This is a genomic window from Pseudemcibacter aquimaris, assembly GCF_028869115.1.
Classification (GTDB): Bacteria; Pseudomonadota; Alphaproteobacteria; order Sphingomonadales; family Emcibacteraceae; genus Pseudemcibacter; species Pseudemcibacter aquimaris.
In genome coordinates this window covers 3,094,214-3,151,884 of the sequence record NZ_CP079800.1, presented here as the reverse complement: position 1 = coordinate 3,151,884, position 57,671 = coordinate 3,094,214, and the positions used below count along the sequence as shown (strand labels likewise).

The 57,671-nt window shown below is 43.7% G+C and carries 56 protein-coding genes and 1 tRNA gene (1 of these 57 cut by a window edge); 30 read left to right on the top strand and 27 right to left on the bottom strand.

All coding sequences use genetic code 11. From position 1 onward, the window contains the following. Together fdhF and KW060_RS14815 are read left to right on the top strand one after the other, a co-directional pair. A protein-coding gene (gene fdhF, locus KW060_RS14820) for a formate dehydrogenase subunit alpha (RefSeq protein ID WP_249036209.1) crosses the window boundary here: on the top strand, window positions 1-2,538 show its 3' portion. It extends 267 nt beyond the left edge of the window; the window shows 2,538 of its 2,805 coding nt (coding positions 268-2,805); the start codon falls outside the window, past its left edge; the stop codon is at window positions 2,536-2,538. A gap of 5 nt (window positions 2,539-2,543) precedes the next feature. After that, a complete protein-coding gene (locus tag KW060_RS14815; protein ID WP_249036208.1) occupies window positions 2,544-3,407 on the top strand; it encodes an EamA family transporter in 864 nt (287 codons plus the stop codon). Here the strand turns inward: KW060_RS14815 and ribA are convergent. Further along, complete coding sequence (gene ribA / locus KW060_RS14810) at window positions 3,399-4,493, bottom strand: GTP cyclohydrolase II (RefSeq protein WP_249036207.1); 1,095 nt, start codon at window positions 4,491-4,493, stop codon at window positions 3,399-3,401. The genes KW060_RS14815 and ribA overlap by 9 nt on opposite strands. Window positions 4,494-4,593: 100 nt before the next feature. On the opposite strand from ribA, the gene KW060_RS14805 reads away from it, so the two are divergent. Genes KW060_RS14805 through KW060_RS14795 form a run of 3 tightly spaced genes read left to right on the top strand, consistent with a single transcriptional unit; the run spans window position 4,594 to window position 6,650 of the window. Further along, window positions 4,594-5,286 (top strand): response regulator transcription factor, encoded by a 693-nt coding sequence (locus tag KW060_RS14805; RefSeq protein WP_249036206.1) that lies wholly within the window; start codon window positions 4,594-4,596, stop codon window positions 5,284-5,286. Window positions 5,287-5,343: 57 nt separating this feature from the next. Further along, a complete protein-coding gene (locus KW060_RS14800; RefSeq protein WP_274757300.1) occupies window positions 5,344-5,877 on the top strand; it encodes a 6-pyruvoyl trahydropterin synthase family protein in 534 nt (177 codons plus the stop codon). 8 nt (window positions 5,878-5,885) lie between these two features. Further along, window positions 5,886-6,650 (top strand): SDR family oxidoreductase, encoded by a 765-nt coding sequence (locus KW060_RS14795; RefSeq protein ID WP_249036204.1) that lies wholly within the window; start codon window positions 5,886-5,888, stop codon window positions 6,648-6,650. On the opposite strand, the gene xth is transcribed toward KW060_RS14795, so the two are convergent. The 5 genes from xth to KW060_RS14770 form a co-directional block, all read right to left on the bottom strand. Beyond that, a complete protein-coding gene (gene xth, locus KW060_RS14790; RefSeq protein ID WP_249036203.1) occupies window positions 6,647-7,444 on the bottom strand; it encodes an exodeoxyribonuclease III in 798 nt (265 codons plus the stop codon). The genes KW060_RS14795 and xth overlap by 4 nt on opposite strands. 11 nt (window positions 7,445-7,455) lie before the next feature. Further along, window positions 7,456-8,052: a hypothetical protein gene (locus tag KW060_RS14785; protein WP_249036202.1), complete on the bottom strand. Its 597-nt coding sequence runs from the start codon at window positions 8,050-8,052 to the stop codon at window positions 7,456-7,458. A 279-nt stretch (window positions 8,053-8,331) separates the two neighbouring features. Then, on the bottom strand, window positions 8,332-9,099 hold the full coding sequence (locus tag KW060_RS14780; protein ID WP_249036201.1) for a LolA family protein: 768 nt from the start codon (window positions 9,097-9,099) through the stop codon (window positions 8,332-8,334). 86 nt (window positions 9,100-9,185) lie between these two features. Then, window positions 9,186-11,600: an FtsK/SpoIIIE family DNA translocase gene (locus KW060_RS14775; protein WP_249036200.1), complete on the bottom strand. Its 2,415-nt coding sequence runs from the start codon at window positions 11,598-11,600 to the stop codon at window positions 9,186-9,188. Between the two features lie 152 nt (window positions 11,601-11,752). Further along, window positions 11,753-12,982, bottom strand: a complete 1,230-nt coding sequence (locus KW060_RS14770) for an ammonium transporter (protein WP_249036199.1) — start codon at window positions 12,980-12,982, stop codon at window positions 11,753-11,755. Window positions 12,983-13,228: 246 nt separating this feature from the next. On the opposite strand from KW060_RS14770, the gene KW060_RS14765 reads away from it, so the two are divergent. Then, window positions 13,229-14,455, top strand: coding sequence for a UbiH/UbiF/VisC/COQ6 family ubiquinone biosynthesis hydroxylase (locus KW060_RS14765; RefSeq protein WP_249036198.1), 1,227 nt, complete (start codon window positions 13,229-13,231; stop codon window positions 14,453-14,455). A gap of 10 nt (window positions 14,456-14,465) precedes the next feature. Here KW060_RS14765 and KW060_RS14760 read toward each other — a convergent pair whose 3' ends face one another. The 4 genes from KW060_RS14760 to KW060_RS14745 are packed head-to-tail and all read right to left on the bottom strand — an operon-like array spanning window position 14,466 to window position 16,769. Beyond that, window positions 14,466-14,663, bottom strand: a complete 198-nt coding sequence (locus KW060_RS14760; protein WP_249036197.1) for a Trm112 family protein — start codon at window positions 14,661-14,663, stop codon at window positions 14,466-14,468. Window positions 14,664-14,673: 10 nt separating this feature from the next. After that, on the bottom strand, window positions 14,674-15,357 hold the full coding sequence (locus tag KW060_RS14755; RefSeq protein ID WP_249036196.1) for an LON peptidase substrate-binding domain-containing protein: 684 nt from the start codon (window positions 15,355-15,357) through the stop codon (window positions 14,674-14,676). A gap of 7 nt (window positions 15,358-15,364) precedes the next feature. Further along, window positions 15,365-16,252, bottom strand: a complete 888-nt coding sequence (trxA, locus tag KW060_RS14750) for a thioredoxin (protein ID WP_249036195.1) — start codon at window positions 16,250-16,252, stop codon at window positions 15,365-15,367. Between the two features lie 13 nt (window positions 16,253-16,265). Next, window positions 16,266-16,769: a prolyl-tRNA synthetase associated domain-containing protein gene (locus tag KW060_RS14745; RefSeq protein WP_249036194.1), complete on the bottom strand. Its 504-nt coding sequence runs from the start codon at window positions 16,767-16,769 to the stop codon at window positions 16,266-16,268. Window positions 16,770-16,927: 158 nt separating this feature from the next. Here KW060_RS14745 and KW060_RS14740 point away from each other — a divergent pair. Next, window positions 16,928-17,002: transfer RNA gene (locus KW060_RS14740), tRNA-Gly, on the top strand. Window positions 17,003-17,124: 122 nt separating this feature from the next. Beyond that, a complete protein-coding gene (locus tag KW060_RS14735; protein ID WP_249036193.1) occupies window positions 17,125-18,495 on the top strand; it encodes a PIG-L deacetylase family protein in 1,371 nt (456 codons plus the stop codon). On the opposite strand, the gene KW060_RS14730 is transcribed toward KW060_RS14735, so the two are convergent. Together KW060_RS14730 and pspF are read right to left on the bottom strand one after the other, a co-directional pair. Next, window positions 18,490-19,650, bottom strand: coding sequence for a 6-phosphofructokinase (locus KW060_RS14730; RefSeq protein WP_249036192.1), 1,161 nt, complete (start codon window positions 19,648-19,650; stop codon window positions 18,490-18,492). The genes KW060_RS14735 and KW060_RS14730 overlap by 6 nt on opposite strands. Before the next feature lie 13 nt (window positions 19,651-19,663). Then, entirely contained in the window at window positions 19,664-20,677 is a 1,014-nt protein-coding gene (pspF, locus tag KW060_RS14725; protein WP_249036191.1) for a phage shock protein operon transcriptional activator, read from the bottom strand. Window positions 20,678-20,878: 201 nt separating this feature from the next. Between pspF and pspA the strand changes: the two genes are divergently transcribed. From pspA to KW060_RS14705, 4 genes are read left to right on the top strand one after another with little or no spacing between them, the layout of a single operon-like run. Beyond that, entirely contained in the window at window positions 20,879-21,562 is a 684-nt protein-coding gene (gene pspA / locus KW060_RS14720) for a phage shock protein PspA (protein WP_249036190.1), read from the top strand. A 44-nt stretch (window positions 21,563-21,606) separates the two neighbouring features. Next, entirely contained in the window at window positions 21,607-21,819 is a 213-nt protein-coding gene (gene pspB, locus KW060_RS14715; RefSeq protein WP_249036189.1) for an envelope stress response membrane protein PspB, read from the top strand. After that, a complete protein-coding gene (gene pspC, locus KW060_RS14710; RefSeq protein WP_249036188.1) occupies window positions 21,819-22,214 on the top strand; it encodes an envelope stress response membrane protein PspC in 396 nt (131 codons plus the stop codon). Before pspB ends, pspC begins: the two co-directional genes overlap by 1 nt. Window positions 22,215-22,216: 2 nt before the next feature. Continuing rightward, on the top strand, window positions 22,217-22,750 hold the full coding sequence (locus tag KW060_RS14705; RefSeq protein ID WP_249036187.1) for a L,D-transpeptidase family protein: 534 nt from the start codon (window positions 22,217-22,219) through the stop codon (window positions 22,748-22,750). Here the strand turns inward: KW060_RS14705 and KW060_RS14700 are convergent. From KW060_RS14700 to KW060_RS14690, 3 genes are all read right to left on the bottom strand, one after another. After that, the gene (locus KW060_RS14700) at window positions 22,740-22,976 is read right to left on the bottom strand and encodes a hypothetical protein (RefSeq protein ID WP_249036186.1); all 237 of its coding nucleotides are present in this window, start codon (window positions 22,974-22,976) and stop codon (window positions 22,740-22,742) included. The two genes, KW060_RS14705 and KW060_RS14700, sit on opposite strands and share 11 nt — an antisense overlap. A 92-nt stretch (window positions 22,977-23,068) precedes the next feature. After that, on the bottom strand, window positions 23,069-23,359 hold the full coding sequence (locus KW060_RS14695) for a hypothetical protein (RefSeq protein ID WP_249036185.1): 291 nt from the start codon (window positions 23,357-23,359) through the stop codon (window positions 23,069-23,071). 15 nt (window positions 23,360-23,374) lie between these two features. Next, entirely contained in the window at window positions 23,375-23,587 is a 213-nt protein-coding gene (locus KW060_RS14690) for a hypothetical protein (RefSeq protein ID WP_249036184.1), read from the bottom strand. 96 nt (window positions 23,588-23,683) lie between these two features. Here KW060_RS14690 and zapE point away from each other — a divergent pair, with 96 nt between their 5' ends. The 7 genes from zapE (at window position 23,684) to lpdA (ending at window position 33,823) form a co-directional block, all read left to right on the top strand. Beyond that, on the top strand, window positions 23,684-24,844 hold the full coding sequence (gene zapE / locus KW060_RS14685) for a cell division protein ZapE (RefSeq protein ID WP_249036183.1): 1,161 nt from the start codon (window positions 23,684-23,686) through the stop codon (window positions 24,842-24,844). Window positions 24,845-24,997: 153 nt separating this feature from the next. Then, window positions 24,998-25,963: a malate dehydrogenase gene (mdh, locus tag KW060_RS14680; RefSeq protein WP_249036182.1), complete on the top strand. Its 966-nt coding sequence runs from the start codon at window positions 24,998-25,000 to the stop codon at window positions 25,961-25,963. A 94-nt stretch (window positions 25,964-26,057) separates the two neighbouring features. Further along, a complete protein-coding gene (sucC, locus tag KW060_RS14675; protein WP_249036181.1) occupies window positions 26,058-27,227 on the top strand; it encodes an ADP-forming succinate--CoA ligase subunit beta in 1,170 nt (389 codons plus the stop codon). Then, window positions 27,227-28,102, top strand: a complete 876-nt coding sequence (sucD, locus tag KW060_RS14670; RefSeq protein ID WP_249036180.1) for a succinate--CoA ligase subunit alpha — start codon at window positions 27,227-27,229, stop codon at window positions 28,100-28,102. Before sucC ends, sucD begins: the two co-directional genes overlap by 1 nt. 64 nt (window positions 28,103-28,166) lie before the next feature. Beyond that, on the top strand, window positions 28,167-31,103 hold the full coding sequence (locus tag KW060_RS14665; protein ID WP_249036179.1) for a 2-oxoglutarate dehydrogenase E1 component: 2,937 nt from the start codon (window positions 28,167-28,169) through the stop codon (window positions 31,101-31,103). Between the two features lie 53 nt (window positions 31,104-31,156). Further along, the gene (odhB, locus tag KW060_RS14660; protein WP_249036178.1) at window positions 31,157-32,374 is read left to right on the top strand and encodes a 2-oxoglutarate dehydrogenase complex dihydrolipoyllysine-residue succinyltransferase; all 1,218 of its coding nucleotides are present in this window, start codon (window positions 31,157-31,159) and stop codon (window positions 32,372-32,374) included. 42 nt (window positions 32,375-32,416) lie between these two features. After that, window positions 32,417-33,823: a dihydrolipoyl dehydrogenase gene (lpdA, locus tag KW060_RS14655; protein ID WP_249036177.1), complete on the top strand. Its 1,407-nt coding sequence runs from the start codon at window positions 32,417-32,419 to the stop codon at window positions 33,821-33,823. A gap of 59 nt (window positions 33,824-33,882) precedes the next feature. On the opposite strand, the gene KW060_RS14650 is transcribed toward lpdA, so the two are convergent. The 3 genes from KW060_RS14650 to KW060_RS14640 all read right to left on the bottom strand — a co-directional run bounded on the left by KW060_RS14650 (window position 33,883) and on the right by KW060_RS14640 (window position 35,429). Further along, window positions 33,883-34,497: an SCO family protein gene (locus KW060_RS14650; RefSeq protein ID WP_249036176.1), complete on the bottom strand. Its 615-nt coding sequence runs from the start codon at window positions 34,495-34,497 to the stop codon at window positions 33,883-33,885. 1 nt (window position 34,498) lies between these two features. Continuing rightward, window positions 34,499-34,933 (bottom strand): copper chaperone PCu(A)C, encoded by a 435-nt coding sequence (locus KW060_RS14645; RefSeq protein WP_249036175.1) that lies wholly within the window; start codon window positions 34,931-34,933, stop codon window positions 34,499-34,501. Between the two features lie 91 nt (window positions 34,934-35,024). Then, on the bottom strand, window positions 35,025-35,429 hold the full coding sequence (locus KW060_RS14640) for a DUF2946 domain-containing protein (protein ID WP_249036174.1): 405 nt from the start codon (window positions 35,427-35,429) through the stop codon (window positions 35,025-35,027). A gap of 126 nt (window positions 35,430-35,555) precedes the next feature. Here KW060_RS14640 and KW060_RS14635 point away from each other — a divergent pair, with 126 nt between their 5' ends. The 5 genes from KW060_RS14635 to KW060_RS14615 are packed head-to-tail and all read left to right on the top strand — an operon-like array spanning window position 35,556 to window position 41,158. Continuing rightward, a complete protein-coding gene (locus KW060_RS14635) occupies window positions 35,556-35,978 on the top strand; it encodes a GNAT family N-acetyltransferase (protein ID WP_249036173.1) in 423 nt (140 codons plus the stop codon). Then, window positions 35,978-37,627, top strand: a complete 1,650-nt coding sequence (locus KW060_RS14630; protein ID WP_249036172.1) for a tetratricopeptide repeat-containing sulfotransferase family protein — start codon at window positions 35,978-35,980, stop codon at window positions 37,625-37,627. Before KW060_RS14635 ends, KW060_RS14630 begins: the two co-directional genes overlap by 1 nt. Before the next feature lie 24 nt (window positions 37,628-37,651). Continuing rightward, entirely contained in the window at window positions 37,652-39,085 is a 1,434-nt protein-coding gene (locus KW060_RS14625; RefSeq protein WP_249036171.1) for a lyase family protein, read from the top strand. After that, entirely contained in the window at window positions 39,066-40,487 is a 1,422-nt protein-coding gene (locus KW060_RS14620; protein WP_249036170.1) for a YfcC family protein, read from the top strand. The genes KW060_RS14625 and KW060_RS14620 overlap by 20 nt, the downstream gene beginning before the upstream one ends. Continuing rightward, window positions 40,484-41,158: a phytanoyl-CoA dioxygenase family protein gene (locus KW060_RS14615; protein ID WP_249036169.1), complete on the top strand. Its 675-nt coding sequence runs from the start codon at window positions 40,484-40,486 to the stop codon at window positions 41,156-41,158. Before KW060_RS14620 ends, KW060_RS14615 begins: the two co-directional genes overlap by 4 nt. 1 nt (window position 41,159) lies before the next feature. Here the strand turns inward: KW060_RS14615 and KW060_RS14610 are convergent, their stop codons facing one another. From KW060_RS14610 to fsa, 4 genes are all read right to left on the bottom strand, one after another. Continuing rightward, window positions 41,160-42,575: a PQQ-dependent sugar dehydrogenase gene (locus KW060_RS14610; protein WP_249036168.1), complete on the bottom strand. Its 1,416-nt coding sequence runs from the start codon at window positions 42,573-42,575 to the stop codon at window positions 41,160-41,162. A gap of 462 nt (window positions 42,576-43,037) precedes the next feature. Continuing rightward, a complete protein-coding gene (locus tag KW060_RS14605) occupies window positions 43,038-44,009 on the bottom strand; it encodes a tyrosine recombinase XerC (protein WP_274757299.1) in 972 nt (323 codons plus the stop codon). Then, window positions 43,976-44,674, bottom strand: a complete 699-nt coding sequence (locus KW060_RS14600; protein WP_249036167.1) for a DUF484 family protein — start codon at window positions 44,672-44,674, stop codon at window positions 43,976-43,978. Before KW060_RS14600 ends, KW060_RS14605 begins: the two co-directional genes overlap by 34 nt. 20 nt (window positions 44,675-44,694) lie before the next feature. Beyond that, a complete protein-coding gene (gene fsa, locus KW060_RS14595) occupies window positions 44,695-45,348 on the bottom strand; it encodes a fructose-6-phosphate aldolase (protein ID WP_249036166.1) in 654 nt (217 codons plus the stop codon). A 143-nt stretch (window positions 45,349-45,491) separates the two neighbouring features. On the opposite strand from fsa, the gene KW060_RS14590 reads away from it, so the two are divergent. The 6 genes from KW060_RS14590 (at window position 45,492) to KW060_RS14565 (ending at window position 52,934) form a co-directional block, all read left to right on the top strand. Further along, window positions 45,492-47,678: a primosomal protein N' gene (locus tag KW060_RS14590; RefSeq protein WP_249036165.1), complete on the top strand. Its 2,187-nt coding sequence runs from the start codon at window positions 45,492-45,494 to the stop codon at window positions 47,676-47,678. Window positions 47,679-47,985: 307 nt separating this feature from the next. Continuing rightward, a complete protein-coding gene (locus KW060_RS14585) occupies window positions 47,986-48,594 on the top strand; it encodes a F0F1 ATP synthase subunit delta (RefSeq protein ID WP_249036164.1) in 609 nt (202 codons plus the stop codon). Beyond that, window positions 48,594-50,123: a F0F1 ATP synthase subunit alpha gene (atpA, locus tag KW060_RS14580; RefSeq protein WP_249036163.1), complete on the top strand. Its 1,530-nt coding sequence runs from the start codon at window positions 48,594-48,596 to the stop codon at window positions 50,121-50,123. The genes KW060_RS14585 and atpA overlap by 1 nt, the downstream gene beginning before the upstream one ends. 30 nt (window positions 50,124-50,153) lie before the next feature. Beyond that, complete coding sequence (locus tag KW060_RS14575; protein WP_249036162.1) at window positions 50,154-51,032, top strand: F0F1 ATP synthase subunit gamma; 879 nt, start codon at window positions 50,154-50,156, stop codon at window positions 51,030-51,032. 45 nt (window positions 51,033-51,077) lie between these two features. After that, window positions 51,078-52,502: a F0F1 ATP synthase subunit beta gene (atpD, locus tag KW060_RS14570; RefSeq protein ID WP_249036161.1), complete on the top strand. Its 1,425-nt coding sequence runs from the start codon at window positions 51,078-51,080 to the stop codon at window positions 52,500-52,502. Window positions 52,503-52,523: 21 nt separating this feature from the next. Then, window positions 52,524-52,934, top strand: coding sequence for a F0F1 ATP synthase subunit epsilon (locus tag KW060_RS14565; RefSeq protein ID WP_249036160.1), 411 nt, complete (start codon window positions 52,524-52,526; stop codon window positions 52,932-52,934). A gap of 79 nt (window positions 52,935-53,013) precedes the next feature. On the opposite strand, the gene KW060_RS14560 is transcribed toward KW060_RS14565, so the two are convergent. The 5 genes from KW060_RS14560 to KW060_RS14540 all read right to left on the bottom strand — a co-directional run bounded on the left by KW060_RS14560 (window position 53,014) and on the right by KW060_RS14540 (window position 57,657). Then, the gene (locus KW060_RS14560; RefSeq protein WP_249036159.1) at window positions 53,014-53,793 is read right to left on the bottom strand and encodes a hypothetical protein; all 780 of its coding nucleotides are present in this window, start codon (window positions 53,791-53,793) and stop codon (window positions 53,014-53,016) included. Between the two features lie 105 nt (window positions 53,794-53,898). Then, entirely contained in the window at window positions 53,899-54,699 is an 801-nt protein-coding gene (locus KW060_RS14555; protein WP_249036158.1) for a hypothetical protein, read from the bottom strand. A gap of 3 nt (window positions 54,700-54,702) precedes the next feature. Further along, on the bottom strand, window positions 54,703-55,170 hold the full coding sequence (locus KW060_RS14550) for an RNA pyrophosphohydrolase (RefSeq protein WP_274757298.1): 468 nt from the start codon (window positions 55,168-55,170) through the stop codon (window positions 54,703-54,705). A 2-nt stretch (window positions 55,171-55,172) separates the two neighbouring features. Beyond that, window positions 55,173-56,264, bottom strand: a complete 1,092-nt coding sequence (locus KW060_RS14545) for a divergent polysaccharide deacetylase family protein (protein ID WP_249036156.1) — start codon at window positions 56,262-56,264, stop codon at window positions 55,173-55,175. A gap of 49 nt (window positions 56,265-56,313) precedes the next feature. Next, window positions 56,314-57,657, bottom strand: coding sequence for a S41 family peptidase (locus KW060_RS14540; protein ID WP_249036155.1), 1,344 nt, complete (start codon window positions 57,655-57,657; stop codon window positions 56,314-56,316). Between the last annotated feature and the right edge of the window lie 14 nt (window positions 57,658-57,671).

Here is a 57,671-nt window from a genome sequence, read left to right as displayed (position 1 = left end):
GTTAAGACGAATTCCGACCGATTAACGCAAATTCGCCGCGGTATCATGGAGCTTTATATTTCCGATCATCCGGATGAGGATAGCCCGCTTCATGATATGGCGAGGCTTGTTGGACTTGAAGGAAACAGATACGGCAAAGACGGCCATAACCATTTAAAATCCATCATTGATGATAGTAATCCTTATTTCAGTTTTGATCCGGCAAAATGTATTTTATGTGCCCGCTGCGTACGTGCATGCGAAGAAGTACAGGGTACATTCGCGCTTACCATTGATGGCCGCGGATTTAACAGTAAAATTGCAGCCGGAACGGATCAAGATTTTCTAGCCAGTGATTGTGTATCATGTGGTGCCTGTGTGCAGGCATGCCCGACGGATAGTCTTTTTGAAAAGCGCACTTATGAACTTGGAAAACCGGTTGAAAGCACCGTGACAACTTGTGCGTATTGCGGTGTGGGTTGCGGCTTTAAAGCAGAGGTAAAAGACGGTGAAGTCGTCCGTATGATGCCATGGAAAGACGGCGAAGCAAACCATGGTCATTCATGCGTAAAAGGTCGTTTTGCGTGGGATTATGCCATCCATGAAGACCGCGTATTAAGCCCGATGGTGCGTGAAAATATCACGGACCCATGGAAAAAAGTAAGCTGGGATGAGGCAATTGAATTTGCCGCAGACCGCCTTAAATCCATTCAGGAAAAATATGGCCGTAAATCAATTGGCGGCATAACTTCATCACGCTGCACCAACGAAGAAGTTTATGTGGTACAAAAATTAATCCGCGCCGGATTTAAAAATAACAATGTGGATACATGTGCACGTGTTTGTCATTCCCCGACTGGTTATGGCCTGCGTGAAACGCTTGGTACATCGGCGGGTACACAGACATTTGATAGTGTCATGGATACCGATGTGATGATGGTGATCGGTGCTAATCCACCGGATGCCCATCCCGTTTTTGCGAGCCTTATGAAAAAACGCCTGCGTGAAGGGGCGAAATTGATCGTGGTTGATCCCCGTAAAACGGGACTTGTGAAATCCCCACATATTAAGGCGGATTATCATTTACCGCTTCAGCCGGGAACCAATGTGGCGATGATCAACGCCATGGCCCATGTGGTTTTGACCGAGGGGCTTGCTGATCAGGAATATATCAACGAACGTTGTGACCTTGATGCTTTTAATGATTGGGCGGAATTTATTAAACGTCCGGAAAATAGCCCTGAAATTGTTGCGGAACATACTGGCGTTCCAGCTGATGATATTCGTGCGGCGGCTCGTCTTTATGCCACGGGTGGCAATGCTGCTATTTATTACGGTCTTGGTGTAACCGAACACTCACAAGGGTCGACAATGGTGATCGGTATGGCGAACCTTGCTATGGCGACAGGAAACATTGGCCGTATGGGTGTTGGTGTTAACCCGCTTCGTGGTCAAAATAACGTACAAGGGTCATGCGATATGGGATCATTCCCGCATGAATTACCGGGTTACCGTCATGTCAGTCTTGATGATGTGCGTGCGGAATTTGAAAAAGACTGGGGCGTAGAACTTGATCCGGAACCGGGATACCGTATTCCGAATATGTTCGATGCGGCTGTGGATGGTACCTATAAAGCCATGTATATTCAGGGCGAAGACGTGGCCCAATCCGACCCGAACACACATCACGTAGAGGCGGCGATGAATTCGCTGGAATGTCTGATTGTGCAGGATTTATTCCTGAATGAAACGGCGCGTTTCGCACACGTGTTTTTCCCGGGTACATCGTTCCTTGAAAAGAACGGCACATTCACAAATGCAGAACGCCGCATCAGCCGCGTTCGCAAAGTAATGGAACCGGTTCAAGGCATGGATGAATGGGAAATCACATGCCGTCTTGGTCGTGCGATGGGATATGATATGGGTTATGATAATGCGGCCCAGATCATGGATGAAATTGCCCGCCTGACACCAACCTTTAACAATGTCAGTTTTGACATGCTTGATGAACGCGGTTCGGTGCAGTGGCCCTGTAATGAAAAGGCACCGGAAGGCACGCCGATTATGCATATTGACGGGTTTGTTCGCGGTAAGGGTAACTTTATTCTGACCGAATATGTGCCGACCACAGAACGCACCAGTCGTAAATTCCCGCTAATTCTGACAACAGGCCGGATCCTGAGCCAATATAATGTTGGTGCGCAAACAAGACGCACAAAAAACAACATCTGGCATGACAAGGATATTCTGGATATTCACCCACATGACGCGGAAAATCGCGGTATTGTCGATGGCGATATGGTCATGATCCAAAGCCGCATGGGTGAAACCGTACTGGAAGCACGCATCACCGAAGATATGCAGCCCGGCGTGGTTTATACAACATTCCATATGCCGGAATCAGGTGCCAATATCGTGACAACCGATAACAGTGACTGGGCAACAAATTGCCCGGAATATAAAGTTACCGCGGTTGAGATTAGGCAAACAAACCGTAAGTCCGATTGGCAGGAAGAGTTTGACGAATTTTCTGAAAACACTCGTCATATCGCGGAATAGCTTTCATGGAATTATATATTATTCAAGCAGTGCTTGGGGCGCTGATGTTTGGCTTTGGTGGGGTGTTTTTTAAATGGAACGCCGTTAACAAAGCTGATGATAATTATTTCTTTGTTGCGCTTTACGCGACGGGGGCCTTGTGCTTTTTCATCGATAGTATTGATATCATAAATCAAATCAGCGGCATGTCATTTTTCATTATGGCGGCAATCGTGGGCCTTGGATCAGCCGGGGGCAATTTCACTTTTGCGCAGGGAATGCGGTTTGGCCCGGCGGGGCTGACGTCCGCTTTTGCGAAAGCCAATATCGTGATCGTGATATTGTTATCGGCGCTTTATTACGGTGAAAATATCACTATCCGCGAAGGCATCGGCATTTTGTTTTTCTTTGCGGCCATGATGACGGTTAATCTTAAATTTGGTGGCAATGAAAAAGCGGCCAACAGCAAATGGTTCCTGATTATGACGGTTTGCATCATCTTGCTTGCCTTTAGAAATGGTGGCTTAAAAGTCGTCAATGAAATGGATCTTCCGGGTGAACTTGTTGTGGCGATGGCCTATACGTATTGTGCGTTTTTATTCATCGGTCTTATATTTAAAAACAGAAACAGGACGCTTGCTCTTGGGACATCGAACGGCAAAACAATGGCGATTGGTACGGCGACGGGTCTTGTGTCATATGGCGGGTTACTATTTTATATTTCGGCTTTAAAAGGCGGGCCGGCCAGTATCGTTGTGACGATCTTTTCACTGGATATGTTTTTTATATTGTTATTGTCGTTTTTATTTTTTGGCGAACGGTTAAACAACAATCAAAAGGTCGGCTTTTTATTATCTGCAATCGGGTTGGTTCTGATCGGATTAAAGTAAGTGACCGGAACGTTTCTTTTTCGTTTTTAAATAAAGATCATTATGATTATTGGACGGGAATTTATGTTCCACACGTTCTGATACGGTGATGCCGCATGCCTCTAATCCGGCGACTTTATCCGGATTATTGGTAAGCAACCTTACTTTTGAATATCCCATCTTTTTAAGCATTTCTGCTGCGGGCTCAAAAATACGTTCGTCTGATAAGAAACCCAATCTTTCATTGGCATCCACGGTGTCAAAACCCTGATCCTGTAAATGATAAGCACGTAATTTATTGATAAGCCCGATGCCGCGCCCTTCTTGTGCTAAATATAAAAGAATGCCGCCGCCGGCTTCTGCCATATATTTGATGGCGCCGCGCATTTGTTCGCCGCAATCGCATTTTAAGGATCCAAGCAAGTCACCAGTAAAACATTCTGAATGGATGCGTGTCATTACCGCGTCATCACAGCTCGGATCACCAACAATGATGGCGAAATGTTCCGTGCCGCCGTCATCGGGTCTAAAAGCGACCATAGTGGATTGTTCTGAACCCTCTAGCGGGACAATCGCGGATGTCACGATGTTTAATGAAAGTGCATCATTTAAATCATATTCAAGAATATCTTTAACATGCAGCGTTAGAATATTTTTTTCTTTGGCGATATCATCTGCATTTGTAAGCGGTATTGAAAAAATTGCTGCCGGTAACAGTTTGGCAATTTTACATAACTTAATTCCGGCGTCATGAACATTGCTTGGGTTGACATTCGCCACTGTGAATGGCCCTTGCATCATTTTCATTAAATCATCGGCCGGGTCGGCCATGGATGCAATCACACCGCTATCCATATGGGCATCAATATTCACCAGTGCAACATCACCGGATCGGGGGGATATTTTTAAAATATTGGCTCGGTTATAAGTAAGGCCAACAAGCGCATCATCACCGCTTAATGTTTTTATATCTTGTAATTTCTGATCAAGGATCAGTTCAGCAGAGGTCACAAGATGGGCGTCTTCACCGTTAGATACAATGACAAAACCACCGCGACGTAGATCCGCCGCAGCGCGGTCAATTGGTATAAGTTTTTGATTGTTCACGGAATTGTTATCCACGGTGATGCCAAATGCCTTTATTTACTTTGAATATGGTTATACGACTTATATAATATTAAGTTAAGTATAAATATAGAGAAACAGCATGACGCATACTTATAATATCTTACTTGTGGACGATGATGATGACCTAAGGGAAAATCTTGCGATGCAACTTTCCTTTCATGAAGAGTTTAAAACAGATCAATGCAATAACGGCAAATGTGGTCTGGATAAGGTCAAAGAAAATGATTATGACCTGATCATTCTTGATGTTGGTATGCCGGATATCGATGGCCGTGAAGTATGCCGTATGATGCGCAAATCGGGTGTCAATACGCCGATCATCATGTTGACGGCAAACGCGTCAGAAGCCGATACCATTCTTGGTCTTGATGCCGGTGCCAATGATTATGTGACCAAGCCGTTTAAGTTTGGCATTCTGCTGGCCCGTGTCAGGGCGCATTTAAGACAGCATCTTATCAGCGAAGATGCGAGTTACCCTATCGGGCATTATATGTTCAAGCCGGGTGATAAAATGCTAACTGATGAAGAAACGGGTGAAAAAATTCGCCTTACTGAAAAAGAAACGGCGATATTGAAATTTTTAAAACGGGCGGATGGCGCGACCATTACACGGGATAAGCTCTTAAACGAGGTATGGGGATATAATGCCAATGTCACCACACATACACTGGAAACGCATATCTACCGTTTACGACAAAAAATCGAAACGGACCCATCAAAATCAAAGATTATCATCACCGAATCCGGTGGATATAGTATGGGTAATAGCTAGATTAAGTCTTTAATTCGCTAGACTCTCACGCAAAGCTGATATATCAAGCGCAACATGATGTTTGAATTATGTTTTACAAGACGATATTCCATGAGCCACCGGCTCTATAATATCAAGCAAGGAAAATGTTACGTTCCGCACGGCCATAATGAATATGTAAAAGTTCATTTGGTGGCCACCGGTGACGACCGTCTTGATGGTGTTTCAAATATGAGCAACCAATTTGAAACATTAAAGAAAACATGGCATGGCTGGATTGATAATTTCGTGGATCACACAATGCAATTATCGGATCAAGACCCGCTTCTTAGCTATTTCAAAGAAAATGAACCGGAAAATTTACCGCGTCTGATGATCACGCCGGGTGATCCGACGACTGAGGTTCTCGCGGCTTGTTTCTTTTCAAAAATCAATGCCTTTTTAAAAGCGGATGACATCAATATGAAATGCGTTCGCGTCGATGTTGAAGAAACGCCGACCAATACGGTTGTTTTTCATGGTGACCCGGATCAGGCCATTTCATTCGGTGATTATGATGGCCCGGATGTGCCATGGTGGCAACGCGCCGATATGTCCATCAATGATCTTTAAGGGGTAATATGACCGAAGCCGTACTGATTACAGCAGGACATAAACGCATCGGTAAAGCCATTGCCGAAACCTTAAGTAAAGCCGGATATTTCATTTATATTCATCATCATGATACCGTAAGCGATGCCGAAGAAACATTGGCGTCGTTATCTGGTGGGGGCGAAGTGGTGAAATGTGATCTTGGTGATTATAACCAAGTAGAAGACATGCTATCCACGCTTAAAAATCTTAAGCATGTGGTGAATAATGCGTCGCTTTTTTCAGCGGATACCATTCTTGAATTTGATGAAAACTCATTTTCCGAACATATGAATGTGAACTTGCGCGGGCCAATGCAACTTGCGCGTGGTCTTTACCAAATGTTGGATGAAAATGACCGCGGCAGTGTGGTCAATATTCTGGATAGTAAGGTTTTTGCCTTAAACGCAGATTATGCGAGTTATACATTAAGCAAACATGGCCTTTATGGCGCAACAGAAATGATGGCGCAGGCGTTAGGGCCTAAAGTTCGTGTGAACGGTGTAGCCCCCGGTATGACGCTGATTGCAGAGGGGCAATCGGATCATAATTTCGAAATGGCCAGTCATCTTAATTTTAATGGTGCGCCGATTAATGTGGATGATATTGCGGCGACCGTACTGCATCTGATTTCGTCAGCATCCATTAATGGCGCTGTCATCCCAGTGGATGGCGGTCAAAAAATGATGAATTTCACCAAAGATGTGGTTGATGTGGCCCAAGGCATCATCGACGAAAATAAAGACAAAGCCTAAATTTCAATTTCCACAAGAACGGGTGCATGGTCCGATGGTTTTTCCCATCCGCGCGCGTCTTCTAACACTTGCATTGATTTCATGTTGTCTTTAAGGGCCTGACTACACCAGACATGATCTAATCTGCGTCCTTTATCGGCGGCGCGCCAATCACGGGCGCGATATGACCACCAGCTATAAAGCCTTTCTGGTTCCGGCACAAATTCACGCATCACATCATGCCAATTATGCGCTTCCATCAATGACATCATGGCGTCACATTCCTGCGGTGTATGACTAACCACTTTCAATAATTTCTTATGGGACCAAACATCACTTTCAAGCGGCGCAATATTAAGATCACCAACAAGAATATGTTTACCGTTACTCGGCAAACCATGGGACCAATTGGTCATTTCAGCAAGGAAATCCATTTTATGGGCAAATTTGTCATTCAGTGCCACATCCGGTTCATCACCACCCGCCGGCACATAAAAATTATCAAGCCTGATACCATTTTCAAACGTGGTTGCGATATGACGGGCATCACCCATTTCGCACCAATTGATGATTTCCTGTTCGGCAATTGGTAATTTACTGTGTGTGGCCACACCGTGATAGCTTTTTTGCCCTGCGATGGCGTGTTGGTTAAGACCAAATTTTTCAAACACATCTGTTGGATACATGTGATTTTGAACTTTGGTTTCCTGCAGGCATAAAATATCCGGATTATAATCCGCAAGCAACTTTTCAACGATTGGCGTGCGGGCGCGTACAGAATTGATGTTCCAGGTTACAAGACGGATTTTGGGCATATTATTATTTCCTAGAAAATATTAAGAGTAGTCCCCGCGACGCCAAGCGGCCAATGGCCGCTTTCGAACAGGCGGAATTTTAGGGCAAATGGATGATCTTCTTCGCCCTCTGCGGCGATGACAAGGGCCGCTTGATAACAGCTTTGCACGGCGGCACCAATGGCGGCGCGTAATATTTCTTCATCATCAATACCCCAGCGCATGGACGCACTTTCAACGGCATTTGTGATATGTTCAGATGCCTTACTGGTGACATTGGTAAGGGCTACTTCCAGCACATCTTCCTCGATAAATTCAAGTGCCTCATTGATCAGTGACGCGGCAAGTTGTTCTTCTGCTTCCCATGCAGGGCTGTTCCAGTCATTGGTTTCAAGGCAGGCAATGGCATCGTCCCAATCCAACACTTCCGCGGGATATCCTTCCGGAAAGCCGAGTGCTTCCAGATAGTCACGCGAATCTTTCAGAAGGTTTTGTTCAATTGGTTCGCCAATATGATGAAACCATTCCGTTTGACTGATCATGCTTGCGAAGCGGGCAACAAGCATTAACGTTGGATATTCTTCGCCAACGTCAAAATCATCAAAAATATCATCAGGGGTATCGGTCATCAGTATTCCTTTTTTCTGCAAATTATACGGATATAGGGATCATCACAAGAAATAATCATAAAAAACCCGGCCAGTAGGGTTCTGGCCGGGCAAACATCAGTTTGATGGAGCGAGAGGGAGGGGAAAAAGGAAAAAACCTCAGGCCCCATAAAATCAGAACAACATCTTCACAAGGAAGGTTGGAAGGTCAAATGCCCTGATTTATAACTTATAGGTAGTAATGATTTTTATTTTTTCAAGGGGTTCGCGTAAAATAATTTAACATATTAAGTGAAATTATCAGCGGCGTGGGCCACGACGGCGCGGGCGTGGATCGTCATATGTGAAATGTGCTTGATCTACGGTAATGTTATATTCGGGGTTTAACAGCGCCACACGTGTGGTATATCCCTGAACATCAACAACTTCCCAGGATTTAAGTTCCATTGTCGATTCTTCGAATATCAATGTTATGTATCCATAATCTTTTTGATCCGGCTGAATAACGGATGCTTTGATAAGGCCGGCAAAACGGATCATTTCAGGGATTTGGATATCTTTATCCTGTAAATCAATATTGTCATCCACAAGAACGCTTAACGGTGTTTTATCAATGGGCCAGCGGCTGATTTGATTAACCTCATAATCGATGAAAGACAGCATGTCATCATTACCCACCAGCAAAATCGGCGTATCATCGGTATATTCAAATCTGATTTTACCGGGGCGTTCGATATAAATCACACCTTCATCCACATTTCCTTGTGGGCCACGTTGTATGAATGTGGCTTTCATGGTGCGGATACGGTTTAAGGTGTCTTCGATTTTTGAAATGACATTATCTCGGTCTTCGCCCTCAATCACTGTGGGGGGAACATCGAACTGAACCATGCGTGCTTTTGGTTCTGGTTCATTTTCTTTTGTTTGTGGTGTTGAAACAGGTTCATTGCTTTCTTCAATACCCGGTGGTGGGGAAAGCTTTTCCTGTTCGACTTCCTGTGCAGAAACAAAGGCGGCCTGACCAATCATCAGGGATAGAACCGTTGTATATATTAGTGGTTTTATCATGTTATTGCCTTGTGTTTATTACTGTCATCTTTCAGGGTAGGCATACAATAAGGTAGAAATAAGACAAGATAAATTAAAAAATATCTTTAATATTCCTCGGAATGGTCTTGTACTAATACTTCACGTTTCCCAACATGATTGGCAGAACTGACGACCCCTTCTCTTTCCATTTTTTCAATAATATTGGCTGCGCGGTTATAACCGATTTGAAGTTGTCGTTGAATATAACTGGTGGATGCCTTTTGATCGCGGGCGACAATGGCAACGGCACGGTCATATAATTCATCGCCTGATGGCTTGCCAGCACCGGGTGTCATTTGCGAATTTTGTAAGAATTGTGAATCAAATCCTTCGTCCGGTTCTTCGACGATGTCGGTCAAATATTCTGGCGCGCCTTGTTTTTTAAGGGCGGTGACAACATTTTCAACCTCGTCATCAGCCACAAACGGTCCGTGGACACGGGTGATGCGACCACCCCCTGCCATAAACAGCATATCCCCCATCCCAAGTAACTGTTCCGCCCCCTGTTCACCAAGGATCGTGCGACTATCGATTTTCGATGTCACCTGAAACGCCACACGGGTCGGGAAGTTGGCTTTAATGGTTCCGGTGATTACGTCAACGGATGGGCGCTGTGTTGCCATGATCAAATGAATACCGGCGGCACGGGCCATTTGCGCAAGGCGCTGAATAAGTGCTTCGATATCTTTACCGGCCACAAGCATCAGATCGGCCATTTCATCAACAATCACCACAATCATCGGAAGCGGGGTTAGGTCCAGATTTTCTTCTTCGTAAATCGGTTTGCCGGTTTCCTGATCAAAACCGGTTTGAACCTTGCGGGTGATATTTTCACCTTTTTTACGGGCTTCTTCGAGGCGTTTATTATAGGCGGTAATGTTACGCACCTGTAGTTTTGCCATATTTTGATAACGCTGTTCCATTTCACGGACCGCCCATTTTAAGGCGACAACGGCTTTTTTCGGGTCTGTTACAACAGGTGTTAACAGGTGCGGGATATCATCATAAACCGATAGTTCCAGCATTTTCGGGTCAACCATAATTAGGCGGCATTCAGCGGGCGTCATTTTATAAAGAAGCGACAATATCATCACATTGATGGCAACTGATTTACCCGATCCGGTGGTTCCCGCAACAAGCAAATGCGGCATGGTAGCAATATCAACGACAATGGGTTCACCGCCGATATCTTTGCCCAGTGCCATCGGCAGTTTTGCTTTGCTGTCTTCATAAACACTTGAGGATAAAATTTCGCGCAACGATACAATTTCGCGTGCGCTATTCGGCAGTTCAATACCAATGGCATTTTTGCCAGGGACAACTGCCACACGGGCGGATACAGCGCTCATGGATCTGGCGATATCATCGGCAAGGTTGATCACGCGTGATGATTTGGTGCCCGGTGCTGGTTCCAGTTCATAAAGGGTGACAACAGGGCCAGGGCGAACTTTGGTGATTTCGCCTTTTACGCCGAAATCATCAAGAACCGCTTCAAGCATACGTGCATTTTGTTCCAATGCATCATGGGTTAGACGGTCTTGTTCCTCAACCGGTTTTGGTGGTGAAAGAAGGCTTAAAGACGGAAGGGCAAATTCCCCGTCGGTCAATATATCCAGCATCGGCTGGCTTTCTTTTGTTTCACGCTTACTGACGCGTACGCTTTTCTTTTCCGGATCAATGATCGGAATGGCTCTTTTTTCTTTTTCCGGCTCATCCGATTTTTTAAGTGGCGGTTCTTTTCTGGCTGCTGTTTTTGCCTTTTTAACGACCTCTTTTTGTTTTGATCTCTCGCTTGCCCCTTTAAAGGCTTGTCTTAGATAAACTGCACCAGCAATTAATTTCATCAAGATAGCGGCTGCGCCAATTTTGATGCCGTGACCCATTTGGGACCATTCATCACGGTCCAGACCGGAAGTATAGAAAAAGCAGATGGCCGCAAGAATAGTGAATAGTACGCCGATGATAACGGGGTAAAAACTGATGCCTGTCCATGCGATAAAGCTGCTGACATAATCAAGCAGCACATTACCCATCACACCGCCAAGACCCACATCACCAAGTGGCCAGGTTTCATAAGGCGGAATGGTTGAAAAGGCGGTAGCCGCCATCATCGCAAGCAGCGGTAACATCAGTAAATGCATAAATATATATGGAAGACCCTTTAACGACATAACCCGCCAACCCCATGTCACCAGTGGCAGCACAAGAATATAAGAAGCAAGGCCCAGCGTTTGCATAAAGATATCAGAAACATGTGACCCAGCTTGACCGAGTATATTGGTAACGTCCCCTTCGACGACATTATTCCAGCTTGGGTCATTAATGTCATAGGTGAAGAAAGATGCAACCAACGCAACAAAAAGTGCAATAAGCGCACTGCCCCATAAACGGATAAGCGCTTTATGCAGAAATTCGCTTACTGAAGCGGGTAAAAGAGATTTTTTTGCGTTTTTCTTTATTGTTTTGCGTCTGGTCGCCAATGATCTTCCCTGATTTACTCTATATTTTCTTTAATTAAAATACACTAGCATTATGCCATAGAACAAGGCAATTCTATGGCTTAATATTCTGAAAATATAAGGGAAAAATCAAGTGTTTACTTAAAAATGATGTCATGACGTCATTTTTAAGATTATCTCAATCCGAAATCCTCTTCTGGTGTGGCGCTGATCCTATGAATTGATAAATCAGCTCCTAAATATTCATCTTCTTTTGAAAGACGAATTCCGATGGTTATTTTTAATAAACCAAACACCAATAACCCTGATGCAAACGCGAATAATGCACCAACAAAAGTACCAATGATTTGCGACATGATCGATACGCCGCCTAATCCCCAAAATGTTTGTGAGCCGAAAATACCAGCACTTATGCCACCCCAAACACCACAAATTCCGTGCAAAGGCCATACACCCAGAACATCATCAATTTTCCATCTATTTCCGCAAATGGTGAACATTTTGACGAATATTGCACCGGCGACTAATCCAACAATAAGTGCACCAAGAGGGTGCATTAAGTCTGAACCCGCACATACGGCAACCAATCCCGCGAGAGCACCATTATGGATAAATCCCGGATCCTGTTTTCCAATATATAATGAGGACAGAATACCGCCTGCCATTGCCATCAAACTATTTAACGCGACAAGCCCGCTAGAGGTGGAAACTTCACCTGCGCTCATCACATTAAAGCCAAACCACCCAATACATAAAATCCATGAACCAAGGGCAAGAAATGGTATATTTGATGGTGGAATACCAAGTGGCGTGCCGTCTTTACGGTAACGGCCAGTTCTGGCACCCAACATTACAATAGCCCCTAACGCCATCCAACCACCAACAGTGTGGACAACGACTGAACCGGCAAAATCATGAAATGGATGCCCGAAAGTAGCGCTTAACCAATCTTGAAAACCCATTAAATCATTCCACACCATTCCTTCAAATACGGGATATAGAAAACCGACCAAAATGGCAGTGGCCAGTAATTGAGGTTTAAATCGGCTTCTTTCTGCGATGCCACCTGAAATAATGGCTGGAATTGCGGCGGCAAATGTCAATAGAAAGAAAAATTTCACCATATCATACCCATTGGCCGTGAAAGGGGAGCTTTCACCAATGCCGCTTATCATTTCGGCCGTATTAAAAAAGTTAATGCCATAAGCAATTTGATAACCAATAAAGAAATACACGATTGTGGAAACTGCAAAGTCAGAAATAATTTTAACCAGGGCATTTACTTGGTTTTTCTTTCGTACGCTTCCTACTTCTAAAAATGCAAAACCTGCATGCATTGCAAATACTAAAATGGCCCCAATGAGAATAAAAAATACATCTGTACCTGTCTTTAATGTTTCCATCTTACTTTCCTTAATCGATTAAATAACTCATGTGTATTTACAAGAAGCGTGCCAAGTTATTAAGGTGTTGAAACAAAAGAACTTTATGAATCTAGCTAATATAAAATTGATTAATTATTAATCATAATTTTTCATAAGAATAATTTTGGCTAAAAAATAGGCATAATATAGGTTATCTTTTTGAGCGAATATATTTGTCAGGGTTGAAAACTACTTTTATAATTGAATTTTACCCATGAGGATGACATGTCAAAAACCGCAAAAGTAATTAATTCAGACGTTCTAATTTCTGGTGGTGGCGTTGTTGGTATGACGCTTGGTTACGCACTTGCGGAACATGGTGTTTCAGTGTCGCTCGTTGATGCGATTGATATCGAAGCATCGCTAAGTGATGAATTTGATGGCCGTTCATATGCCATATCTTATGCCCCATATGTCATGCTGAAAACGATTGGGTTATGGGATAAAATTGGCCATGAAGCCCAGCCCATTGATGAAATTCACGTTACTGACGGGGAAAGTCCGGTATTTCTTCATTTTGATGAAAAGGAACTTGGTGACGGACCACTTGGGCAAATGGTTGAGGTTCGTCATATTAGAGCAGGTCTTTATGACGCGGTCAAAGGCCATAAAAACATTACCCTTTACGCGCCAGATAAAATTGTAAGCACTGAAAATATTGCGGGTGGCGTTGATATCGTGCTTGAAAGTGGTGCAAAAATTAAAGCCCAGCTTTTAATCGGCGCAGAAGGCAGGAAATCAGACCTTCGTGCAGAGAATGGCATAAAGGTTCGAAATTGGGATTATAAGCAAACCGGAATTGTTACGACGGTTGAACATGAATTGCCGCATCAGGGTATTGCTCATGAAAAATTTTATCCTTCTGGTCCCTTTGCCATCTTGCCTTTAAAAGGAAACAGATCATCGATTGTTTGGTGCGAGCCACCGGAACGCGCCAAGACCATTATGGGATTAAATGAAGCAGGTTTTAATGCTGAACTTAAGAAAAAATTCGGTGATTTTCTTGGAAATGTGGAATCAATAGGCCTTCGTTGGTCATATCCTTTATCCATGCAGCTTGCGGATGACTATACCGCCGAGCGTTTTTGTTTGGTGGGCGATGCGGTACATGGCATTCATCCGATCGCGGGACAAGGGTTTAATCTTGGGCTGCGGGATATTGCGGCCTTAACCGAAGTGCTTATTGACGGTAAACGTATCGGTGCAGATCTGGGTTCAGAATTGGTGCTGGAACGATATGTTCATTGGCGCCGTACTGATAATAATATGCTGGCGCTTGGGATGGACGGATTAACGCGGCTCTTTTCCAACGATAATCCGGTGATTACTTTCGCAAGACGCGCCGGCATTGCCGCGGTTGAAGAAATGCCAAGTGTGAAGAAGTTCTTCATGCAGCACGCACGCGGTACTGTCGGAAAATTACCGAAGTTATTAAAGGGCGAAACTCTTTAATTTAAATGTGCTATTCAAGCTCTCTTGCTTCATCGACTAGCATGATGGGAATGCCGTCTCTAACCGGAAAGGCTAACTTTGCTTTTTTGCTGATTAATTCGCCTGCCTCTTCATCATAGGTAAGCGTCGTTTTGGTAAGCGGGCAGGCAAGAACCTCTAATAATTTTGGATCAAGTTTGCCGTAATTGATTTTATTTTCGCTGCTCATGCTCGTTACCTTAATGAATGATATTATCTGATGATATATCATGTTTTCTAAGATTGAAATCCATTAATTGCATCATCATCTGAACGCGTGTTTTACAGGTTGGGCTTTCCAAAAGCAATTGTTTCTCGGATGCTTCGAACGGGCAAATCATGGCCATTGAGTTCACTAGTTCTTCGTGGGGGATGTCATAAAATTCGTTAACATCCATGTCGATGTCAAAGGCATTAAAATATTCATTTAAAAGTCTAATGAACGGGTCTTTATATTCGTCATCGAAAAGACTGATATCATCACCATCTTCCATATAGGGTGAATAATCGGCGAGTACCTCACGAAATTGATATTCTTTGGGTAGTTCCTTTTTAATCTTAAAGCGTCTTAACCCGGTCAATACAATGATATATTGACCATTATTACTTTCTTCGAAATTGGAAATCAGTCCCGCGCAGCCAACATCATATAATGGGCGACCACGTTCCGCCGTGCCGAATTGGTCGTTATTCTCAAGTGAAGATGATATTTTTGCTTGGGATGGCTGTACCATACCGATAATACCACTGCCGCTTCTGGCCACTTCAACCATTTCTTTATAGCGTGGTTCAAAAATATTGAGCGGCAAATACCCGCGCGGCAAAAGCATTGCGCCGGTAAGCGGGAAAATGGGTAATCTTTCTGGTAATGGTGCGGCTGTCATTTATTTATCACGAAAATAATAGGCTTGATAGTTTCCGGCGCGCGGCCACAGTAAATGGGTCCATTGGGCCTGCCATTTCAAAAAATTTAAGCAGTTGTGTTCTTGCGCCGTCATCCTGCCAACTTCTGTCTGCTGCAATAATATCAAGCAGTTCCTGTGCGGCTTCATCGCGCTTATTCGCAGCCCATAGGGCAAGTGATAAATCAAATTTTGCCTGATAATCATCCGGGTTATCTTGTGCCGCCTTGATCAGGGCATCAAGATAGCCGATATCACCCAATTGTTTTGCGGTTTCAAGTGCGGCGAGCGCCGCAGAAATAACAGGGTCATTCTTATCAGCAGCGCCTGATAATACCTGTTCAGCATTTTCAAGATCACCCAGTTTAATCAGTGAATTGGCAAGACCCGCGGTGGCTTGGATATTATCAGGTTCCATTTGCAGTGCTTGTGAATATGCGCCGCCAGCTTCTTGATAATTTTCTGCTTCAAAGGCCTGATCTGCATATTCAATTAATTTTGCTGATTCTGACGGTCCGACCTCGGGTGCGATTTTTTCAATGAATTCTCTAATCTCGCTTTCGGTTTTTACGCCAGCAAAGGCATCAACAGGGCGGCCATCAATGAAAGCAACAACGGTTGGTACTGAACGGATTTGCATCTGTGCTGCAATTTCCTGTGTTTTGTCGATGTCGACCTTGGCCATGACGACCGCACCATTGGCCTCACTGACAACTTTTTCAAGTATTGGGCCAAGGGTTTTACATGGTTCGCACCATGTGGCCCAAAAATCGACAAGGACCGGAACCTGCATTGATCGTTCGATAACGTCCGGCATAAAATTGGACATATCCGCATCAAAAATGATAGCGCCCGTGCCCGTTGCTGTATTTTCCATAATTAAATTCTCTTTAAAGTGTATCGAAATCTATAATAATAGGATCGAATCCAAAATGCCCGATAAATTTCAATAAATCGTCACGGTGAATGGTGGTGGTCGCTTCGTTATGAAGCGGATGATAATTCAGGTATTCATGTTCCATCATTCCCTTGTCAAGAATAACAATAAGGTCTTTATGTGTTACGTTAATAAGTGAAAAAGGGGTAACGGACCCTGGTTCAATTCCGAGCATATCTACCATCCGATCAGCGCTTGCGAAACTTAACCGGCCCACATTAAGGTGGTCTGATTTAAATAGTGCTTTTAAATCTACTTTTCGTTCTTCGCTTAAGACGGCCAGGATGAAATTATTTTTCTTATCTTTCAGGAAAAGGTTTTTGCAATGACCGCCTTCAATTTCACCGCGTAAATTTTGCGACTCTTCGACAGTGAATAACGGGGCGTGACGAAATAACTTCGTTTCGATACCAAGTTCATCGAAAAGTGCGTATAAATCCTGTTCCGTAGCGGGCATGTTAATTCCTTGAAATCAAAGGGTTGTTAAGCTTTATTTTTATAACTTAAGAAATTATTTGGTCCAACGTAATTTTTTTGTAATAAGGGCTTGCATTATAAAAATTACTTTGTATTATCCCCCGCACAGACACCGAAATGGTGTTCCCCTGATTTTGAGCGGGCGTAGCTCAGGGGTAGAGCGTCACCTTGCCAAGGTGAATGTCGTGAGTTCGAATCTCATCGCCCGCTCCATTAAAAAAGCCTCCGGTATTACCGGGGGCTTTTTTAATTTCTGAATAGTTCTAAAAATATTTTCGTGACGGATATCCTATTTTATTTTACTGTTTTTAAAAAAATATAATGGGAGGAAGGTTTTGAATTATTTTCTAAAAATATTAGTGGTTTGGATCATATTCCCCATTCTATCCATATTTGGCTTTCTTCTTGTTTCAAGAACACTTCTATATGATTATGATGTTGCCTTGGATTATTCCTATCCAATGGATGAAAAAAACGCGTTAACACATACGATCAATATTCAAAATGGACGAGTTGATTTTCCCGATACGGTCGGACGCAATCATTCTTCGTTTTTAAAAGTGAACGTTAGTTCAGGCATATTGGGTAAAATGTTTCAACCGGCCATTCAAATGTTTGGCAAGAACGATCTTGAAGTTCAGTATACGGAACATGGGGCGAATGGAACGCGATATCTAAACATTACTAATTTGGTCGCATCTGGGAATACTCAGATTAGATTGCATGGAACAAATATTGATATCGCGAACGGTGAAACAACACTTTATCAATTTGAAAATGTTGAACTTGAAAATAAAACGGTTCTGATTATTGCGCCGCATCCGGATGATGCGGAAATTGCAGCGTTCGGCCTTTATTCAAATCATGATGATGTTTATATCGCCACGGTCACATCCGGTGATGCTGGCCCCTTTATGTATGATGAAATTTATGATGATCCGGTCACACATTATTTAAAAAAGGGTGAGGTCAGAACTTGGAACAGTTTGGTGGTTCCCATTCTTGGTGGCGTTGATCCGGAACGAATCGTCAATCTTGGCTATAACGATGCCCGATTAAGAAAAATGGAAGCGGACAGGGAATATGTTGCTGATGGTCTTTATACTGATGTGTCGGATATGGATACGTTCAGAAGACAAAATTTCGCCGACCTTGCGGATGGTCTTGTTGGTATAAACAATTGGGAATCGTTGGTTGGTAATATGCGTTATTTATTAAATGAAATAGAGCCTGATATCATCATCACAGCTTCCCCGAAACTGGATCAGCATTCCGATCATCAATATAGTACCCATGCATTAATAGAAGCGTTAAAAGCTGAAGGTATCAATGAGGGTCAGTTGCTTTTATATACCAACCATTTGGTGCCATTTAATGAAAATTATCCATATGGTAATGCGGGCGGTGTAATTTCGGTGCCGCCAACACCGCGTGGACCAAATTATTATAATGGCATTTATTCTTATCCGATGACAGTTACAGAACAGCAAGGCAAGATACTCGCGCTTGATGCCATGAATGATTTAAGGCTTGGGACCGATTTCAGATATCCATTGCGTGCGTTTGCACAAAGTTTTGAAACATTGTGGAATAATATGATCGGCGATGATCAAACCTATTTCCGGCGTGCGATACGCAGTAATGAATTTTTCTTTGTCGTTAATATCAGCGAAATTTACGATGATGAAAAATTAAAAACCCTATAGATACATTGGGCGTCCAAGGATATTTTTGATATCCGGACGGTAATTATCAACGTCATATACATTGCTGACGATCAGGTTTTCCTGCGGTGTTAACACACAATCATTGCTGGCCAGTTCATAATTGCCGTCAATGATTGCCGTCATTTTACCGAAATTGTTTTTTTCAATTTGCTGAACGGCCATGGCACCGAAATTTCCGGCGACAAGCTTATCAAGGGCATCCGGTTCCCCGCTTCTAAGTAAATAAGCAAGTGGTTGCGTGAGCACGCTGACTTTATGATTTTTTCTAAGGTCTTCGTAGATCAAGTCACCAATACCGCCAAGTTTGTCATTGCCGTATTGATCCTTTTTTCCCTGATAGACATTGTTACCATCTTTTAAAGTCGCCCCTTCGGCAACCACGGCGACGGCATAATTATTCGTGTTGCGTACGCGGTCGGCGATAATCAGGTCACTAAAATGATTAAGGTCAATGGGAACTTCGGGGATTAAGACCCTATCAGCGGATGCAATATGACCGCTTAATAGTGCAGGTTCACCGCTATGGCGACCAAATAGTTCGATGATTGCGATGCGTTCATGGCTGGCAGCCGTGCTTCTGATTTTATTAATGCTGTCAACGCAGCGTGTGACACAGGTGCTAAACCCGATACAGTAATCCGTACCATTAACATCATTATCCATGGTTTTTGGAATACTGATCACTGGAAACCCTTGTTGGGTTAGGTGCGCTGCGAATCTTAATGATCCATCACCGCCGATGGGAACAAGTGCATCAATTTCCATGAGATCAAGAATTTTCAGGATATGATCCGTACAATCAAATGATCCTTTTTTAAATTTTGATGCTGGGACATTCCCTTTTAAGAATTCAGGCAGGAATGCCTCATCAATTTGAACGGGATTATAACGTGAAGTATGGAGAAACGTACCGCCGATATTTTCAATACCCCGTAATTCCGATGAATGAAGGGGCGTGGAAAGTGATCTATTCAGTTCCGGATTGCCATCAGGATTATAATCAAGAAGCCCTTTCCAGCCGCGTTTAATACCTACGGCTTCCCAGCCGTTTTTCTCGGCGCCTTCGACAATTGCCTTGATACAGGCATTAAGACCCGGGACGTCGCCCCCGCTGGTTAATATGCCGATCTTCATGATTTATTCCTTATTATGATATATTATGTTTTTTTAATTGGTGTCTTAATTGATGGTAATTCAGGTTCAAAAATTTCGCAGCATTTTTTTGGTTAAACTTATTTTGCTTTAATGCATTTATCAGCAATGATTTTTCGAAATTTTCGATGCTTTCATTGAAATCAACGGGCCCCTCAAGAACATCCGGTTTGTTATATAAACCATCCTCATGTTCTTTTTCCACTGTTTCCATGATTTTTCTTTTGGGCCTATATGGCGATGCAAATGGATCGAGCATTATTTGATTAACGGGTTCAAATTCATTGGACGCGTAATATACGGCGCGTTCAATGACATTTTTAAGTTCGCGAATATTGCCGGGCCATTCGTATGACATTAATTCATCAATCAAATCATGGGAAAAGCCAGGGAATGATTCCCATCCGATTTCCTGGGCAATCTTTTGGCCAAAATGAAATGACAAAATAATGATGTCTTCTTTTCTATGTCTTAAAGGGGGAAGGGTTATTACATCAAGCGCAAGCCGGTCGAGCAAGTCATGACGAAAATCACCCATATCGGCAAGTGACGGAAGATCCACATTGGTTGCGCCAATAATGCGGACATCAGTATGGAGCGTCTTATTGCTACCCAGTCTTTGGAATGTTCCATACTCGGTAACTCGCAGAATTTTTTCCTGTGCTGATAATGATGTGGTTGCAATTTCATCAAGAAACAATGTGCCTTTATGGGCTTCTTCGAAACGGCCAATGCGTTTTCCTTGTGATCCTGTGAAGGCACCAGCCTCATGGCCGAATAATTCAGCCTCAAGCAGATTTTCAGGAAGAGCCGCGCAATTAACCTGAACAAAATTTTGTTCCCATCTGGGGGATAGGAAATGCAAACGGGATGCGATCAGTTCCTTACCCGTACCGCGTTCACCGATCACAAGAACCGGTCTATTATGTCTGGCGGCGCTGCTTGTTTGTTCGATAATTTCTAAAAAAGCAGGACTTTCGCCAATGATGATTTGTTGATCAATATTCATGTTAAAAAAATATCAAAAAATGATAAAAAATACTAATTAATAATAATTTATTTAATTTTGGTTTTGGGTCAATTTTTACCTAAAATAAAATTAATTCAATAATTTCAATAAGTTAATCAAAAAAACAAAAGTTGGCACGCCTTGTGCAATATAAGATCGTGAAGGCCCCGAGTTGGGACAATATATTTACGGAGAATAAACATGGGCATTTTTACACGCCTGACTGACATAATTAATTCAAATATTTCGCATCTGCTGGATAAGGCAGAAGATCCGGACAAAATGATCCGTATGATGATCCAGGAAATGGAAGATACATTAGTAGAGGTGCGTTCTTCTGCGGCACGTGTTATCGCTGACCGTAAAGAACTTGATAGAAATCTGGTTCGCTTGAAGAAAGTCGAAGACGACTGGCTTGCAAAAGCGGAACTGGCGTTAAGCAAAGATAGAGAGGACCTTGCAAATGCAGCACTCATTGAAAAATCAAAGTTGGTGGACTTGGCTCAGGAACTGGAGCAGGACCGCGCTCCTTTAGAAGAAGCCCTTAAAAAATACGAAGATGATATCGTGCGCCTTGAAGCAAAAATCAAGGAAGCCAAGCAAAAGCAGAAAACGCTTATAGAGCGCAAAAACTCTGCTGAAAGTCAGCTTCGTGTTCGTGCAAAGCTTTATGATAACCGTATCGAAGACGTGATGAACCGTTTCCATTTAATGGAAAAACGTGTTGAGGAAACAGAAAGCCGTGTTGAGGCACAGGAACTGGGTCGTGAAAAATCATTGCACGAAGAGTTTGCTGACCTAGAAGCAGCGGAAAATGTCGCCGATGAGCTTGAAGAATTAAAAGCGAAGCTTGCGAAAAAGAATGCCAAGGATGAAAAGAAGTAAAAATCAGTGTATCTTTTAGACACTGATTAGAGAAAGGATAAAAAATGGAAATTGTTGGCATACTTTTCATGGTCGTGGTGGCCCCGATATGGATATTGCTTCATTACATCACAAGATGGAAATCAACAAAAACCATCAGTAACGAAGATGAAACACTTCTTGCTGATCTTTGGGAAAGTGCAGAACGAATTGATGCACGTATAACTAATATCGAACGAATTCTGGATGCTGAAGAACCAGGTTGGAGAAAGAAATAATGTACGGAAATTCAAAACCGCCGAAATATAAAAAATTATATCTGGATAAGCAAAATGCGAAAATTTCCGGTGTCTGTGCCGGTATTGCCGATTATTTTGGTATCGATCCGATGGTTGTTCGTATTGCCACCGTTATTATTGGATTATTCGGTGGCGGTCTGATCCTCGTGGGTTATATCCTGCTTGCCATTTTCCTGGATGCAAAGCCAGTGGACATGTTTGAAAGCAAAAGAGAAGGCGAATTCTGGAAAGGCGTAAGAACAGAGCCATCAAACACGGTTCGTGATGTGCGCCATAAATTTCGCGACATCGAACGACGCTTAAGGGCAGCGGAAGCGCATGTGACCTCGCCTAGTTATAATCTTCACCGTGAAATAAACGATCTGGATAAATAATAATGAATATTACCGTCACACCAACCACAAAAGATCCATCGCGTGGCATTTTGAGGATGGGCGAAGAAACATACCCCTGTGCGCTTGGCAAAGAAGGGATCACAATCAATAAAGCTGAAGGTGATCATAAAAGCCCAACAGGAAAATTTGCCTTGCGCAGTGTTTATTATCGTTATGATAAATTGGATGGTCCCATTTATACACAGGTGCCGATGATGGCTTTAATACGCGAAGATGGTTGGTGTGATGATCCAAATGATGTGGCTTATAATAAATCGGTGATGCTTCCATATCATGCTAGTGCTGAAAACTTATGGCGTGATGACGATTTATATGATGTGCTTGTTGTACTTGGGTATAATGATGATCCAGTTGTTCCTGGTAAGGGCAGTGCAATATTCATGCATGTGGCACGCGATTTAAGTGACAATGATTTTAAAGGCACCGAAGGATGTGTTTCTTTAAAAAAAGATCATTTGCTCGAATTGTTGCCTAAACTGACGCCGGAAACATCACTCGAAATCATTAATCCATAAATTTGACAACACTGGTATAAACAAAGCCATTTGACTTAGGAAAGCGACGGTTAATTTCGACTGTCGCTTTTTTTTCGTCAGTTGCAGTGATTTGCACATAACGTTGTTCTGCCCATTCGTCATCATAATGACGATGGGATTCACCTTGTTCTACAAGGTTTCTTACATCTTGGTTGTAAAGGGAGAACTCATAAATATTTTGTTCAATTCTTGGTACGCTTAACATAACTCTTAATACTCATTTGATTCGTCTTATGGTTAATATGGTACCAAAGACCCTTAAATAATCTGTAAAGAGATATGTAAAAATTTATAGAATTATCTCATTACCAGATCTTCGTGGGTGAATTCCGGAATTTCGGTAATGGCCATGATTTTAAATCCTCTGACCCTTGGGTATTTCGATCTGATTTTACGGATGGCGCCACGAATGTCGCGGGCGGGAAGTTCAATGTATCTGGGGTCGGCCCATCCATCGTCATAACGCGGGTGATGTTCGTCAAATTCGACAGCAGCACGTACTTCCGTATTATACATGACGACTTCAAAAATTTTTGTGTTTCTTAGCTCGCTCATACGAGCTTCACGTACTTTTTCAAAATTGCTCATTCGTATATTTCTTTCTTATAGAGCGTCAACCGCATCCCCAAGAATAAAACCAAGGCGTTCCGGATGCTTTCTTTCACATTGCGCCCAAGCTTCATCTGGGGTATGGGCTCTTTCCGTCATAATGTGAATATCAGCCCATTTATCTTCGAAATCTGGGTGTGATTTCCCCTGCTGTACCGCAGCACGGACTTCTTTGTTATAGACAGGTATATCAAAACTCAATTTCATAATATTTCTCCCAAAGTAAACTTTGTTATATATTTGCGGGAAATTAGCCTATATTAGTTATCAAAATGATAACAAAACTATTAAAATACTGATTTAATGACATATAAATCGACAGAACCAGATCAACTATATCATGAAATGCTGGAAAAGGGAGAATTAAAAGAAGACCCCATTCAGTATCAAGTTGTTCAGAAGTTTCAAAAACTCTATCAGGCATTAAAAGAAAAAAGCGATAATGGTCAAAGAAAACTGTTATCCAAACTATTTAGCAAAAAACAAGAAAACCCACATTTAAAGGGTCTTTATATTTATGGTGATGTTGGTCGTGGAAAATCCATGTTGATGGATTTATTTTATGATCTTGCGCCTGGTAAAAAGCGACGCGTGCATTTTCACGCATTTATGCTTGAAATACATCAAGAAATGCATGATTGGCGCTATATGTCCGGGGATGACCGGATAAAAAAATTCGGCACCAAAGAAGATGACCCAATCCCGCCACTTGCCGCACAAATTGCGGAGCATAGTCCACTTTTATGTTTTGATGAATTTCAGGTAACCGATGTGACCGATGCCATGATATTGGGGCGGTTGTTTCAGGCGTTATTTGATAGGGGTGTTATTTTAGTGCTTACGTCAAACCGCATTCCTGATGATCTTTATAAAGATGGTCTCAATCGGGGATTGTTTTTACCAACAATTGATATGATTAAAGAAAAGTTAGAAATCATTCAGCTTGATGGCCCAACGGATTACAGGCTTGAACGGATGAAAGGTATGGCCGTTTACCATCATCCGTTAGGTGAGAAGGCAACAAAGGCATTATCTGAATCATTCTGGAAACTAACCGATCATGAAGTGGATGATAGATCCGAGGTTGGGCCAGAGGAAATTGAGGTGCAGGGAAGAATACTGCATGTTCCCGTCGCATCAAGAGGGGTTGCGGTGGTATCATTTAAGAAAATGTGCGCGGCAGCCCTTGGGGCAGCGGATTATCTGGCGCTTGCTTGGAAGTATCATACTATCATTATGGTTGGCATTCCAAAACTCGGGCCGGAAAACAGAAATGAAGCCAAAAGATTTGTGACATTCATTGATGCGCTTTACGAAAATAACGTAAAATTTCTTTGTTGTGCGGAAGCCTCACCAGAGGAGTTATATGCAGAAGGACACGGTCATTTTGAGTTTCAAAGGACAGTATCAAGGCTGATGGAAATGCAGTCAAAAGAATATCTTGCAAAAGGTCATGCTATCTAAAGTTAATATTCTTTAGAAATATGACCAAAAAAGAACAGAAACTGTTGCGTTTACAGTGTTTTCAAGGTAAATCGAATGCAAAGATTCTTATATTAATTCCGGGGAAGGAAAAAACCCTTTTCCGCCTATACATATTCTAGGAGTAAATACAGCATGGCACGTAAAAAAATTGCATTGATCGGTGGCGGTCAAATCGGTGGTACATTAGCACATCTTGCAGGACTTAAAGGTCTTGGTGATGTTGTAATTTTTGATATCGCAGAAGGTCTTCCTGAAGGTAAAGCGCTTGACCTTGCACAAAGTTCACCTGTTGAAGGGTTCGACGCAAGAATGTCAGGTACGCAGGATTATGCCGATATCGCCGGTGCAGATGTTGTGATCGTAACAGCGGGTGTTCCGCGTAAGCCGGGCATGAGCCGTGATGATCTTCTTGAAATTAACTGTAAAGTGATGAAATCAGTTGGTGAAGGTATCCGTGATCATGCACCAAATGCCTTCGTGATTTGTATTACAAACCCACTTGATGTGATGGTTTGGGCGCTGCAAAAATATTCAGGTCTTCCTGCAAATAAAGTTGTTGGTATGGCTGGTGTTCTTGATAGTGCACGTTTCCGTCTGTTCCTTGCTGAAGAATTTAATGTTTCCGTTGAAGACGTAAACGCATTCGTACTTGGTGGCCACGGTGACACAATGGTACCTCTTGCACGTTACTCAACAGTAGCCGGTATTCCAATTCCTGATCTTGTGGAAATGGGTTGGACAACACAGGAAAAACTGGATCAAATCATTCAACGTACACGTGACGGCGGTGCTGAAATCGTTGGTCTTCTTAAAACTGGTTCTGCATTCTATGCACCTGCAACATCTGCGATTGCGATGGCTGAAAGTTATCTTGGTGACAAGCGTCGTCTGCTTCCATGTGCGGTTGAGCTTAACGGTGAATACGGTGAAAGCGACATGTATGTTGGTGTTCCATGTATCATCGGTGAAAACGGCGTTGAAAAAATCGTTGAAGTTAAATTCACTGACGAAGAAAAAGCAGGCTTCGACCACAGTGTAGACGCTGTTAAAGGTTTGATGGACGCTGTTAAAAACATTGATCCGTCACTTGCTGGCTAATATGATGTTAAATGGGATAAGGGTTTTATTAATCCTTATCCCGTAAAACTGCTAAAAATTAAAATTATCTCTAAAAGGGAAAAGGTAAAAGCACATGAATATTCATGAATATCAGGCGAAAGAGCTTTTGAAACAGTATGGGGCACCAGTACTTGATGGTGGTATTGCCTATACTGCGGATGAGGCAGAGCAGGTCGCAAAAGACCTTGGTGGTCCGGTTTGGGTTGTAAAAGCACAGATCCATGCGGGTGGCCGTGGTAAAGGCGGCGGCGTTAAGGTTGTTAAATCAGTAGAAGAAGTAAAATCAGTTGCTTCAGATATGATTGGAATGAACCTGGTAACGCATCAAACGGGCCCGGCTGGTAAAGAAGTGAATCAGGTTTACATCGAAGACGGATGTGCAATTGCCAATGAACTTTATGTGTCAATCCTTGTTGACCGTGAAACAAGCCGTGTTGCCATTATCGCTTCATCAGAAGGCGGTATGGACATCGAAGAAGTTGCGGCTGAAACACCGGAAAAAATCATTACAGTAACGATTGATCCTGCAAGTGGTCTTTCTGGTTTCCATTGCCGTAAGGTTGCTTTCGGCATGGGTCTTACTGGTAAAGCAGCAGGCGGCGTCGCAAAAGTGATCGCTGCGCTTTATAAGACATTCATGGAAAAAGATGCTGCAATGCTTGAAATTAACCCGCTTGTGGTTACAGCAGACGATGATGTTGTCGTGCTTGATGCCAAGATGGGTTTTGATGGTAACTCGCTTTACCGTCATAAAGATGTTCAAGACCTTCGTGATCCGACAGAAGAAGATCCGATGGAGCTGGAAGCAGCGAAGCACGAACTAAACTACATTAAACTGGATGGTAGCATCGGTTGTATGGTGAACGGTGCCGGTCTTGCGATGTCAACAATGGATATCATTAAGCTTAAAGGTGGCGAGCCTGCGAACTTCCTTGATGTTGGTGGGGGTGCAACACGTGAACGTGTGACCGAAGCCTTTAAAATTATTCTTAGCGATCCGAATGTTGAAGGCATTCTTGTGAATATCTTTGGCGGTATCATGCGGTGTGATGTGATCGCGGAAGGTGTTGTTGCAGCGGCGAAAGAACTTGAACTTACTGTTCCGCTTGTTGTGCGACTTGAAGGTACAAATGTTGAAAAAGGAAAAGAAATTATGGCCAATAGCGGCATTAACATTATTTCTGCTTCTGATCTTGGAGACGCAGCAGAGAAAGTGGTAGCAGCAGTTAAGGAGGCCAAATAATGTCTATTTTCGTAAACGCAGAAACAAAAGTAATTTGTCAGGGCTTCACTGGTGCACAGGGTACTTTCCATTCCGAGCAAGCACTTGCATACGGCACAAAAATGGTTGGTGGTGTAACACCGGGTAAAGGTGGCAATGACCATCTTGGTCTTCCGGTATTTAACACTGTTGATGAAGCGGTTCATGCTACAGAAGCAAACGCATCTGTTATTTATGTGCCACCACCATTTGCGGCTGATGCTATCCTTGAAGCGATTGACGCAAATATTGAACTTGTAGTGTGTATCACAGAAGGTATTCCTGTACTGGACATGGTTAAGGTGAAACGTGCTCTTCAGGGTTCAAATACACGTCTTATCGGCCCTAACTGCCCGGGTGTGATTACACCAGGTGAATGTAAAATTGGTATTATGCCTGGTCACATTCACACTAAAGGTAATGTGGGTGTTGTATCACGTTCTGGTACACTAACATACGAAGCGGTTGCGCAAACAACAGCAGTTGGCCTTGGTCAAACTACGTGTGTTGGTATCGGTGGTGACCCGGTAAACGGTACAAACTTCATTGACGTTCTTGAAGGTTTCATTGATGACGATGAAACTGAATCAATCATCATGATCGGTGAAATCGGTGGTTCAGCAGAAGAAGAAGCGGCTGAATTCCTTAAAGCATCAGGCACGAAGAAGCCAGTTGTTGGTTTCATCGCGGGTCGTACAGCGCCTCCGGGCCGTACGATGGGCCATGCCGGTGCGATTGTTTCCGGTGGTAAAGGTGGTGCAGAAGATAAAATCGAAGCCATGCGTAGTGCTGGTATTCATATTTCTGAATCTCCATCTGAACTCGGCACCACATTGATGAATGTGCTTAAGGGTTAAGTCTTTTTAAATCATTCTTGATTTAGAATTGCCCGTTTTAAAAAAATAACAAGGCTCGAATGATATGAGTATAGAAAGCAAAGATGATCTTCTTAACGGCTCCAGTGGTGCATTTGTAGAGGAAATGTTTGCGCGGTACACGCGCGACCCGAACTCTGTTGATGCGTCATGGCAGCAATATTTTCAGGAACTAGCGGATGATGCCCGCGCATTAATGGGCGCAGGCCTTGAAAAGCCAGGCGCATCATGGAAACGTTCTGATTGGCCATACACGGATAATGATGACCTGGTGTCAGCGCTTAATCCGGGCTTTGAAGAAAAAGTTCAGAAAAAGAAAAAAGGCTCAGCCAGTGAAGAAGACATCCGTAAGGCAACGTTGGACAGCATCCGCTGCCTGATGATGATCCGTACGTACCGTGTGCGTGGGCATCTTCATGCAAATCTTGATCCGCTTGGTCTTACTGAAAAACCATATCATTCGGAACTTGATCCGGAAACATATGGCTTTGGTCCAGAAGATATGGACCGCCCGATTTTCCTTGATAATGTTCTTGGACTTGAAACAGCGACAGTACGTGAAGTTTTGGAAATCCTTGAGCGTACATATTGTTCAACATTCGGTGTTGAATTTATGCATATGAATAGTCCAGAGCGTAAATCATGGATCTTAAGCCGTATTGAAGGCCGTGATAAAGAAATTCATTTCACCAACGAAGGTAAGCTTGCCATTTTGCAAAAACTTACCGAAGCAGAAGGATATGAACAGTATCTTTCCAAGAAATATGTTGGAACGAAGCGTTTCGGCCTCGATGGTGGTGAAAGCCTAATACCGGCACTTGAAGCAATCATTAAAACCGGCGGACAAAACGGCGTTAAAGAAATCGTTCTTGGTATGTCGCACCGTGGCCGTTTGAATGTTTTAACGAACGTAATGGCAAAACCGTTTAAAGCGATTTTCCATGAATTTCATGGTGGATCATCCACACCGGATGAGATCGAAGGATCAGGCGATGTGAAATACCATCTTGGTGCATCTGCGGACCGTGAATTTGATGGCAATGAAGTTCATTTGTCACTGACGGCGAACCCGTCTCACCTTGAAGCGGTGAACCCTGTTGCACTTGGTAAAACACGTGCGAAGCTAACACAGCGCAATGATGTTGGCGGTACAAGTGTTCTGACATTATTGATGCATGGTGATGCGGCCTTTTCCGGACAGGGAATTGTTGCCGAAGGGTTCGCGTTAAGCGAACTGCGTGGTTATAGCACGGGTGGTACAATCCACGTGGTTGTGAATAACCAAATCGGCTTTACAACGGCACCACATTATTCGCGTTCATCACCATACCCGTCTGATATGGCGAAAGCGGTTCAGGCGCCAGTTTTCCATGTGAATGGTGATGATCCTGAAGCGGTGGTATTCGCGATGAAGGTTGCCACAGAATTCAGACAGAAATTTAAATCAGATGTTGTGATCGATATGTTCTGTTATCGCCGTTTCGGCCATAACGAGGGCGATGAGCCATCCTTCACACAGCCACTGATGTATAAACGTATTAAGAACCAGCAATCAACACGTTCAATTTATGCTGAACGTCTTGTTCGTGAAGGTCTTCTTACCCAAGCTGAAGCTGATCAAATGGCGAAAGATTTCCACACTTACCTTGATGTGGAATTTGAAGCTGCCAAAGATTACAAACCAGAAAAAGCAGACTGGTTCGCTGGAAGCTGGGCTGGACTTGAACGTCCTGATGATGATCTGCGTCGCGGTAGTGAAACTGGCGTTCATATTGATGAACTTAATGATCTTGGTCGTTTGCTTACAACGGTTCCTGATGATTTTAAAGTTCACCGCACGCTTCAAAGAACACTGGATGCGAAAGCGCGCATGTTTGAAGCCGGTGAAAATTTCGATTGGGCAACTGCAGAGGCACTTGCCTTCGGTACACTTATTCGCGAAGGTCACCGCGTAAGACTATCCGGTCAGGACTGTCAACGTGGTACATTCTCGCAACGTCATAGTGTGTTTATCGAACAAGAAACTGAAGACCGTTATGCCCCACTTGCCCATGCAGGTGACGGGCCGGATGCCCACGCCACATACGAAGTGATTGACAGTGCGCTATCCGAAGAAGCGGTACTTGGCTTTGAATATGGATATTCACTTGCGGAACCAAATGCACTTGTGCTTTGGGAAGCACAGTTCGGTGATTTCGCAAACGGCGCGCAAATGATCTTTGACCAGTTCATTTCAAGCGGTGAATCAAAATGGCTACGTTTCAGTGGTTTGGTTGTTCTTCTTCCACATGGATACGAAGGACAGGGACCAGAACATTCATCAGCACGCCTTGAACGTTATCTTCAGCTTTGTGCCGAAGATAATATGCAGGTCGTTTACTGTACGACGCCTGCGAACTATTTCCACGTTCTGCGCCGTCAAATGAAACGTAAGTTCCGTAAGCCGCTGATTATGATGACACCAAAATCATTATTGCGTCATAAGCTTGCAACTTCCAAAATTGAAGATATGGCAGAAAATTCAGAATTCCACCGTCTGCTTTGGGATGATGCACAAAGTGATCCGCATAAAACAAGCGTTAAGATCAATAAAGATAAAGACATCAAACGTCTTATCCTTTGTACAGGTAAGGTTTATTATGACCTGCTTGCGGAACGTGAAGTGCGCGACCAAAAAGATACATATCTGATGCGTGTCGAGCAGCTTTATCCATTCCCGCATGAAGCACTTGTTAAAGAGCTTAAGCGTTTCACAAATGTTGAAACGGTTGTCTGGTGTCAGGAAGAACCAAAGAATATGGGTTCATGGAATTATATTGATCCATATATCGAAGACGCACTTGTTGCGGCGGGTTGTAATGCGTCCCGTCCTGTTTACGCAGGAAGAACGGCAGCAGCATCACCAGCAACAGGCCTGATGGAAAGACATAAGAAAGAACAAGCCGAATTACTTGATATGGCACTAACCGTGACCACAAGGTAAGGCAATTAAGAAAAGATAATTTATTTTATAAATAATAATAAGGAGAAGGTCATATGACCGTCGAAATTCACGTTCCGGTACTTGGTGAATCAGTCACCGAAGCAACAGTAGGAAAATGGTATAAAGCCGTTGGCGAAGCCGTTGCAGTTGATGAAGTTATATGTGAACTCGAAACAGATAAAGTTGCACTAGAGGTAACAGCCTCAGCATCCGGTGCACTTGCAGAAATCGTTGCAGAAGAAGGCGACAACGTTGAAGTTGGCGCGTTACTTGGCAAAATTGATGAAACGGCACACGGTACTGCCGCCGCAGCACCGGCACCAGCCGTAGAAGAAAAGAAAGCTGAAGCAGCCCCTGCACCGGCCGCAGCACCAGCAGCCCCAGCAAAAGGCGTTAACGCAAGACCGGCAGCAGCAAAACTTGCTGAAGAAAAAGGCGTTGACCTTAACACAGTAACAGGCACTGGCGCTGGTGGTACGATCACAAAAGCAGACGTGCTTGCGCATCTATCTGGTGCGCCAGCAGCACCTGCAGCGACGGCAGCAGCACCTGTTGCGGCGGCACCTGCAGCAGCACAAGAAGAAGTCGTGCCGATGACACGCCTTCGCCGTACAATCGCAAAACGTCTTAAGGATGCACAAAATACGGCTGCGATGCTGACCACTTATAACGAAGTGGATATGTCGGCTGTAATGGCACTACGTGCGCAATATAAAGAAGTTTTTGAAAAGAAACATGGTTGCCGTCTTGGCTTTATGTCTTTCTTCACCAAAGCTTGCGTAGCAGCACTTAAAGAAATTCCGGAAGTGAACGCGGAAATCCGTGAAGACAGCATCGTATATAAAAATTACTATAACGTTGGTGTTGCCGCATCAACGCCATCCGGTCTTGTTGTTCCGGTTGTGAAAAATGCACAGGACATGGGTTTTGCGGATATTGAAAAAGAAATCAGCCGCCTTGGTGGTTTGGCCCGTGACGGTAAGCTTGCCATGGAAGACATGATGGGCGGCACATTCACCATTTCAAATGGCGGTGTTTTCGGATCACTTCTTTCAAGCCCGATTTTGAACGCGCCACAGTCCGGTATTCTGGGCATGCACACAATTCAGAAACGTCCTGTTGTTGTGAATGATGAAATTGTCATTCGCCCGATGATGTATCTGTCGCTTTCATACGATCACCGTATTGTTGATGGTAAGGGCGCGGTAACGTTCCTTGTTCGTGTAAAAGAAAATCTGGAAGATCCACAACGTCTTGTGTTGGACCTTTAAGAAGCATTTGATCTTTAATAATAATAAAAATTGGAATTCATAATGAGCGATAATTATGATGTAGTCGTAATCGGCGGCGGACCAGGTGGTTACGTTGCTGCGATTAGAGCAGCCCAACTGGGCTTAAAAACAGCATGTGTTGAAATGCGTGGTTCACTTGGTGGAACGTGTTTGAATGTTGGCTGTATCCCGTCAAAAGCACTTCTTCATGCGTCAGAACTTTATGACGAAGCAAACGGCGGCATGGAAAAGTTTGGTATTTCAACTGGTAAAGTTTCCATCGATGTTTCAAAATTAATGGATCATAAAGACGGTATTGTAACGGATCTTACAAACGGTATTGAATTTTTATTTAAGAAAAACAAGGTCGATTATGTAAAGGGTCGCGGTAAAGTCGCGGGCGCTGGCAAGGTTGAAGTTGCACTAAACGATGGCGGTGAACAAGTTCTTGAGACAAAAAATATCGTTATCGCAACGGGTTCTGATGTGGCGAGCCTTCCGGGTATTGAAATTGATGAGAAAATCGTTGTGTCTTCAACGGGTGCATTAAGCCTTCCAAAAGTGCCAAAACATATGGTTGTTATTGGTGGTGGCGTGATCGGGCTTGAGCTTGGTTCCGTATGGAAACGCCTTGGTGCTGATGTGACGGTTGTTGAATTTATGGACCGTATTACCCCTGAAATGGACGGCGAAGTTTCAAAAACTTTCGCACGTATTCTGAAAAAACAAGGCTTTAAATTTAAACTGAAATCAAAAGTAACAGCGATCAAGACAACGAAAACGGGCGCAACCGTTTCTGTTGAGCCGGCAAAAGGTGGTGACGCTGATACAATTAAGGCTGACGCGGTTCTTGTGGCTGTTGGTCGTCGTCCTTATACAGAGGGACTTGGTCTTGCTGAAGCTGGCGTTAACGTGAATGATCGTGGTCAGGTTGATATCAATGATCATTTCGAAACCAATGTACCGGGCGTATATGCGATTGGTGATGTGGTGCGCGGCGCAATGCTTGCCCATAAAGCAGAAGACGAAGGCGTTGCCGTCGCGGAAATTATCGCGGGTTACGCGGGTCACGTGAATTATGATGCAATCCCAGGCGTGATTTACACAATGCCGGAAGTGGCATCTGTGGGTAAAACAGAAGAACAGCTTAAAGAAGCGGGTACCGATTACAATTCCGGTAAATTCCCGTTCACAGCGAACAGCCGTGCAAAAGCAAACAGCCAAACCGACGGTTTTGTGAAGGTTCTATCTTGCGCTACAACTGATAAAGTGCTTGGCGCCCATATCATTGGGGCGGATGCGGGTAATATGATCGCTGAACTTACACTTGCCATTGAAAAAGGCATCACAGCCGAGGACGTGGCATATACATGTCATGCCCATCCAACGGAAACAGAAGCCGTTAAAGAAGCGGCAATGGCCGCTGGTGGTTCACCAATTCATATGTAAGAATTGGTTAGCAAAGAATTTAAAAAGGCGGCTTTAAAAGCCGCCTTTTTTATTAATGATTATTCAATTAACGATGTAATTCTCGCCGCCATTTTTTCCGGATCCTCAGCATGGCGGAAATGGGTCACTAGATTGCCATCCTTACCCATCAAATATGTAAAGGATGTATGGTCGACAATGTAATCTTCCGTATCATCGGCTTTTGCCGCATAAACCCGGTACTCGGCCTTAATGGCATCAATCTGTTCCACCGTGCCGGTTAACCCGATTAGATCATCATGAAAATATTTGACATATTCTGCCATGATATCAACCGTATCGCGCTCAGGATCAACACTGACAAAAACGGGGTTAATTTGATTAACAATTTCCGGATCAAGCATTTCAAGCGCGTCTGACATGATCTGTAAATCCATTGGGCAGATATCCGGACAATAGGTATAACCAAAATACACAAGCATATATTTACCAAGGAAATCTTTATCAGTAACGTGCTGATTAAGGTGGTTGGTTAAACTAAATGGCCCGCCGATAAGGGCACGGCTGTTTTCACCTGCCGTTGGGGTGTCATCTTTCAATAGATATATTGACCAAACACCCACAGCAAGTATCAACAGAAATGCGCTTAGAAAAAAACGCATCCTGTTTTTGTTTAAATTGTTCGCGTTACTCATGTTAGCGTTTTTTCATAACATTGAGTGTTTTTGTAATCTCGCCAGCATTTTCAAAATAAAGTGTCAGTTCAACCTTATCGCCTTCTTGATATTTTGTTGCTGTTTCAAAAATCATAATATGATAACCGCCCGGTTTAAGTTCCACTGAACCACCCGCAGGGATTTCAAGGCCGCCCTCAACTTGGGACATTTTCATGACCCCATCTTTCATGGTGTGTTCATGAATTTCCACGCGTGGTGAAATTGTGGATGAAACCTTGATCAGTTTATCTGCGGTGTTTCCTTTATTCTCAACATGGAAATATGCACCGCCTGGTCTGCCGGCGGCAAGGATTGGGCGTGCCCATTCATTGGTGATGATAATGTCTTTTTCTTGTGCCTGCGTACTTAATGGAACGGCGCAAAGCGCAAAAAGGATAAATAGAATTTTTTTCATTTTGTTTTCTCTTAACTTGTAATTTGTATAGGGGTTGATCCGCCGTTTATCGTCAAAAACGGGTAGATACATGTAAAAATTATTTTGAAAGTTAGAGAAAAGCGGGTGGTGCGCGTGGGTTTGCTGCGCCAATAATGGATGCTGACCTATTGATATGATCAGCAGAAAAAACCTGTCCGTTTGATTTTCTATGCTCAATTTCATAAGCATCAGAAAGATTAATAGCGTATAGGACGGATGCTGAAACTTTTATCAAACAGAGTGGACAGTGGGATTGTGATTGGTCCTGATCAGAACTTGTCAGGCCATTAAGTTCATCAATGCTTACATATTTTATGCCGGTCGGTGTACAGATGATAATCTTATCACCGAATAGATCTTCGACCCCGGATAAATCCTTCGCCGCAACAGAAAGTGGTGCAAGGGCATTTATAAGAATGACCAATGCAGCAAACATGTTGATGTTCAATTTGTAATGTCTAATTATTCTAAGCATTATGGTCATCTTATAACGCTTATTTGAGTATGGCTCAAATAAAACAGGTAAAAATGCGATGATTTTCACCGTTGCATTACCATTCCAATTCACGGTAAAAATGTTAAGTGTAAAAAGAGGAACAAAATGTACATCATAGAATGCAAAACCGATCGCGAAATCATGGATACCTACGCCGTGATGAACCAGCTTCGCCCCCATGTTAATGAAGAAGATTATCTTGGCCTTATCCGTGAAATGGAAGGACAGAACGGGTCATTAATTGCCGTTATGGACGATGGAAAATGCGTTGGTTGTTCATTCTTTCGCCGTGAAACGCGTCTATTCACCGGGCCGATGGTTTATGTGGATGATCTGGTTTCTGATGAAAACACCCGTTCAAAGGGTGTCGGCAAGATGATGATTGATTGGCTGACGGCATATTGCCGTGAAAATGGGTTTAAACAATTGGTGCTAGATAGCGGGGTACAGCGCGGAAAGGGCCACAAATTTTATTTCCGCGAAGGATTCACCATCACATCATTTAATTTTAAAAAGCCAATTGAATAATGGATTTAAATCAGGCGATACAAAAGGCGGTGTCGTTCGCCAATCAGGGAAATTTGGCGGCGGCGGAAAAAACATGTCAGGATATTATCCGCGCCAATGATCGTTTCCATCCGGCCTATCATTTGCTTGGTCAAATTGCCCTTGGAACCGGGCGCATTGATATGGCGCTTGCCATGACACAGCGCGCAGGAAGCCTTGACCAACGTAATGTAAATTACGTTCGTGATATGGCAGAAATTCTATTCTTTGCCGGAAAACCGCAAGACGCGGTGAATTTCATAGGACGCGCGATAAGCATAAATCCGAATGATGCCAAATCCCATAATATCGCGGGGTTGTCGTTTAATGTGCTTGGCGATTTGAGTCGCGCGCGGATCGCATTTGAAACTGTATTGAAATTGGACCCGAAAAACAGTAGCGCACATAACAACCTTGGTTCCGTGCTTGAAAAATCCGGTGATGAGGCGGGCGCAAAATCCGCGTATAAAAAGGCTGTTTCATTAGATAAAGGAAACGTGGAAGCGCTGAATAACCTTGCGTCCATGTTGATCGCGGCGGGTGATCTGGATGGGGCCAAGGAAAAATTGAAAGCGGCGATCAAAACACGCCCTGATTATATCGAAGCACATCATAATCTATCGGGGCTAAAAAAATATAAATCCGGTGACAAGGACATCAAAATTCTTGAAGAACTTGATCCATCCAAAATGCCGCCCATTAATCAGGCAAGACGTGAATTTATATTGGGTAAGGTCTACGCGGATTTGGGTGATCATGATGTGGCTTTTGACCATTATATCTTGGGCAATAAAAAAATGCGTGAAATGATCCAATATGATGGTCAGGCCGCGGAAAAATTTCATGATGAATTAAAATCTGTATTTAATGCTGAATTTTGCTCGACCAAAAAGGGCGCGAATGATGACCCGACACCGATTTTTATTGTCGGCATGCCCAGATCCGGTTCAACCCTGACGGAACAAATATTATCAAGCCATTCGGATGTTTTTGCCGCTGGTGAACTCACGACCCTTGGTAATTTGATCAAGGAAAAATGTTCTGATTTTCCAAATGGCATTGGTATCTTGTCGGATGATGAATTAAATTCCATTGGTGAAGCGTATTTGGCCGATATTAAAACCCGTGCACCACATGCAAAACGCATCATTGATAAAATGCCGGGTAATTATCGTTTCTTAGGTGTAATTTCGAAAATATTGCCGAACGCAAAAATCATTCATACAACCCGTAATCCGATGGATTGTTGTGTGTCGATCTATACGCGCCTTTTCCTTGAACCCATTCATTATGCCTATGATCTTAAGGAACTGGGTGATTATTATAAAATGTATCAGGATATGATGGATCATTGGCGTGATGTTTTACCACAGGGCATGATGACCGAAGTGGGTTACGAAGATGTGGTCGATGATCTTGAAAATCAAGCAAAAGAATTGGTTCAGTTCGCCGATCTTGATTGGCAGGATGATGTTCTTGATTTCCATAAACAAAAAGGAAACGTCACCACCGCCAGCGCCGCACAAGTGCGTAAACCGATCTATAAATCTTCCGTTGAACGTTGGCGGGTATATGAAGATAGGTTGGGTGATTTAATGAATATCTTAAATGGGGATAAGGAAACGATATAATTGGGATAATTAAGGACACTACACATGCGAATAGATTCAGATTTACTTGGTGAGATGGAAATCCCTGATGATGTATATTATGGGGCGCAGACATTAAGAACGATTGAACTTTTTGAACCGTCAAAAGAGCTAATCAATCAATTCCCTGAATTTATCAACGCAGTGGCAGCGATAAAAAAAAGCTGTGCCCTTGTTCATGGTGATTTAAAATTAATTGATCCCGAAATCGTTGATGCCATTGCCGCCGCCTGTGATGAGGTTAGAGACGGAATTTTTAATAATGATTTGATACTGGATATGCTATCCGGCAATGATTTTTCACCCATCAATATGAATTTCAATGAGGTCATCGCATGCCGGGCAAATGAAATTATCACGGGTGAAAAGGGGTATACGGCTGTTCAACCAAACACCCATGTGAACATGGGTCAATCAACATGTGATTCTGCCTATTCTGCGGCACGGTTTGGATTATATAGCGAAATTGAAAAAGTCAAAAAGTCAGTTCAAAAGTTATCGGATGCTTATCATTCCCAAGCCGAAAAATATAAAGACAGCGTCAAAGTATCCCATACCTGTTTTCAGGATGCTGCCCCCATTACAATGGGCCAATTTTTTGGTGCAGCCGTTAGTTTCTTAAACAGGCAACTTAATCATCTTGATGGCATTCAATCTGAATTAAAAACACATGCAATCGGCTATACGGTTATTGGAACCGGGTTAGGGTCCTTTAGTGGATTTCATGAACGAATTAATGATGTTCTATCCCGTGAGCTGGGGTATGAGGTTACATTCGGGGATGATCCAGTTGATCAATTGCAATATGCGGATGTTTTTTTACGGGCGCAAAATGCATTAAAAAGCGTCATCACCGGCGTTTCAAAAATGGCGCGGGATATCCGAATTATGTCAAGCGGCCCTGACGCCGGTTTTTCAGAAATCCAAATCGAAGCCGTACAAAACGGAAGCTCGTTTTTCCCGGGCAAAATAAATCCAAGTCTGGCCGAGCTGGTCAATATCGCCTGTTATCAGGTTTGTGGATATTCAACCAGCATCACCATGGCGGTGGAGGCAGGTGAGCTTGATGTAACACCATGGTATCCTGTTTTTACCGTTAATACGCTTAATTCAGCGAAAATTATTTATAAAGCGATTAACGCATTTTCGGATAAATGTATTTCTACATTAACGGTAAATGTAGAAAGCAATTACAAGAAAGCGGTACAATCAATGGGGATGGCAGTCGCAGTGTCCGCGGTTCTCGGGTATAAGACGGCAACGAAAGTGGCGCTTTATGCAGGTGAAAATAATCTGACGATTAAAGAAGCCGTGATAAAGATGGGGTTAATGTCTGAAGAACAGGCAAACCTTGTCATTGATCCACTTTTATTAACAAATGTGGACGAAAGCAGTCAGTTATTATTAGACGGAGCCCTTAATGCTAAGAAGCGATACTAAATATAATCCCATGAATTTCATCATTGGTAGCGGTGATAAAAGTTCCCATCCGGCATTGGCATTGCTTCTTATATTAGTGGTGGCGTCGATCCTTGCCAATTTTATTCCAAGCGGTGAATATCAACGAATGGTCATTGATGGAAAAACCATGGTTGACCCGGACTCGTTTCAATATATTGAAAAGCAATATGTGGGCGTTGGCATATTCTTTCAAAGCTTTTACCACGGCTTTGTCGAAGGAAGTGGTCTTTTGGCGCTTGTGCTGTTTGTTGGGGCCGCTTTTTTCGGTGTCGCGAAAGATATTGGCATATTGGAACAAACCTTAAAAGCGATATACCACAAAATTAAACACATCAATTTCACGATGTTTGTTTATTTATTCATGCTTTCTTACGGCCTTTTAATATCATTCACGGGTATGTTTGATTTGGGGTCAGTGTTTATTCCATTAATTATCCCCCTTTGTATTGCCATGGGATATGACGCCATGACGGGTGCGGCCATTATATTGGTTTCCGCTTGTGTTGGGTATGGGGCTGCGATGGCGAACCCGTTTTTTACCGCCAATGCCCATTTAATTGCTGAACTTCCGATTTATTCTGCGGCGTGGTTTCGTGGCATTTGTTTTGTATTAATGTTAATTCCCGGCGCATGGTTCATTAACCGTTATGCACAAAAGGTAAAAAAGGACCCATCCCATTCGTTAACGGCCGATCTTGATTTACCCTATCAGGCAATTTCCGATGAAGAGGAAATCACATTCACATCCGCACAAAAAAGAGCGGGCGTCGTCTTTTTCGCATGTTTTGCCTATCTGATTTATGGGTCGATCAATCTTGGGTTTGGCTTTGCAGAGATTACCGGAACATTTGCCGCTATGGCGATACTGACGGGAATTGCTTATGGCATGAGCTTAAATGATATCTGCAAATCAATGACCAAGGGCATGTCGAGCATTTTTATTGTTGTTGTGGTCATGTTGCTTGCGAGGGCCGTTTTATATGTTCTGGAACAAAGCAGAACAATCGACACAATAATTCATTTCTTATCGCAGTTCATCGAAGGAACACCGTATTTTTCCGCAAGCGTTCTATTTTTTGTTCAAAGCATTATCAATTTCATCATCCCGTCGGGATCGGGACAGGCACTGATTACCATGCCGATGGTAACACCGCTTGCGGATATAGCCGGCCTTTCCAGACAAGTGGCGGTGCTTGCATCACAATATGGTGACGGCTTTGCCAATCTGATTTTCCCGACCAATGGGTCGTTGCTCGCAATCCTCGCTATTTCTGGCATCCCTTATGCACGCTGGTTTAAGTTTTTCTGGAAATTATACCTGCTGTTTGTGTTTCTATGTTTAATATCCATATGGATTGCGATAGCGATAAATTTACAATGATGAATACACATATTGAAACTGATGGTTATGAAATTATTGAGGATTTTTTATCCAAAAATAATATCAATAAATTAATAACTGAAATCGAAGAAAAAAATCTGGCACCAATAAAGGGTGGGTTTAGAAATGCTGAGAAAGTTTTTCCTTTAATTAAAGGTATTGCAAGTTCAAGAAATGTAATTGAGGCTGCAAGAAATTATCTTTCTGGTGAACCAAAATTTGTACGTGCGATTCTATTTAATAAAACGTCTGACAATAATTGGTTGGTTGCATGGCATCAGGATAAGGCCGTTACGCTGTCGGAAAAATGTGAAATGGATGGTTGGGGTCCATGGTCAATCAAATCGGGCGTTCATCATGTCCAACCACCACGAGCGGTATTGGATAATATGATTACTTTCCGTATTCATTTGGATGATACGCCAAAAGAAAATGGTTGTCTTAAAGTAATTAAGGGAAGCCATAACCAAGGTATATTGGCGACGGCAGAAGTGGTCGAGATCGCCAAAACATCTGAACAATCATACTGCGAGGTAAGTGCAGGTGATTGCATAGCGATGCGCCCATTAATTATCCATGCCTCCAGTAAATCATTGAAACCGAAAAATAGACGCGTCATTCATCTGGAATACACAGGATATGATTTACCAGAAGGCGTTAATTGGGTTTAGCCTACTCCGTCACCAGCCGGATAACGCCGTCCCGCTTATTCAGCAGGAATAGCTTACCATCGGTGGTGTGCGCCAGGCGGATGTCGGCGCGCATGGCTTCGTCCCTGCCTTGGGCTTCGTTTTTCGCTTGTATGACCTCAAGGAATGTTTTGTTGCCACCATCTGTTTTTAACAGGATGCGGCGGATGGCGTCTTGTCCGCCGTTGGGTTGATCATCGGCGGATACATAGAATATTTCACCGCTTGCCAGTTCCGCGAAAATAATCAGGTCATTTAATTGTGTCACATCGCCGTCACGGTAAACGGCAATGCCGCTTGATGCCACGGAACGTTGGAACAGCGGGTCTTTTTGATCATATTCCGCGACCGGGAAAATCATGTCGGGTGCTGTGCTTGTATCGGCGGCTTCAACCCCGTCGCGGCTGACGTAACGGAAACTGCCTTCCCATGGTTTCCAGCCCAGATTGGCGCCGCTGTTTATTTTGCTGATTTCCTCAACCGTGTTTTGGCCGATATCGGCCACATACATTTGACCGTCTTTTTTATCCCATGCGATACGGTTTGGTGATCTGGTGCCAGTTGCATATATTTCTTTTAAGACATCATCGCCTTCGTTCACGAACGGGTTGTCGGCGGGAATGCCGTACTGGCCGTTTTTGCTGTTTGTACCAAGCGGGTCAATGCGCAGCATTTTACCGAAAATGGATGACATATTTTGTGACATATCCATCGGGTCACCGCCACTGCCGCCGTCACCATTACTGATGTATAATGTGCCATATTCTGCTGTCCCCGCAGTCGCGAGCGGGTTAAAGGCGATCTGACCACCGTTATGATTGCCAAAGGGTTGTTCCATACGCATCAATTCACGCGGTGCTTCACCGTCATACATAGGCGCACTTGCATCCTTGGCGGTCCATTCCAATAGTAATGTATCATGGGCGTCATTGCCCCCTTCCGGGGTAAAATCGGGTGTGGGGCGTTTATTGGAACTATCCAAAAGCATATAAATTTTGCCATACCCCGGTGCGCCGGATTTATTAAAATCCGGATGTAATGCCAGACCGGTAAACCCACGTTCAAGCACAGTCCATCTTAAATCCACGGCCCATTTTTCTTCATTTAAATCAATATATTTGGTGACGTCGCCACTCTGGGATACGGTATAAAGCAAGCCGTGCAGATCATTAACGAAATATCGGTCGCCACCGGGTTCCAGTTCCATATCCATGGCAAGGGCTGCTTCTTCCTCAAAATCAGGTAATGTAGCAAATTCTTTAAATCCAATGGTGATGATGTCCTTTTCAGCCTCAATCGGGGTTTTGAAAGGATCATTGGTCACCTGCGCCATCCCGGCCCCGGTCATAAGCCCGAATATTAAGGATGCTTTTAATAGGATTTGGAATGTACTAGTCATGATCAAGGCCCCTTTGATTTGATTTTTCAGAAGTTTACATGAAATGAATGGATGGGTCAAAAAGCAGTTTGTAAGATTAAATTGAAAGGATATAGTCGATAGGTATTTTAAAATGGGGAAAAGCTGAATGGCATATTTCATTCAAATAATCATCTTAATTTTTGTAACAATGGTTACATTTGAGTCTGGGAGGCGGAATTGTATTCCTATATTTAGCTTTCCAGCAGCTTTGACTTTTTTATTAATATTGATTGATAGTTTAAACAAGGGTTATGTTGACAGTTGGTGGATTGTAGCCGTTTTTCCTTTGTATGGAATTAGTTTTCTTATTGTAAACGGTATTCAACTTATTAGATGGATTATAAGTAATAAAAAATAAGTGATTAGAATTTTTTGTGTGAAACATGATGCAGAACGGAAATACATCTGCGGACATGGGCGGGATAATCTAGGTTACACAACTCACTTCTTCGCGCTTGGATGCGCATTGTTATAAACATCCATCAAATATGCGGTATCGACATCGGTGTAATGCTGTGTGGTGGAAAGGTCGGCGTGACCGAGTAGTTCTTGGATTGTACGCAGGTCACCGCCCGCGGTCAGCAGATGAGTTGCGAAGCTGTGGCGTAATGCGTGGGGCGTGGCCGAGCTGGGCAGACCGAGAGCCGTACGAACCTTTTGCATGGCAAGTTGGACATTACGGGCATTAAGCCGCTTGCCGCGCACGCCGATGAAAAGTGGATCGCCGCGGTTTAATTTTTTCGGACATGTATTTAAATATTGATCAACGGCCTGGATTACCACTGGAATGATGGGGACGAGGCGTTCTTTACCGCCTTTACCACGGATGGTCATGATATCTTTTTTATCCAGATCACCGACGTTTAAGCTTAAGGCTTCTGAAATCCGAAGGCCGCATCCATATAATAATGTCAGTACGGCGATGTCACGATCTGCCACCCAATCAGCGTTGTTATCGGGCGTTGCAAAATCGCCAACATCCTTGATTGTGCGTTTGGCGGCGTCTTGACTTAACGGGCGGGGTAATCGTTTTTTTAATTTCGGACTACTGACTGCATCAATGGCATCATTGGATATGATGTTATTGCGGCGCATATATTTGTAAAATGATCTGACCGCGCTGAAATTCCGCGCCATGCTGGCCGGGGTCAGGCCGTCCCGTCTGCGTGCGGCAAGGTAACTTCTGAAATCGGCTGGTTTTAGTCCCTCTAACGTTTTTTTATCGGGTGATTTTCCGGCGTGTTCCGTTAGAAACGTCAGAAATGCCAATATGTCGCGTAAATATGCGTCATGGGTGTGGCGGGAAACGCGTTTTTCCGAGATCAGGTAATCCTGCCACTTTTTAATCAGTGGGGTTATTTGGGGGAATATGTTTTTCTCTAAGCGCTCGTTTTCAGCCATTGGATCAAACATTTATGAAATGATGCCCCAAGGAACCGTAAAAGTTCCGTGCCTTGCCCGGGATAAAACATATCTGCATCGCGACTGCCGAAGGCAAGAATACCGGGTGGGTTATGGTCCGTTTCCGGTAATTTAATTAACGCTTCCGCCTTTACTAGTGATTTGGCAGGGCCAAAGATTTCTTCGGATACATCCACATCACCACGCAGTTGAATGATATCATCATTACCAAGGCTTTCTTCCACCGTGCCTTTTGGTAGTGGGGATATTTCCTTGATATTCGGGATGGCTTTATCATGATCTTTTTCAAAACAAATGCGGATCACATCCATATGCAACATGTCTGGCCAATCTTGTGTGACCACATGACCATAATGTTCCAGTGTTTCCGTATCCATTAATGCAAGGATTGCTTCATGGACCTGTACTTGTGTGGTCAGGTTATTACGTGATGTGTCAATCAATAACCCTTGATTGCTTTTAAGTTCATCCAGTGATAATTTTAATTTTTCAATCATCAGATTTTGAAAATCAACAACCCCGTCTTCGGAAAGGTCGGGCGTTGTTAAAATGCCAAAAAGTTCTGGATTATGATTTAAAAAATCAGGATTATGACGCAGAAAATTAATTACATCTTCTGCGTCTAACTTGTCACTTATTTGCTTTTTTTTAGCCATAATTATTTAAGTGCCAAACTCTATGCGATTGTTTGGCCTGTTTTTTCCCAATCTTTTACAAATGCAGCAAGGCCGCTATCTGTTAGTGGGTGTTTAAACAATTGATGTACCACTTTTGGCGGAATGGTTGCAACGTCCGCGCCGATCAGTGCACTATCAAGAATGTGCATGTTATGACGTGTGCTTGCCACCAGAATTTCCGTCTTGAAATCATAATTATCATAAATGGTGCGAATATCCGCAATCAGTGCCATGCCGTCGTGGCCGATGTCATCATGACGACCAACAAACGGGGAAATAAACGCGGCGCCCGCTTTTGCAGCGAGTAACGCTTGTGATGCTGAAAAACAAAGTGTCACATTAACCATTTTGCCCTGATCGGCGAAATGTTTACATGTGCGCAGCCCGTCTGGTGTCAGCGGAACTTTAAGACATACGTTATCGGCAATATCATAAAGAACGGCCGCTTCGCGTACCATTGTTTCATAATCTGTTGCGGCAACCTCGGCACTGACCGGGCCATCAACAAGATCACAGATTTCTTTGGTTACTTCAATAATGTCACGACCGGATTTTAAAATCAGTGACGGGTTGGTGGTTACACCATCCACAAGGCCCAGTTCAACAAGGGGTCTGATTTCATCGATTTCGGCTGTATCAATAAAAAATTTCATATTTTGAAAATCCTTTTGGTCAAAATTTTTGTACCGCTCCCTGCGGCGAAACTGATTTCACCTTTGTGCCTTTATTTTAGCTTTTGTGCAAGGAGATATTACGATAATGTAGCCGCAAAAGAATAAATATAAGGTCATCTTACGTGTCAGATTTTTTCTCACATTGCCGTATTCAGGTGTTATTGCCGCTGCCGCTTGGCGGGGTGCTTGATTATCTGTTGCCGGATGGCATGGATGTGGGGCCGGGCGATTTTGTAACCGTGCCGTTATCGGGCCGTGAAATGCAGGGCGTGGTCTGGAATACCCAACCGGAAGACAGCGATGTACCACTTGAAAAATTAAAACATATCATTCGCACTTCTGAATTGCCGGCGTTGCCGGAAAGTTTGATTAAATTTGTCGATTGGGTTGCGCATTATACGCTTTCGCCGCCGGGTGCCGTTTTAAAAATGGCATTAAGCGTGCCAAGAAAATCAGAAAATCCAAAGAAAAAAACGCTATATAAATTATCGCCTGATCTGCCGGATAAATTGACACCCGCACGTCAAAAAATCGTGGGTGCCGCGATCGACGATATGCCAATGGCAGTAAAAACATGGACAGAGATCGCCGCGGTCGGCGAAGGGGTCGTGCGCGGTATGATCAAGACGGGAATGTTAATCCCGGTTGAGGTCAGCGGCGAAGAAACATTCGCAGTCCCAGATATTGAAATCGAACGCGCAACGCTTTCGGGTGAACAGCAAGAAGCCGCCAAGCACATTATTACACAACAACGCAGTGAAACATTCCGCGCTATTTTGTTAGAGGGCGTAACAGGCAGCGGTAAAACGGAAGTATATTTTGAGGCAATCGCGGAAAGCTTAAAAGAAAAGACGGCGCAAGTGTTGGTTTTGGTGCCGGAAATATCGCTGACGACACAGTGGCTAGAACGATTTAAGGAACGGTTTGGCACCGAACCCGTTATTTGGCATTCGGAAATGACACCGGCACAAAGACGGCGCGCATGGTGGGCGACAATCCGTGGTGAAGCGCGGGTTATCGTTGGTGCGCGGTCGGCGTTATTCCTGCCCCTTCAGAATTTGAAACTCGTGATCGTTGATGAGGAACATTCCCAGACATTCAAGCAAGACGAGGGCGTCATGTATCATGGCCGTGATATGGCGGTGGTACGGGCGATGCAATCGCACTGCCCCGTGGTGCTTGCGTCGGCGACACCGTCGCTTGAAACCATGATTAATGCGGAAAATGCCAAATATGATTGGCTTTATCTTGGCGAACGACACGGTCCCGCGACGCTTCCAAGTATGTCGACGGTGGACCTTCGTGTTCATAAATTAAAAACCGGCAGCTGGATCAGCGCACCCCTTTATCAGGCCCTAAAAGAAAATCTGGAAAATGGTGAACAGTCGCTTTTATATCTAAACCGCCGTGGATATGCGCCACTCACATTATGTAGGAAATGCGGGCATAGATTTGAATGCCCCCATTGTTCAGCGTGGCTTGTGGAACATCATAAATGGCAGCGTCTTGAATGCCATCATTGTGGCTTTAATCGCCGTGTGCCGGACCAATGCCCGAATTGTGAGGCAGAAGACAGTCTTGTGCCATGCGGTCCCGGTGTTGAACGTGTCGCGGAGGAAGTCGCCGACCTGTTCCCTGAAGCGAGGCTCGCGATCCTTTCTAGTGATGAAATTTCATCACCCAGTGCATTAAAACGGATGATTGAAAGCATCGAACGACATGAGGTCGATTTTATCATCGGCACACAGATCGTGACCAAAGGATATCATTTTCCTATGTTGACGCTCGTTGGTGTTATTGATGCTGATCTTGGCATGTCGGGCGCAGACCCACGCGCGGCGGAACGTACATGGCAACAATTAGAACAAGTGGCGGGACGCGCGGGAAGGGCCGAACATCCGGGCCGTGTGATTTTTCAAACCTATGAACCCGGCCATCCGGTCTTATCGGCACTGGTGAGTGGCGATAAGGATCTGTTTCTTGAACGAGAGGCAGAATCACGTGAAGCACAGAACTTGCCGCCTTACGGGAAATTAGCATCACTGATATTATCCGGCCCAGATAAGGGTAAAGTGATGGATACCGCCAAACGGTTATCAAAAATTGCCCCGCATTATGATAATGTTACCGTACTTGGCCCTGTGCCAGCACCACTGGCGTACTTGCGTGGTAATCACCGTTATAGATTTCTTATGAAAGCGGAAGGTCGGGTCAATATTCAAAAAGTGATCCACGACTGGCTAGCGGGACTTCCAAAACATGGTGGTGTTCGGGTTCAGGTGGACATCGATCCATACAGTTTTTATTAGAATCAATCGGTCATAATTTTCTTGGATTTCCTGATTGTCACTGCAATGTCCAGAGTACAGTGGTTTTTTACCGAGAATATAGGCAAAAAAGGCCGATTTTTTTGACATTTTCATAAAAAAGTGAGTTAGGGTAAATTGTGACCTTGCAGTATGTGAAACTGTATGCTAGGTATCGCGCGACTATTGGTAATTTATAACAAATTTTTGCCCTTAGAAATTCCATGAAAATGGGGCTAAATAAGGGAAAAAGCGTTAGAAATTATTTGTTTTTTATCTGATGAATGATTCCCTTGGGTGAGAGTTGTTCATGAACAAAAAGGAAGACATAGACGTGTCATCTGAAAAAGCAGAAAATATTGCTTCTGAAAATATTTCGCTAACGGGCCTTGCCGGTCGTTATGCGGTTGCGTTATTTGAAATCGCGGAAGAAGCAAAATCACTTGATAGTGTAGCAGAAGAAATTAATGCTCTTGGCGCTCTTATTAAAGAAAGCGACGAGCTTTATATGCTAACGACAAGTCCGGTAATTTCCCGTGCCAATCAATCAGCTGCAATGGCTGAGCTTGTGAAAGCGGCGGGTCTATCAAAAACAGTTGAAAATTTCCTTGGTGTTGTGACGCACAATCGCCGTCTGGATCAACTGTCAAATATTATTAGAGAATTTAACAGAAAGCTTGAGCATCACCGTGGTGAGGTTAATGCTTCTGTGGTTACAGCTTGTAAGCTTGACAAAAAACAGCTTGATGCAATCAGCAAAAAGCTAAAATCAATGGTTGGACGTGATGTAAACGTGGAAACTGAAGTGGACGAAGAACTGCTTGGCGGTATGGTCGTTCGTGTTGGTTCCCGCATGATTGATTCATCATTAAAAACAAAACTTGCTAATCTTGAAGCAACAATGAAAGAGGTTGGATAATGGACATCCGTGCAGCGGAAATTTCCAAAATTTTGAAAGAACAGATCGCTAATTTCGGTGACGAAGCTGAAGTATCTGAAGTTGGTAAAGTTCTATCAGTTGGTGACGGTATTGCCCGTGTATATGGTCTGGACAATGTGCAGGCTGGTGAAATGGTTGAATTCCCGGGCGGTATTCGTGGAATGGCTTTGAACCTTGAAGCTGACAACGTTGGTGTTGTTATTTTCGGTTCTGACCGTGATATTAAAGAAGGCGACACTGTTAAGCGTCTTGGTTCGATTGTGGACGTACCGGTTGGTCGTGGTCTACTGGGTCGTGTTGTAGATGGCCTTGGTAACCCAATTGACGGTAAAGGCCCGCTCGAAGACGTAACACGCGGTCGTGTGGAAGTAAAAGCCCCTGGTATTATCCCTCGTAAATCTGTGCATGAGCCAGTACAAACTGGTCTTAAAGCGATTGACGCTCTTGTGCCGGTTGGTCGTGGTCAACGTGAACTTATCATTGGTGACCGTCAAACAGGTAAAACAGCCGTAGCGATTGACGCTTTCCTTAACCAGAAAGAAGTAAACGCCGGTGATGACGAGAGCAAGAAACTTTACTGTATCTATGTTGCGGTTGGTCAAAAACGTTCAACTGTTGCTCAAATCGTTAAGACACTAGAAGACAACGGCGCGATGGAATACTCAATCGTTGTTGCAGCGACAGCGTCTGAGCCTGCACCGATGCAGTTCCTTGCACCATATACAGGTACAGCGATGGGCGAATATTTCCGTGATAACGGAATGCACGCGGTTATCGTACATGACGACCTTACAAAACAGGCGGTTGCTTATCGTCAGATGTCACTTCTTCTTCGTCGTCCTCCTGGACGTGAAGCGTATCCTGGTGACGTTTTCTATCTTCATTCACGTCTTCTTGAGCGTGCAGCGAAGATGGGTGATGATGCAGGTAACGGTTCACTAACAGCGCTTCCTGTGATTGAAACACAGGCGGGTGACGTGTCAGCCTATATTCCAACAAACGTTATTTCGATTACAGACGGTCAGATCTTCCTTGAAACAGAACTATTCTACCAAGGTATCCGTCCCGCGATTAACGTTGGTCTATCAGTATCTCGTGTGGGTTCATCAGCCCAGGTTAAAGCGATGAAACAGGTTTCCGGTACAATTAAACTTGAGCTTGCTCAATACCGTGAGATGGCAGCGTTCGCGCAGTTCGGTTCTGACCTTGATGCAGCGACACAGCAGCTTCTTAACCGTGGTGCGCGCCTAACAGAGCTACTGAAACAAGCACAATATTCACCAATGTCTGTTGCTGAACAGGTTGTTTCCATCTTCTCAGGTGTGAATGGCTTCCTAGACAACATTGAAGTTGGTGATGTTAACCGTTTCGAAGAAGCGCTTATTTCTGAAATGCATGCAAATCATAGTGACGTACTTGATACAATCACAAATGAAGGTGCAGTTTCACCGGAAACAAGTGACAAGCTGAAGGACGTTATTGGTAAATTTGCTGGTAACTTCGTTTAAGAAACAAGGATTAAGTTAGGATAAGTCAATATGGCTAACCTTAAAGACCTCAGAAACCGAATTGCAAGTGTGGAATCTACGCAAAAGATTACCAAAGCGATGCAAATGGTTTCTGCTTCAAAGCTTAGAAAAGCGCAGGACGCGGCGGAAGCGGCGCGTCCTTACGCAGAGCGTATGGAAAAGGTCCTATCCTCACTTGCATCAAGCATGAAGGGCCAAACTGGTGGTCCTCGACTTCTTGCAGGTACAGGTAGCGATCAAAAGCAACTTGTTGTGGTTGCGACTTCCGAACGTGGTCTGTGTGGCGGCTTTAATACAAACATCGTGAAAGCAGCGAAAGCAAAGATCGATGCACTTGTTGCCGAAGGTAAAGATGTCAGCATCATTACAATCGGTAAAAAAGGTGCAGCGGTACTTAAGCGTGAATATTCCGATAAAATCATTCAGCATTTCGACATGAGTCATGTTAGAAATTATGCATTTTCCGATGCAGCGCCAATTGCAGAGCGCTTCATTGAAATGTATGACGCAGGTGATTTCGACGTATGTACGCTTTTCTTCGCTAAATTCATTAACGTTCTAACTCAGGAAGTAACACCACTTCAGCTTATTCCAGCTTCTGTTCCAGAAGATGGCGCAACTGACCTTGGTGGCGCTTGTTACGAGTATGAACCAGATGAAAATGAAATTTTGGAAGATCTGCTACCACGTAACGTTGGTGTTCAGCTTTTCCGTGCGTTGCTTGAAAACGCAGCCAGTGAGCAGGGTTCACGTATGACAGCGATGGATAACGCGACCCGTAATGCTGGTGAAATGATCGATAGTCTGCGTACGACTTATAACCGTACACGTCAGGCTGTTATTACAAACGAATTGATTGAAATTATTTCGGGCGCGGAAGCGCTTTAATAAAACATTGAAGCGGGCAAAAGTGCCCCGGGAGTTTTAAATAAAATGACTAAAGAAAATAAAGGTCAAGTAGCACAGGTAATTGGTGCCGTTGTCGACGTTAAGTTTGACGGCGATCTACCAGCTATTCTATCTGCTCTTGAAGTTGACAACAACGGTAACCGCCTGGTTCTTGAGGTAGCTCAGCATCTAGGTGAAAATACTGTACGTACAATTGCGATGGACAGCACAGACGGTCTTGTTCGCGGTATGGAAGTTTCTGACACTGGCGCACAAATTTCTGTACCTGTTGGTGCAAAAACACTAGGCCGCATCATGAACGTTGTGGGTGAGCCAATTGACGAGCGTGGTCCGATCGGTAACACAGAAGTTGCTCCAATTCACGCGGACGCACCAGAATTTGCTGACCAGTCAACAGAAGCTGAAATCCTTGTAACAGGTATTAAAGTTGTTGACCTTCTCGCACCATATGCGAAGGGTGGTAAAATTGGTCTATTCGGTGGTGCCGGTGTTGGTAAAACCGTTTTGATCATGGAACTGATTAACAACATTGCTAAAGGTCACGGTGGTTACTCTGTATTCGCTGGTGTGGGTGAGCGTACTCGTGAGGGTAATGATCTTTACCACGAAATGATCGAAAGTAACGTTATCGACCTTGAAGGCGAAGAATCAAAAGTGGCACTTGTATACGGTCAGATGAATGAGCCTCCTGGTGCGCGTGCTCGTGTGGCTCTTACTGGTCTTACTGTTGCGGAATATTTCCGTGACGTTGAAAACCAGGACGTGCTGTTCTTCGTGGACAACATCTTCCGCTTTACACAGGCTGGTGCTGAGGTGTCCGCGCTTCTTGGACGTATTCCTTCTGCGGTGGGTTACCAACCTACTCTTGCGACAGACATGGGTACTCTTCAGGAACGTATTACATCAACAAACAAAGGTTCGATTACATCTGTGCAAGCCATTTACGTGCCTGCTGACGACCTTACCGACCCTGCGCCTGCTACATCGTTTGCTCACTTGGACGCGACAACCGTTCTTAACCGTGCAATCTCTGAAAAAGGTATTTACCCTGCGGTGGATCCACTTGATTCAACATCACGTATTCTTACAGCCGACGTTGTTGGTGAAGAGCACTACAATGTTGCTCGTGAAGTACAGGAAATTCTACAGAAGTATAAATCACTTCAGGACATCATTGCTATTCTTGGTATGGACGAACTTTCTGAAGAAGATAAGCTTGTTGTATCACGTGCTCGTAAAGTTGAGCGCTTTATGTCACAGCCATTCCATGTTGCGGAAGTATTCACCAACATGCCTGGTAAATTCGTTGAGCTAGAAGACACAATTCGTTCTTTCCGTGAAATCATTAACGGTGATTACGACGATCTTCCAGAAGCAGCCTTCCTAATGGTTGGTGGCATTGACGAAGTTGTGGAAAAAGCGAAGAAAATGGCTGCTGAAGCTGCCTAATAAAATAAGGAATTTACGGTTATGGCCGATAAACTTCATTTTGAACTAGTATCACCGGAAAAACTTCTTAAATCCGCAGATGTGGATATGGTTGTTGTTCCAGGTACGGAAGGGGACTTCGGTGTCCTTCCTGCGCATGCGCCAGTTGTTTCAACACTCCGTACTGGTGTGATTGAAGTACACGACGGTGGTGCCGCTGAAAAACTTCTTGTTGCGGGTGGCTTCGCCGAAGTTAACGCAGAAGGTCTTACAATTCTTGCCGAGCTTGCAAAGCCATTAGGCGATGTTGATAAAGCAGCCTATGAAGCAGAGCTTAAAGACCTAAACGAAGATGTTCAGGATGCAAAAGATGATGAGACCCGTGCTCGTGCTGAAAAAGCTCGCGATCAGGTTCAGTCAATCTTAGAAGTTCTGGAGCGTGAAGCCGCGTAGTTCTTTAAATAGAATTTTGAATTTAAAACCCCGTCAGGATATTCCGGCGGGGTTTTTTATTGTGGAGTGTTTAATTCTGTTAAAGACCTTGTGGGCAATCTTCACCGCCACAATGACGATAGAATGATGCGCACTGCGAGCAGAGTGCAGAAAGCGGTAACGTTATGACAGGAGCTAACACAAAGATATGGATATAGGAAAATGTGCTTAACATTTCGCCGGAATAAAATAAATTTAATCCAAACAGTCCTTGATAGATTAACAAAAACGCCAACGTGAATAGTATGATCGGCAGAATGATGCTTAAAAAACTGATGAACATGCGTGTGGTGTTCTTTTGCGTAAGACGCCATGACGTCAGCAGTCCGATGCGTTTTCCGATGGTTCTCGCACACATAGCAAGACTAAATCTTAGAAACACAAGATAGGTGACAAAACCGGTTATCACAGCAATCACCAGATAACGGAAAATTTCATTCTCGCTTAAGATAAAAAAGTCAGAAAGCGATTCACCAAGACCTGAGGAATTAATAACGTATAATAGTGCGGTGATCAGGCCAATGGTTACCATTGACGCAAGACCGATTAGAAACAGTACTTTGGTAATAAGCACAAAACTGCGTGTTAAAATCGGCCATATTTTCTTTCTTATAAGCCCGCTAGGCCCAATTAAATATAAACGTTGCCATAATATCATACAGGGGATCGCCCAAAGATAAGTCGTCAGGATATATAGAATGAATGAAAGATTATATCCGTCTGGCACCATTTCTGTTGATGGCCTTGGTAAAAAGAAAGGATCAAAAAGTCCGGCAAGGCCGATGATAGTGAACGGTAAAAATGCAAGGTAAGAAATCATGATGTGATTCCACTTGTAATGCCAAAGACACTTATAGGCGTCCTTTAAACTGGTATTGATACAAAGTGGGTTACAATCAAATTTCATATTCTATTGGCAATCCGTTTAACTTTTATACTCATCCGGGACTAGTTCAGCAAATAAAACCGATCCTGCTGATACCTGTAGGGCAAATGGTGCAAGGCTAATTGGCATCAAGATATACGAAATAACCATTGTGCTAACATCCGATTCAAGTCCCAATGAATAGATTATATAAAACAACAATGCCGAAATCATGGCCATAGGTGCATAACAGCCAATGGCTATTAAAATCAGATTTTTGTTGTTTTGCCGCGTATAATAATAAGAGCTTTTCATCGGAAGAAGCGTATTACTTACAGCGAGGTTCGCAAACGTCGGTATCGTTCTGAATATAACAAGCGCCATGAACAATGACATCAGCATCCATATGACGGTTGATATGACGATGTTATCGGTTGCGTTTTCACCCGCTGCCGCGTTGACAATAACCAGTATAAGCCCAAATAACAGCCCGACACTTAATAGCGCAAGAATTAATACGAGCGACAATGCGATGGTATAAGCAAATGATTTTATGAACTTTTCGGCAAATGAAGCAAAGGGTAATTTAAAAACACTATCCTTACCCATTAGGAATTGCCGATATAATAAAATGCTGAAAATCACTAGAAACGCCAATGTGAGCAGTAATGGTAATAAAACCTCTGTGAAAGAAGTGGTCTCAGGATTAATTCTTAATGGTGCAATGAATTGCAATAGGGATAGCGGCAACATAACAACATAAGAAAGTATGCAATATGACTTAAGATTATCTTTTAAATTGCTATAGGCTTTTATAAGAACGTCTTTGGGCGACAATATTTTGTTATCTTCATCAAGCATAATTTACCCCGCCAAATGTGCAAATTTATCAGCTAGTTTTTGATATATATCGCGCTTAAAAGGAACAATCATATCCGGAAGATCTCTCATATCAGACCATTTCCATTCTGCAAATTCGGGATGGGCAGTTTCAATATTAATATCACTATCCTGACCGTTAAAGCGCATCACATACCATTTCATGGATTGGCCGCCGTACCTACCTTTCCAAACTTTGCCATAAAGTTCATCCGGAAGGTCATAGGTAAGCCAGCCATCATATTCATCAATGATGGTGACGTTGTTGATGCCTGTTTCTTCTTCAAGTTCACGAAGGGCGGCTTCACGCGTATCTTCCCCTTCATCGATTCCGCCTTGCGGCATTTGCCAGGCTTCGACTTTGGTGTCGATGCGCTTTGCAACAAAAACTTTATTATCTGCATTCAGTAACATTATGCCCGCGCAAGGGCGGTAAGGTAGGTTCTTTTCCATATTTACTTTATCGGTTGTCTGTTGGCGATGGCCGTTACCGGAACAAGGTCGATGCCTTTTTGTTCCAAAGTTTTTGACCATTCGGCAATTTCATTAATTGTAATTGGTAATGCGCGTGCCATGCCAAGTGCGGCACCAAACGTGTTGGCTGTTTTTTCAAGTTCAGCGAGTTCGTTTTGAATGTTTGATGGGGTAAGATTGTTATCAATATACCGATCATTCATGGCGCGCGGCATGCCGGTACGTCTCGCAAGACGAGCTGCCATGCTAAATCTGGTGGATCTGGCATCAACAAGCATTAAACCTCTTGATGCAAGGTCTGTGATAACCGGCGTCATGTCTTCTTCTGATGCGGTGAATTTTGACCCCATATGATTAACGACACCCACGTAACCAGTGACTTGTGACAATATCCAGTCAAGGCGCGACATATTTTCACGTTCGCTCATATCCGCAACAAGTGTATGGGGACCAGGATCGCTATCCGGGTAATTTAGTGGCTCGGTAGGGATCATTAAAAATCCTTCATGACCGCGGTTTCTTGATTTATCCATCCAGTCTTGAAGGTTTCTGCCGTACGGGGAAAAGGCAAGATCTACTTGACCCGGTAAATTATCAATGGCGGCTTGGCTGCTTTTGCTGTTTAAACCCACATCCGTCACAAGGATTGCAATGCGCGGACGTTCTTCTGCCCCTTCAAATGGTCTTGCATATTCTTTCCATACCACAAGACCATCCGGTCCAAGGGCCGGCTTTAAACCATTATCACCTGCAACCAATAAATTTTGATTTGGCACGGGCGGTAATGGGGATTGTGTGGCAAGCATTGGATTATTTGCGGGCGTTTCTGTAACTGGCGTTGATGCAGGCTCGCTCATAGCTGGTGGTTCATCGGTAATCGCCGGATCGGATGAAGGTTCATCCGTAGCCACGCTTGAAGTAGTAGGAGTATCAGAAACAGTTTCCGGCGGTTCAGATAATATCACCCAGCCAACTGCTAGGCCAAGTGATATCAAAACAATGCCCCAAGCCACCATTAGAGGGCTTAGAGCTCTACGTTTTGTTGAACTCTTTAGTTCCGGTTCATTTGCCATATATTACACTTCCCCGTGCTGGCGATGCTTTTTCATTGCTTCTTTATTGTTAATTACTTCTGGCGATAGACATACCACGAATAAGATTCAGCGCAAAATTAAGCTGATAGTCATCCTGTGCTGTGGTTAAGCGTTGCTCTTCTTCCTCTTCACTTTCTTCTTCGGAATCTGCCTCTTCACCTTCTTCGGAACCAAGGTTTAGATCAATTTCTTCCTCATCGCCTTCTTCTTCATCATCTGCATTTGGGTTGGCAAGGCTTCCGCGTAGGCTTGCTTCACTGCGTCTTGTTCTAACTTCTTCCGTGTCATCAAGACGAAGCTGTTCCACAACAACATCTGGTGTGATTCCTTCGTTTTGAATGGAATTACCAGATGGCGTAAAGTAATAAGCGGTCGTCAGGCTCATGGCGCCATTGGTTGAAAGCGGCATTACTGTTTGAACGGAACCTTTACCGAATGACTGTGTTCCAACAACCACGGCACGTTCATGGTCTTGAAGTGCGCCTGCAACAATTTCAGATGCGGATGCAGAACCACCATTAATCAATACAACAAGTGATTTACCATCAATGCTGTCACCGCGCTGTGAATTATAACGTTGAATATTGCGGTCATTTCTTGTGCGTGTTGATACGATCTCGCCGCGGTCAAGAAATGCGCTTGAAACTGCAACCGCCTGATCAAGAAGACCACCCGGATTATTACGAAGATCAAGAACAATACCCTGCATATTGTCGCCTAGTTCTTCTTTAATTTCTGTAATCGCTTCACGAAGGCCGGGTCCTGTTTTTTCTGTGAATGATGATACGCGGATGTAACCAACTTCGTCTTCAATGCGGTGACGAACGGATTGTACCTCGATAATTGCGCGGGTTAGGGTAATTTCAATGACGTCGCTTTCGCCCTTACGGACAATTGTCACATCAATGTCTGTACCAACCTTACCACGCATTTTTTCAACGGCTTCGTTAAGCGTCAGACCATTGATTTGTTCACCGTCAATGCGGGTAATGTAATCGCCTGCTTTGATGCCAGCACGGAACGCGGGGGTATCATCCATTGGTGAAACCACAAGGATTACACCACGGTCCATTGTTACCTCGATACCAAGGCCGCCAAATTCACCGCTGGTTTGAACGCGCATGCCTTCGTATCTTTTCGGATTTAGGTATGTGGAATGTGGGTCAAGTGATGTCAGCATGCCGTTAATGGCGGCTTCGATTAATTCTTCATCATCAACATCTTTCACATAATTGGCGCGGATACGTTCAAACACATCAGCAAATAAATTTAGCTGATTATATGTTTCCGTTTTCGCTGCGAATGATGGTGCCGACATATAAATGCTGAAAATACCAATCGCACAAATAGTCGTTTTGAAAAATTGTTTCATAAAATTACCTTTCT

Excerpts from the sequence above, each read along its gene's own strand:
- KW060_RS14815 (WP_249036208.1), top strand. The coding sequence starts at position 2,544 with ATGGAATTATATATTATTCAAGCAGTGCTTGGGGCGCTGATGTTTGGC.
- KW060_RS14805 (WP_249036206.1), top strand. The coding sequence starts at position 4,594 with ATGACGCATACTTATAATATCTTACTTGTGGACGATGATGATGACCTA.
- KW060_RS14800 (WP_274757300.1), top strand. The coding sequence starts at position 5,344 with ATGTTTGAATTATGTTTTACAAGACGATATTCCATGAGCCACCGGCTC.
- KW060_RS14795 (WP_249036204.1), top strand. The coding sequence starts at position 5,886 with ATGACCGAAGCCGTACTGATTACAGCAGGACATAAACGCATCGGTAAA.
- xth (WP_249036203.1), bottom strand. The coding sequence starts at position 7,444 with ATGCCCAAAATCCGTCTTGTAACCTGGAACATCAATTCTGTACGCGCC.
- KW060_RS14785 (WP_249036202.1), bottom strand. The coding sequence starts at position 8,052 with ATGACCGATACCCCTGATGATATTTTTGATGATTTTGACGTTGGCGAA.
- KW060_RS14780 (WP_249036201.1), bottom strand. The coding sequence starts at position 9,099 with ATGATAAAACCACTAATATATACAACGGTTCTATCCCTGATGATTGGT.
- KW060_RS14770 (WP_249036199.1), bottom strand. The coding sequence starts at position 12,982 with ATGGAAACATTAAAGACAGGTACAGATGTATTTTTTATTCTCATTGGG.
- KW060_RS14765 (WP_249036198.1), top strand. The coding sequence starts at position 13,229 with ATGTCAAAAACCGCAAAAGTAATTAATTCAGACGTTCTAATTTCTGGT.
- KW060_RS14760 (WP_249036197.1), bottom strand. The coding sequence starts at position 14,663 with ATGAGCAGCGAAAATAAAATCAATTACGGCAAACTTGATCCAAAATTA.
- KW060_RS14755 (WP_249036196.1), bottom strand. The coding sequence starts at position 15,357 with ATGACAGCCGCACCATTACCAGAAAGATTACCCATTTTCCCGCTTACC.
- trxA (WP_249036195.1), bottom strand. The coding sequence starts at position 16,252 with ATGGAAAATACAGCAACGGGCACGGGCGCTATCATTTTTGATGCGGAT.
- KW060_RS14745 (WP_249036194.1), bottom strand. The coding sequence starts at position 16,769 with ATGCCCGCTACGGAACAGGATTTATACGCACTTTTCGATGAACTTGGT.
- KW060_RS14730 (WP_249036192.1), bottom strand. The coding sequence starts at position 19,650 with ATGAAGATCGGCATATTAACCAGCGGGGGCGACGTCCCGGGTCTTAAT.
- pspF (WP_249036191.1), bottom strand. The coding sequence starts at position 20,677 with ATGAATATTGATCAACAAATCATCATTGGCGAAAGTCCTGCTTTTTTA.
- pspA (WP_249036190.1), top strand. The coding sequence starts at position 20,879 with ATGGGCATTTTTACACGCCTGACTGACATAATTAATTCAAATATTTCG.
- pspB (WP_249036189.1), top strand. The coding sequence starts at position 21,607 with ATGGAAATTGTTGGCATACTTTTCATGGTCGTGGTGGCCCCGATATGG.
- pspC (WP_249036188.1), top strand. The coding sequence starts at position 21,819 with ATGTACGGAAATTCAAAACCGCCGAAATATAAAAAATTATATCTGGAT.
- KW060_RS14705 (WP_249036187.1), top strand. The coding sequence starts at position 22,217 with ATGAATATTACCGTCACACCAACCACAAAAGATCCATCGCGTGGCATT.
- KW060_RS14700 (WP_249036186.1), bottom strand. The coding sequence starts at position 22,976 with ATGTTAAGCGTACCAAGAATTGAACAAAATATTTATGAGTTCTCCCTT.
- KW060_RS14695 (WP_249036185.1), bottom strand. The coding sequence starts at position 23,359 with ATGAGCAATTTTGAAAAAGTACGTGAAGCTCGTATGAGCGAGCTAAGA.
- KW060_RS14690 (WP_249036184.1), bottom strand. The coding sequence starts at position 23,587 with ATGAAATTGAGTTTTGATATACCTGTCTATAACAAAGAAGTCCGTGCT.
- zapE (WP_249036183.1), top strand. The coding sequence starts at position 23,684 with ATGACATATAAATCGACAGAACCAGATCAACTATATCATGAAATGCTG.
- mdh (WP_249036182.1), top strand. The coding sequence starts at position 24,998 with ATGGCACGTAAAAAAATTGCATTGATCGGTGGCGGTCAAATCGGTGGT.
- sucC (WP_249036181.1), top strand. The coding sequence starts at position 26,058 with ATGAATATTCATGAATATCAGGCGAAAGAGCTTTTGAAACAGTATGGG.
- sucD (WP_249036180.1), top strand. The coding sequence starts at position 27,227 with ATGTCTATTTTCGTAAACGCAGAAACAAAAGTAATTTGTCAGGGCTTC.
- KW060_RS14665 (WP_249036179.1), top strand. The coding sequence starts at position 28,167 with ATGAGTATAGAAAGCAAAGATGATCTTCTTAACGGCTCCAGTGGTGCA.
- odhB (WP_249036178.1), top strand. The coding sequence starts at position 31,157 with ATGACCGTCGAAATTCACGTTCCGGTACTTGGTGAATCAGTCACCGAA.
- lpdA (WP_249036177.1), top strand. The coding sequence starts at position 32,417 with ATGAGCGATAATTATGATGTAGTCGTAATCGGCGGCGGACCAGGTGGT.
- KW060_RS14650 (WP_249036176.1), bottom strand. The coding sequence starts at position 34,497 with ATGAGTAACGCGAACAATTTAAACAAAAACAGGATGCGTTTTTTTCTA.
- KW060_RS14645 (WP_249036175.1), bottom strand. The coding sequence starts at position 34,933 with ATGAAAAAAATTCTATTTATCCTTTTTGCGCTTTGCGCCGTTCCATTA.
- KW060_RS14640 (WP_249036174.1), bottom strand. The coding sequence starts at position 35,429 with ATGCTTAGAATAATTAGACATTACAAATTGAACATCAACATGTTTGCT.
- KW060_RS14635 (WP_249036173.1), top strand. The coding sequence starts at position 35,556 with ATGTACATCATAGAATGCAAAACCGATCGCGAAATCATGGATACCTAC.
- KW060_RS14630 (WP_249036172.1), top strand. The coding sequence starts at position 35,978 with ATGGATTTAAATCAGGCGATACAAAAGGCGGTGTCGTTCGCCAATCAG.
- KW060_RS14625 (WP_249036171.1), top strand. The coding sequence starts at position 37,652 with ATGCGAATAGATTCAGATTTACTTGGTGAGATGGAAATCCCTGATGAT.
- KW060_RS14620 (WP_249036170.1), top strand. The coding sequence starts at position 39,066 with ATGCTAAGAAGCGATACTAAATATAATCCCATGAATTTCATCATTGGT.
- KW060_RS14615 (WP_249036169.1), top strand. The coding sequence starts at position 40,484 with ATGATGAATACACATATTGAAACTGATGGTTATGAAATTATTGAGGAT.
- KW060_RS14610 (WP_249036168.1), bottom strand. The coding sequence starts at position 42,575 with ATGACTAGTACATTCCAAATCCTATTAAAAGCATCCTTAATATTCGGG.
- KW060_RS14605 (WP_274757299.1), bottom strand. The coding sequence starts at position 44,009 with ATGTTTGATCCAATGGCTGAAAACGAGCGCTTAGAGAAAAACATATTC.
- KW060_RS14600 (WP_249036167.1), bottom strand. The coding sequence starts at position 44,674 with ATGGCTAAAAAAAAGCAAATAAGTGACAAGTTAGACGCAGAAGATGTA.
- fsa (WP_249036166.1), bottom strand. The coding sequence starts at position 45,348 with ATGAAATTTTTTATTGATACAGCCGAAATCGATGAAATCAGACCCCTT.
- KW060_RS14585 (WP_249036164.1), top strand. The coding sequence starts at position 47,986 with ATGAACAAAAAGGAAGACATAGACGTGTCATCTGAAAAAGCAGAAAAT.
- atpA (WP_249036163.1), top strand. The coding sequence starts at position 48,594 with ATGGACATCCGTGCAGCGGAAATTTCCAAAATTTTGAAAGAACAGATC.
- KW060_RS14575 (WP_249036162.1), top strand. The coding sequence starts at position 50,154 with ATGGCTAACCTTAAAGACCTCAGAAACCGAATTGCAAGTGTGGAATCT.
- atpD (WP_249036161.1), top strand. The coding sequence starts at position 51,078 with ATGACTAAAGAAAATAAAGGTCAAGTAGCACAGGTAATTGGTGCCGTT.
- KW060_RS14565 (WP_249036160.1), top strand. The coding sequence starts at position 52,524 with ATGGCCGATAAACTTCATTTTGAACTAGTATCACCGGAAAAACTTCTT.
- KW060_RS14560 (WP_249036159.1), bottom strand. The coding sequence starts at position 53,793 with ATGATTTCTTACCTTGCATTTTTACCGTTCACTATCATCGGCCTTGCC.
- KW060_RS14555 (WP_249036158.1), bottom strand. The coding sequence starts at position 54,699 with ATGCTTGATGAAGATAACAAAATATTGTCGCCCAAAGACGTTCTTATA.
- KW060_RS14550 (WP_274757298.1), bottom strand. The coding sequence starts at position 55,170 with ATGGAAAAGAACCTACCTTACCGCCCTTGCGCGGGCATAATGTTACTG.
- KW060_RS14545 (WP_249036156.1), bottom strand. The coding sequence starts at position 56,264 with ATGGCAAATGAACCGGAACTAAAGAGTTCAACAAAACGTAGAGCTCTA.
- KW060_RS14540 (WP_249036155.1), bottom strand. The coding sequence starts at position 57,657 with ATGAAACAATTTTTCAAAACGACTATTTGTGCGATTGGTATTTTCAGC.